This window comes from Limnochordia bacterium (genome assembly GCA_023230925.1).
Lineage (GTDB): Bacteria > Bacillota > Limnochordia > DUMW01 > DUMW01 > JALNWK01.
Genome location: JALNWK010000017.1, coordinates 1 through 55,716, shown reverse-complemented (window position 1 = coordinate 55,716; position 55,716 = coordinate 1). Strand labels below are relative to the sequence as shown.

48 protein-coding genes and 3 tRNA genes are annotated in these 55,716 nt (G+C 47.9%); 41 read left to right on the top strand and 10 right to left on the bottom strand.

The window, feature by feature from the left end; translation table 11 throughout:
- Positions 1–612: 612 nt before the first annotated feature.
- The gene (locus tag M0Q40_05715) at positions 613–1,380 is read right to left on the bottom strand and encodes an N-acetylmuramoyl-L-alanine amidase (GenBank protein MCK9222107.1); all 768 of its coding nucleotides are present in this window, start codon (positions 1,378–1,380) and stop codon (positions 613–615) included.
- A 164-nt stretch (positions 1,381–1,544) separates the two neighbouring features.
- Here M0Q40_05715 and nagB point away from each other — a divergent pair, with 164 nt between their 5' ends.
- Positions 1,545–2,276 carry a glucosamine-6-phosphate deaminase gene (gene nagB, locus M0Q40_05710; protein MCK9222106.1) on the top strand — a complete coding sequence of 244 codons (732 nt, stop codon included), beginning with the start codon at positions 1,545–1,547 and terminating at the stop codon, positions 2,274–2,276.
- Here nagB and M0Q40_05705 read toward each other — a convergent pair.
- Positions 2,273–3,160, bottom strand: coding sequence for a lysophospholipid acyltransferase family protein (locus M0Q40_05705; protein ID MCK9222105.1), 888 nt, complete (start codon positions 3,158–3,160; stop codon positions 2,273–2,275). The two genes, nagB and M0Q40_05705, sit on opposite strands and share 4 nt — an antisense overlap.
- 296 nt (positions 3,161–3,456) lie before the next feature.
- On the opposite strand from M0Q40_05705, the gene M0Q40_05700 reads away from it, so the two are divergent.
- The 3 genes from M0Q40_05700 (at position 3,457) to M0Q40_05690 (ending at position 7,413) form a co-directional block, all read left to right on the top strand.
- A complete protein-coding gene (locus tag M0Q40_05700) occupies positions 3,457–4,443 on the top strand; it encodes a CPBP family intramembrane metalloprotease (protein MCK9222104.1) in 987 nt (328 codons plus the stop codon).
- A gap of 80 nt (positions 4,444–4,523) precedes the next feature.
- Positions 4,524–5,396: a diacylglycerol kinase family lipid kinase gene (locus M0Q40_05695; protein ID MCK9222103.1), complete on the top strand. Its 873-nt coding sequence runs from the start codon at positions 4,524–4,526 to the stop codon at positions 5,394–5,396.
- Positions 5,397–5,571: 175 nt separating this feature from the next.
- The gene (locus M0Q40_05690; GenBank protein MCK9222102.1) at positions 5,572–7,413 is read left to right on the top strand and encodes a phosphoenolpyruvate carboxykinase (GTP); all 1,842 of its coding nucleotides are present in this window, start codon (positions 5,572–5,574) and stop codon (positions 7,411–7,413) included.
- 115 nt (positions 7,414–7,528) lie between these two features.
- Here the strand turns inward: M0Q40_05690 and M0Q40_05685 are convergent, their stop codons facing one another.
- Entirely contained in the window at positions 7,529–8,170 is a 642-nt protein-coding gene (locus M0Q40_05685; protein ID MCK9222101.1) for a coenzyme F420-0:L-glutamate ligase, read from the bottom strand.
- Positions 8,171–8,239: 69 nt separating this feature from the next.
- On the opposite strand from M0Q40_05685, the gene M0Q40_05680 reads away from it, so the two are divergent.
- From M0Q40_05680 to M0Q40_05650, 7 genes are all read left to right on the top strand, one after another.
- Entirely contained in the window at positions 8,240–9,130 is an 891-nt protein-coding gene (locus tag M0Q40_05680; protein ID MCK9222100.1) for an N-acetylmuramoyl-L-alanine amidase, read from the top strand.
- Between the two features lie 509 nt (positions 9,131–9,639).
- Positions 9,640–10,476 carry a fumarylacetoacetate hydrolase family protein gene (locus tag M0Q40_05675; protein MCK9222099.1) on the top strand — a complete coding sequence of 279 codons (837 nt, stop codon included), beginning with the start codon at positions 9,640–9,642 and terminating at the stop codon, positions 10,474–10,476.
- Between the two features lie 35 nt (positions 10,477–10,511).
- On the top strand, positions 10,512–11,588 hold the full coding sequence (locus tag M0Q40_05670; protein ID MCK9222098.1) for a Gfo/Idh/MocA family oxidoreductase: 1,077 nt from the start codon (positions 10,512–10,514) through the stop codon (positions 11,586–11,588).
- 142 nt (positions 11,589–11,730) lie between these two features.
- Entirely contained in the window at positions 11,731–12,057 is a 327-nt protein-coding gene (locus M0Q40_05665; protein ID MCK9222097.1) for a CGGC domain-containing protein, read from the top strand.
- 564 nt (positions 12,058–12,621) lie between these two features.
- Entirely contained in the window at positions 12,622–13,047 is a 426-nt protein-coding gene (locus M0Q40_05660; protein ID MCK9222096.1) for a hypothetical protein, read from the top strand.
- Between the two features lie 401 nt (positions 13,048–13,448).
- Positions 13,449–14,828, top strand: coding sequence for an MATE family efflux transporter (locus tag M0Q40_05655; protein MCK9222095.1), 1,380 nt, complete (start codon positions 13,449–13,451; stop codon positions 14,826–14,828).
- 49 nt (positions 14,829–14,877) lie between these two features.
- Positions 14,878–15,573, top strand: a complete 696-nt coding sequence (locus tag M0Q40_05650) for a CBS domain-containing protein (GenBank protein MCK9222094.1) — start codon at positions 14,878–14,880, stop codon at positions 15,571–15,573.
- On the opposite strand, the gene M0Q40_05645 is transcribed toward M0Q40_05650, so the two are convergent.
- Positions 15,526–15,918: a hypothetical protein gene (locus tag M0Q40_05645; protein ID MCK9222093.1), complete on the bottom strand. Its 393-nt coding sequence runs from the start codon at positions 15,916–15,918 to the stop codon at positions 15,526–15,528. The genes M0Q40_05650 and M0Q40_05645 overlap by 48 nt on opposite strands.
- Positions 15,915–17,246 carry a GTPase HflX gene (gene hflX / locus M0Q40_05640; protein MCK9222092.1) on the bottom strand — a complete coding sequence of 444 codons (1,332 nt, stop codon included), beginning with the start codon at positions 17,244–17,246 and terminating at the stop codon, positions 15,915–15,917. Before hflX ends, M0Q40_05645 begins: the two co-directional genes overlap by 4 nt.
- A 304-nt stretch (positions 17,247–17,550) precedes the next feature.
- Here hflX and hisG point away from each other — a divergent pair, with 304 nt between their 5' ends.
- The 5 genes from hisG to M0Q40_05615 all read left to right on the top strand — a co-directional run bounded on the left by hisG (position 17,551) and on the right by M0Q40_05615 (position 21,772).
- Entirely contained in the window at positions 17,551–18,438 is an 888-nt protein-coding gene (gene hisG, locus M0Q40_05635) for an ATP phosphoribosyltransferase (protein ID MCK9222091.1), read from the top strand.
- Positions 18,439–18,587: 149 nt separating this feature from the next.
- Positions 18,588–18,857, top strand: coding sequence for an OadG family protein (locus M0Q40_05630; GenBank protein MCK9222090.1), 270 nt, complete (start codon positions 18,588–18,590; stop codon positions 18,855–18,857).
- Between the two features lie 41 nt (positions 18,858–18,898).
- Entirely contained in the window at positions 18,899–19,255 is a 357-nt protein-coding gene (locus M0Q40_05625; protein MCK9222089.1) for a biotin/lipoyl-binding protein, read from the top strand.
- Between the two features lie 18 nt (positions 19,256–19,273).
- Positions 19,274–20,380: a sodium ion-translocating decarboxylase subunit beta gene (locus M0Q40_05620; GenBank protein MCK9222088.1), complete on the top strand. Its 1,107-nt coding sequence runs from the start codon at positions 19,274–19,276 to the stop codon at positions 20,378–20,380.
- 111 nt (positions 20,381–20,491) lie between these two features.
- On the top strand, positions 20,492–21,772 hold the full coding sequence (locus tag M0Q40_05615; protein ID MCK9222087.1) for a pyruvate carboxylase subunit B: 1,281 nt from the start codon (positions 20,492–20,494) through the stop codon (positions 21,770–21,772).
- 79 nt (positions 21,773–21,851) lie between these two features.
- Here the strand turns inward: M0Q40_05615 and M0Q40_05610 are convergent, their stop codons facing one another.
- Positions 21,852–22,073: a hypothetical protein gene (locus tag M0Q40_05610; protein ID MCK9222086.1), complete on the bottom strand. Its 222-nt coding sequence runs from the start codon at positions 22,071–22,073 to the stop codon at positions 21,852–21,854.
- 360 nt (positions 22,074–22,433) lie between these two features.
- On the opposite strand from M0Q40_05610, the gene M0Q40_05605 reads away from it, so the two are divergent.
- The 11 genes from M0Q40_05605 to M0Q40_05555 all read left to right on the top strand — a co-directional run bounded on the left by M0Q40_05605 (position 22,434) and on the right by M0Q40_05555 (position 32,711).
- On the top strand, positions 22,434–23,477 hold the full coding sequence (locus M0Q40_05605) for a Gfo/Idh/MocA family oxidoreductase (GenBank protein MCK9222085.1): 1,044 nt from the start codon (positions 22,434–22,436) through the stop codon (positions 23,475–23,477).
- A gap of 9 nt (positions 23,478–23,486) precedes the next feature.
- A complete protein-coding gene (locus M0Q40_05600; GenBank protein ID MCK9222084.1) occupies positions 23,487–24,485 on the top strand; it encodes a LacI family transcriptional regulator in 999 nt (332 codons plus the stop codon).
- A gap of 113 nt (positions 24,486–24,598) precedes the next feature.
- Positions 24,599–25,885 carry a homocysteine S-methyltransferase family protein gene (locus M0Q40_05595; protein MCK9222083.1) on the top strand — a complete coding sequence of 429 codons (1,287 nt, stop codon included), beginning with the start codon at positions 24,599–24,601 and terminating at the stop codon, positions 25,883–25,885.
- A 126-nt stretch (positions 25,886–26,011) separates the two neighbouring features.
- Complete coding sequence (locus tag M0Q40_05590; protein MCK9222082.1) at positions 26,012–26,665, top strand: endonuclease III; 654 nt, start codon at positions 26,012–26,014, stop codon at positions 26,663–26,665.
- Complete coding sequence (locus M0Q40_05585) at positions 26,658–27,068, top strand: secondary thiamine-phosphate synthase enzyme YjbQ (protein MCK9222081.1); 411 nt, start codon at positions 26,658–26,660, stop codon at positions 27,066–27,068. Before M0Q40_05590 ends, M0Q40_05585 begins: the two co-directional genes overlap by 8 nt.
- Entirely contained in the window at positions 27,065–27,823 is a 759-nt protein-coding gene (mtnP, locus tag M0Q40_05580) for an S-methyl-5'-thioadenosine phosphorylase (protein MCK9222080.1), read from the top strand. The genes M0Q40_05585 and mtnP overlap by 4 nt, the downstream gene beginning before the upstream one ends.
- 41 nt (positions 27,824–27,864) lie before the next feature.
- Positions 27,865–28,842: an S-methyl-5-thioribose-1-phosphate isomerase gene (mtnA, locus tag M0Q40_05575; protein ID MCK9222079.1), complete on the top strand. Its 978-nt coding sequence runs from the start codon at positions 27,865–27,867 to the stop codon at positions 28,840–28,842.
- Positions 28,836–30,161: an amidohydrolase gene (locus M0Q40_05570; GenBank protein MCK9222078.1), complete on the top strand. Its 1,326-nt coding sequence runs from the start codon at positions 28,836–28,838 to the stop codon at positions 30,159–30,161. Before mtnA ends, M0Q40_05570 begins: the two co-directional genes overlap by 7 nt.
- A gap of 13 nt (positions 30,162–30,174) precedes the next feature.
- On the top strand, positions 30,175–31,647 hold the full coding sequence (gltX, locus tag M0Q40_05565) for a glutamate--tRNA ligase (protein MCK9222077.1): 1,473 nt from the start codon (positions 30,175–30,177) through the stop codon (positions 31,645–31,647).
- Positions 31,648–31,735: 88 nt separating this feature from the next.
- Positions 31,736–32,575, top strand: coding sequence for a CehA/McbA family metallohydrolase (locus tag M0Q40_05560; protein ID MCK9222076.1), 840 nt, complete (start codon positions 31,736–31,738; stop codon positions 32,573–32,575).
- A gap of 62 nt (positions 32,576–32,637) precedes the next feature.
- Positions 32,638–32,711, top strand: a tRNA-Gln gene (locus M0Q40_05555).
- A 110-nt stretch (positions 32,712–32,821) separates the two neighbouring features.
- On the opposite strand, the gene M0Q40_05550 is transcribed toward M0Q40_05555, so the two are convergent.
- Complete coding sequence (locus M0Q40_05550; protein ID MCK9222075.1) at positions 32,822–33,316, bottom strand: hypothetical protein; 495 nt, start codon at positions 33,314–33,316, stop codon at positions 32,822–32,824.
- 221 nt (positions 33,317–33,537) lie between these two features.
- Positions 33,538–33,613 (bottom strand) — tRNA-Glu (locus tag M0Q40_05545).
- A gap of 171 nt (positions 33,614–33,784) precedes the next feature.
- Here M0Q40_05545 and M0Q40_05540 point away from each other — a divergent pair.
- A complete protein-coding gene (locus tag M0Q40_05540; GenBank protein MCK9222074.1) occupies positions 33,785–34,180 on the top strand; it encodes a carbohydrate-binding protein in 396 nt (131 codons plus the stop codon).
- 2 nt (positions 34,181–34,182) lie between these two features.
- Here the strand turns inward: M0Q40_05540 and M0Q40_05535 are convergent, their stop codons facing one another.
- Together M0Q40_05535 and M0Q40_05530 are read right to left on the bottom strand one after the other, a co-directional pair.
- On the bottom strand, positions 34,183–34,665 hold the full coding sequence (locus M0Q40_05535; protein ID MCK9222073.1) for a hypothetical protein: 483 nt from the start codon (positions 34,663–34,665) through the stop codon (positions 34,183–34,185).
- 3 nt (positions 34,666–34,668) lie between these two features.
- Positions 34,669–34,995, bottom strand: coding sequence for a YtrH family sporulation protein (locus tag M0Q40_05530; GenBank protein ID MCK9222072.1), 327 nt, complete (start codon positions 34,993–34,995; stop codon positions 34,669–34,671).
- A gap of 134 nt (positions 34,996–35,129) precedes the next feature.
- Between M0Q40_05530 and M0Q40_05525 the strand changes: the two genes are divergently transcribed.
- The 13 genes from M0Q40_05525 to M0Q40_05465 form a co-directional block, all read left to right on the top strand.
- Positions 35,130–38,504 (top strand): DNA polymerase III subunit alpha, encoded by a 3,375-nt coding sequence (locus M0Q40_05525; protein MCK9222071.1) that lies wholly within the window; start codon positions 35,130–35,132, stop codon positions 38,502–38,504.
- 131 nt (positions 38,505–38,635) lie between these two features.
- Entirely contained in the window at positions 38,636–38,860 is a 225-nt protein-coding gene (gene mtrB, locus M0Q40_05520; protein MCK9222070.1) for a trp RNA-binding attenuation protein MtrB, read from the top strand.
- Positions 38,861–38,930: 70 nt separating this feature from the next.
- Positions 38,931–39,794 (top strand): acetyl-CoA carboxylase, carboxyltransferase subunit beta, encoded by an 864-nt coding sequence (gene accD / locus M0Q40_05515; GenBank protein ID MCK9222069.1) that lies wholly within the window; start codon positions 38,931–38,933, stop codon positions 39,792–39,794.
- A 26-nt stretch (positions 39,795–39,820) separates the two neighbouring features.
- Positions 39,821–40,813: an acetyl-CoA carboxylase carboxyltransferase subunit alpha gene (locus M0Q40_05510; protein ID MCK9222068.1), complete on the top strand. Its 993-nt coding sequence runs from the start codon at positions 39,821–39,823 to the stop codon at positions 40,811–40,813.
- Between the two features lie 23 nt (positions 40,814–40,836).
- Entirely contained in the window at positions 40,837–41,223 is a 387-nt protein-coding gene (locus M0Q40_05505) for an FxsA family protein (GenBank protein ID MCK9222067.1), read from the top strand.
- A 1,217-nt stretch (positions 41,224–42,440) separates the two neighbouring features.
- On the top strand, positions 42,441–44,315 hold the full coding sequence (locus M0Q40_05500; protein MCK9222066.1) for a beta-N-acetylhexosaminidase: 1,875 nt from the start codon (positions 42,441–42,443) through the stop codon (positions 44,313–44,315).
- 61 nt (positions 44,316–44,376) lie between these two features.
- Positions 44,377–44,464: transfer RNA gene (locus M0Q40_05495), tRNA-Leu, on the top strand.
- A gap of 521 nt (positions 44,465–44,985) precedes the next feature.
- Positions 44,986–45,327 carry a DDE-type integrase/transposase/recombinase gene (locus M0Q40_05490; GenBank protein ID MCK9222065.1) on the top strand — a complete coding sequence of 114 codons (342 nt, stop codon included), beginning with the start codon at positions 44,986–44,988 and terminating at the stop codon, positions 45,325–45,327.
- Between the two features lie 665 nt (positions 45,328–45,992).
- Positions 45,993–49,679, top strand: a complete 3,687-nt coding sequence (locus tag M0Q40_05485; protein ID MCK9222064.1) for a hypothetical protein — start codon at positions 45,993–45,995, stop codon at positions 49,677–49,679.
- Positions 49,667–53,074, top strand: coding sequence for a phospholipase D-like domain-containing protein (locus M0Q40_05480; GenBank protein ID MCK9222063.1), 3,408 nt, complete (start codon positions 49,667–49,669; stop codon positions 53,072–53,074). The genes M0Q40_05485 and M0Q40_05480 overlap by 13 nt, the downstream gene beginning before the upstream one ends.
- A gap of 302 nt (positions 53,075–53,376) precedes the next feature.
- Positions 53,377–54,084 carry a hypothetical protein gene (locus tag M0Q40_05475; protein MCK9222062.1) on the top strand — a complete coding sequence of 236 codons (708 nt, stop codon included), beginning with the start codon at positions 53,377–53,379 and terminating at the stop codon, positions 54,082–54,084.
- Between the two features lie 548 nt (positions 54,085–54,632).
- Positions 54,633–55,340, top strand: coding sequence for a hypothetical protein (locus M0Q40_05470; GenBank protein ID MCK9222061.1), 708 nt, complete (start codon positions 54,633–54,635; stop codon positions 55,338–55,340).
- 154 nt (positions 55,341–55,494) lie between these two features.
- The coding region (locus tag M0Q40_05465; protein ID MCK9222060.1) for a hypothetical protein at positions 55,495–55,716 on the top strand (222 nt) is incomplete at its 3' end.

The following is a 55,716-nucleotide window of genomic DNA, read 5'->3' as shown; positions in this document are numbered from 1 at the left end:
CTTATCTCCTATATTGGAGATTGAGCCTCTCGATCCCTTCTTTTCCCTTCTCTCTCATGGGACCCGCGGTATCCGTCGCGTTCGCGATCACCTACCTGAACCCGTAAATTCTTGACTCATACTGAGCTCGGCAAAGCCTGTATTAAGGGTCAACGCTTCATGGCCACCGACTCCTTGATTTATGTCAATAGCTGATGCGCATGCCATCTGACCCTGTGAACTAGGTTCGACGTACCCCTCGATGATGTCCTTCCTACATGGGCAATGGGTGTACCGGCTGCCCGAGGTACATAGACATTCTTACGCACTACCTTCCGTTTCGCTTTCTCAGCTATCTCTTTTAGTGAACCTAGGCTGAAATTTATCTTGCGCATGACTCAAATGACACTATCGGGTACTTCGTGTGGGCGGTCCTTATTGGGCCCACACGACAGCTCCATCATTGTACTAAGTCTTTTCCGGTTTAGTACACGGCCGGTAGAACATGTCTTCCGCCATTCTGAGTAATTTCAATCTTAGATGAAAGATGTAGCTGAAAAAGGGGAATAGGTCGGCATCTAGGGAGATGAGCCTTTAACACAGAGTAGTGCCCGTTGTGACCATGGAGATGGTCTAGATACGTAATGGACCATCTGTCGCTTCAGTGATTACCGGTTTGGGCTGCTCACCCATGAAAAAGCGACTTATCCCGCGGGCGATGGCTATTGCGATTTTGTTTTGACCCGTTGCTTCCTGCATTAGCTGTCGATCCTTAGGGTTGGACATGAAGCCTACTTCCACAAGAACCGAAGAAAGGGTGGTCTCCCTTAACACGAAGAAGTTTTCGGGTACCGCTTGCCTTTGGTTGTCGGGCCGTACCGCAAGAAGCTCCTCTTGAATAAGTAAAGCCAACCGTTTTCCTTGAGGATTGGTTGGATAGTAGAAAACCTGGGGTCCGAAGGGCGATGATGATGGGTAGTAATTCACATGGATGCTAATAATACAGTCTACATTCTGTGCTTCTAACTGACTGATCCGGTAACGGAGGTCCTCTCTGGGGCTTTCTGCGAAGCGAATATCGTCTTCTCGAGCAAGAACCGGGATACCTCCAGCTTCGGAGATGATCTGGGCGAGACGTTTGCTAATTTCTAAAGTAATTGTTTTCTCAGCGGAACCGGTGGGATAGTGGTAGGTCCCAACATCAATCCCACCGTGTCCAGGATCAATACCGATCACCCGGTTATTCAAACCAGCCTTTAGCTCGCCGATAACTAGCTTTTCATCTCTAGGTAGAAGGAAAACGATCAGGAAGAAGCAGAGGATAATCCCGATGCGTATTGCCAATGGCCAATGTTCTATTCTGATAACAAAGAAAAAGCAACGTTTCTTGGAAGTCGCCACTTTCAGATCACCTCGGTCGTATTTCCAGATAACGGCCTACGGACCTTGCTAATATAGTCTATATCTCTTTAGTTTTGTTTAGAACACGGCAGGAGTATTGGATTGCTGAAGCTAAATAAGTAGTGTTAAGTGGTTCCACTAGATCCAACGAGAGGTGGTATATGATGAGAATAATCATTACAGATAACTATGACCAATTAAGCAAACAGGCTGCACAGTTGATTTCTAATTCTATTCATGAGAATCCCAAATTGGTGTTGGGACTGGCTACAGGAAGCACACCTTTGGGCACTTACAAATCATTAATAGATTTATATCAAAAACAACAGGTGAGTTTTAAACAGGTCCGGACCTTTAACCTTGATGAGTACTTAGGTCTTGGGCCTAATCATCCCTCCAGCTATCATCATTATATGTACAATAATCTCTTCGATCAGATCGATATTAATCCGGAGAACGTGCGGATTCCTAGGGGTCTAGCAGAGGACTTGGACAGAGAATGTGCAGACTACGAGAAGGAAATCGAAGGTGTTGGAGGCATTGATCTACAGATTCTTGGCATCGGGGTTAACGGACATATTGGCTTTAATGAACCCCAGACTCCCTTTGGTAGCAGGACGAGGGTAGTTGACTTGGCTCAGCAGACAATTGAGGCTAACGCCCGTTTCTTTGACAACAAGGCTGATGTTCCCCGACAAGCTATTTCCATGGGGATCAGAAGTATTATGCATGCCCGACGGATTGTTCTTTTGGCCAATGGAGCCAGTAAGGCTTGGGCGATTGAACGGTCGCTGCAAGGACCGGTTACCGAGGATGTACCGGCCTCTGTCTTGCAGTTGCATCCTGATGTTACGGTGATTCTTGACAGGGAGGCCGCGGCTTCATTAACCCTTTAGGACTGGTTTCTGCCAATTAACCATCGATCGTGGAACCAGAGCCAATGGTCCGGATGCTCCTTGATGTATCGCTCATAGACTTGGTGGTACAGGCGGCAGATTCGGTCAACATCTGCTGCCTTGTCTCCTTCAGGGATGTAATCAAGGGGTTTTTCCATAACAATTCGATGGTATCCCCGCTTCTCTCGTATGCAGAAGGTGGGGATGATTGTTGCTCCGGTTGCAAGGGCCAGTAAAGCTGGCCCTGTCTGAATGGGGGTATTGTGACCTAAAAACTCAATTTCAGGCGCTGCCGTAAAGGGGTGTTGATCCGCAAGCAGTAGCAACAACCCGTTTTGTCTTAGGGTCTGCATACCCTGTCTGATGCCGCCCCGATTGTTGTCAATAATTGTGGTGCCAGTAGTGGCCCGCAACTGCCGAAAGAAGGAATCGAATACCTTATTTGGCATGGGTTGCATTACGGCGGTGACGGAATAGTGCATTAGGGATAGCTTTGGCGCGATTAATTCCCAGTTACCAAAATGGGCCGAGAGGATGATGACCCCTTTGCCCTGGGCAAGGGCGGCCTCAAGGTTCTCTACTCCAAAGATGGCAACGCGCGTCTTCAATAACGATGCAGGCTCTTCATTCAGTCGGACGATCTCAACTAGTGATTCAAACATCAAACGTACATGGGCTGCGGCAACCCCATGACTCTCCCATAGACTAGTCTGAAGAGCGTGTTGGATTCTGTTGGCAAGCAATCTCCGGTGGGGTGTAAGGAGAAGTAGGCCGTACAAAAAAGAACCGATAGCAGCGAAAAAACACTGGGCAACTCCAAAGGGGATTTTTGTGGCAAGGAAGCTAATACCCTCCAGTAGTCTCTTGCTGCGTCTTGGCTCCAATTTCGCTCCTCCTTTAGTCGCATTGTGATCAGTTCGACAATTCACGGTACATTCCTCTATGGATGTGTCAGAGATTACCTTAGAGTCCAGCGTGGTGGTAGCGGTTGACTACGTCATGAAGCTAGGCAACAGGGGGCCTTGTTCCTTGCTCATTGGTCCTTCAATTCCGGCAAAGACCAAGAGACCTAGCGGGCCTAGGAGAGTAAGAAGCCTAACCAGCGGACTCAAAGACCCTTGGCAGGAAGATATGGTTTCCTTGGCGAATCTAACATCAGTAGAATAGGAGATGCATGCTGATGGAGAGTAGGACCACAAGTTCGCTGGTTGGGGTAACGATGGCCGCCTTTGTGTTTATCAGTGCCGTCTTAATGCTCCCTTTAGAGACGTTTTGCTTCACGGTTTCCCCGCGACTTTTGGCAGTTATTTTTTTATCCCCGTTTTACGTGATGATCCTAGGATGTTTCGTCTCCACCTTTCGGGACCGTATGACTGTCGTTTTCTCTAACAAGAGGAATCTCATCTTCTACTTCCTTTTTTTAGCTGGGTGGGGCAGTCTGCTGCTCTTGGTTCGAGAGCAGTTCAGGTTCTACTACCTCCCCTATATCCTGATTGTGCACGCGTTGCCGGTAATGCTTAGTCGCAATTGGGGGAAGCGACTCTCCTGGAAGGATATATTACTAGCTTTGTACCTGGCAGTGATTGCCCAGTCCAGTTTCCTTGGCGGGGATGGAGGTTTGATGATATCCGGGCAATATCCTTTTATCTTCTCCGCATCCTTTAGTCACTTATCTGCATTTACTACAACGCTGCTTATCTACCTCGTAATTAGGAAGGTAGACCTAGGCTACACGTTGGACTTGAGCAGGAAGGAGTTTCTTTTATCCATTGGTTTGATCTTGGTCTTGCTTGTCTTGCTCGTTCCCTTGGGTCTTGCATGGGGGTTTCTCACACCCGGGGTAGAAACCCTAAGGTGGCAAAACTTCTGGGTTGCTGCTGCCTTTTTCCTCTTTAACAGTTCCCTAGGAGAGGAACTCTTGGCCCGGGGAATCCTCCAGAACTATGTTTTCTCTGTGTTGCCCAAAGGCTCTTCTTGGACGGGGATCTTGATTGCATCGTTGGTCTTTGGACTTGGCCATATTTATAATCCGAAATTTGCGGTGTTAGCTTTCCTTGCCAGCTTAGCCTTCGGCTGGATCTATTGGCGAACAGGAAAACTGTGGAGTGCGGTCTTAGTACATGGTGGCATAAATGTCATCTGGCAGTTGGTGTACCTTTGGTGTTGATTGGAAATAAAAGGTGTTGTCTTACCCTAGGGGGGTGTAGGTCATCTTGCCATCGTTGATCGGCAAAGTAGACCGCCGCTGTGGATAGAAAGATCTTATGCATTGTTAATCGGACTGCTGGTGCAGGGAGAACTGGTCGCCTGTGGCCAAGGATCTATCGCCGTATGAAGCAGCTCAACTTGAAAGTGGATTGTGTTTATACCGAGGGCCCCTATCATGCCTCTTCCCTTGCTGCTAAGAGCACAGCTGATTTCTCAGAGTTAGTTGCAGTGGGGGGCGATGGGACCATTAATGAAGTGGTAAACGGCATGCTTGGCAGCTCCTCTGTTCTGGGGATTATACCAACGGGGAAGGGAAACGACTTGGCCCGTACCCTTGGAATTCCTCGAAACTTTGAACTGGCACTGGAACGGTTGCAAAACCGTGTCATTAGGCACGTAGATGTGGTCCAGCTGGGTGATACACATTTTATCAATGGGGCTAGTGTGGGTTTTGATGCTGAGGTGGCCCATCAGGTCAACTGCAGCGTTCTGCCCTTTCGAGGAATGGCAGCCTATGTAGGAGCGGCATTGAAGACCCTTTATCGATTCAAAGGATGTAGTATATCTATTGAGCTCGACGATGAGAAAATCACAAAGCGGGGCTTAATGGTAGTAGTGGCAAATGGGCAGTATTACGGAGGGGGTATGAAGATTGCCCCTCCGGCTGATCTGTCAGATGGGTTCTTGGATATCTGCTTGGTTGAGGAACTGGGGAAAATGAGCTTCCTGGCAAACCTTGGACGAGTATATTCGGGAAACCATATGAATCATCCCCGGGTAAAATTCTATAGATCGAAGAAGATCAAGATTACCACAGAACGACCCCTAAGACTTCAAGCCGATGGGGAATCAATTGGTACTACTCCGTGCAAAATAGCAGTCAAGCCTAGGGCCATTGCTGTGCTAGCCTAGAAGTTGAGGTTTTTCTGTATTGACCCATTGACCTCTTTAGTGATATAGTATATTGGGAGGAAATTTCGAATTTCACTCCCTTGGTTTTTAGCGAAACCGAAGACTAGGAATGCAAAGAGTGGGACTGTTTGTGTCCCGCGGGTTCGGAAATTAGTAGTGTGGGGAGGAACTATCTATGAGTCTCGAAGGTGCAAATCTACAGAAACTGCAAGAATTGAATAATCAGCATGTCGTGGAGATTGTTAATTGGGCGATCGATCTTTGCAAGCCTGCAAAGGTGACTGTGTTTACCGATGCGAAGGAGGATGCCGATTACATTAAGGAGCTTGCAAAGAAGAATGGTGAAGAAGCCCCCTTGAAGATACAAGGACATACGGTGCATTTCGACGGGTACTACGATCAAGCCCGGGACAAAGAGAACACGAAGTATCTCGTTTCGGATGTAGAAGGATCTGGTTTGGGTAATGAGGCCAAGGAGCGGAAAGAAGGGCTAGAGGAGATCTTCTCTTATCTAGATGGCTCCATGCAGGGCAAAGAGATGTTGGTATTGTTCTATTGCTTAGGGCCCACCAATTCCAAGTTTAGTATTCCGGCTCTGCAGATCACCGATTCGGCGTATGTTGCTCACAGCGAAAACATTCTTTATCGACCGGGTTATGAGGAGTTCAAACGACTAAACGGTTCCAAGAAGTTCTTTCACTTCATCCATTCGGCTGGTAGATTAGCCAATGGGGTCAGCGTTGACGTGGACAAGCGGCGCATCTTCATCGACCTAGAAGCAAACCGCGTATTTACCGTGAATAATCAGTACGCTGGCAACAGTGTAGGTCTGAAGAAACTGGCGCTACGTCTTGCGATCCAGAAGGCATCCCGGGAGGACTGGTTGGCCGAGCACATGTTTGTTATGGGTGCGAAGGGTCCTAACAGCCGCACCACCTACTTCACTGGCGCATTTCCCAGTGCTTGTGGCAAAACAAGTACAGCAATGATTCCCGGCGGTGTAATAGTCGGTGACGATATTGCGTATCTTCGTGCAGTAGACGGTCAGGTGCGGGCGGTTAATGTTGAAAGAGGCATGTTTGGAATTATTGAAGATGTGAGTGAGAAAAATGATCCCGTGATTTTCGATGCCCTCACTAGACCTGGAGAGGTTATTTTCAGCAATGTCTTGGTACATGATGGCACTCCCTATTGGGGCGGTATGGGTATAGATATTCCGGATACGGGCAGAAATTTCTCCGGGGAATGGTACAAAGGGAAGAAGGGCCCCGATGGTAAGGAAGTTCCGGCCTCCCACAAGAATTCTCGGTATACCTTGCGGATTGACGAGCTGTCCAATTCCGACTCTTCCTTAGAGGATCCAAAGGGTGTTCCCGTAAGCGGCTTTATCTACGGAGGTCGGGATTCAGATACCAGTGTACCTGTGGCGGAGTCCCCAAGTTGGGGACATGGTGTGATGATTGGTGCCTGTCTCGAATCGGAAACTACAGCTGCCACATTGGGCCAACAGGGGGTAAGGAAACACAACCCCATGGCCAACTCTGATTTCTTAGCCATCTCCTTAGGCACTTATATTCGAAACTATCTAGACTTTGGTAAGCGCTTGGATAATCCACCCACAGTCTATGCCACCAACTACTTCCTGCGTAAGGATGGTAAGGGCTCCTACTTAAATGGAATCCTAGATAAGAAGGTCTGGATTATGTGGATGGAAGGCCGGGTGAATGGTGATTTCGACGCCATTGAAACACCAATCGGTCGCATCCCGAAATATGAGGACCTAAAGGTGCTTTTCAAAGAGCATCTGAACAAGGATTACACCGAGGAAGAGTATGTTGAGCAATTCTCGATTCGTGTGGATAAGTACATTGCTAAATACGACAGAATGGAAGCAATTTTTAGTAAGCATGATGATGTACCGGCGGAATTCATGGATCAGATTCGGAAGCAAAAACAGCTTCTAGAAGAGGCAAAGACAAAGTACGGTGCAGTTGTTTCTCCCTATAGATTGGTGTAAGTCAATGGGCCCCGGTTCAACCGGGGCCCATACCATATGGCCTCAGCCCTTTGTACCCGCACTGCAGTTGATTATCCCCACACAGACATCATTGGATACCCAAGGACGCCTATTTCTAGCCCTCCCGCAAGAGTACCAATGGGGTCTGTTCGTCCGCGTTGCCGAAAGGATTTGATTTCAAGGCTGCGATGCAGTGTTTGAGATCTTCTTTGCTAAACCCCTTAGATCTACCTATAATGTTGACACATCCTAAGTCATTTACGTCTGTTACCAATACCCTCATACCTGTCTTCGCATGTATTTCTTCGGCCAACTGGTCTGGATGGTCAGGCCCGGCGATGATATATCGCTCAAAGGGTGGTGCAGTACCGGATACATCATCAATGGATCGTACCTTAGGGCCTGTGACATAGAAAAATAGCCCCTTCTTACCAATCAACCTTCCTATGACTGCTACAAACGCCCCAAGCAAGATCCGTAATGCGCCCACTTGCCTGATGGCCAGCTGCATCGAATGAGGGGATGTTAGATTACCGGCCTTGTTGGGAAAACGACAGAGAAACCGGGCCAAGGGACTAGGCCTAATCTCCTCTGGCAGATACAATCGTCCCTGGGTGATGGCTACTGCAGTCTCGGCAATAGCAACTATGTCACTGGAACGGGCGATATGACGGGTATAACCGGAGATGACCTTAGCGATATCCTCACCTGGCATAAGCAGATGGGTCCGCAGTGGAATAGGATAAAGTGAGTTCACTACAATTCCCTCCCTAGTCCATTATATGGGGAAGTGGCCGGGTAGATTCCTGAAGAAGGAGTGGGTATTGTGAATTCCAGTGGGGAATTTGGGGTCGTAACGAACTTTTATGTAAAAACAGTTCTAAACAGGATCGAACCAGTAGATCATATTGTTTTGGAACTAATTACTTCGAAAAGCCTAAAGGTCCGCACGCCGATGTGTGGCAAGCGGGTGCTCGTTATTATTAGTGATGTTATACTTAATCCGCCTCGGACGCAGTTGAAGGTCTATGACGGGTTGCTCAATACGGTGACAGTCTACGGAAAGGCCCAGGGGGTTTGTATTGAGATCGACCAAGTTACTGCTACTAAGCCCGTGATTAGCTGGCATCCAGGAATACCTCTGCGGCTTTGTGTGGAGCTATCGCGACGGGAGGTCTGCAAAAGATTCAATGGTCGACGAATTTGCATCGATCCCGGCCATGGGGGAACAGATAGTGGGGCCGTAAGAAGACATAAAGAGGCTGATGTGGTATTACAGACCGCGCTTATTCTGGCCAAATGGTTGGAGAAACATGGTGCCCGGGTGATTATGACCCGGCGGATCGATCAAGACATGGCTTGGGAAGAAAGGCTACGTGTATTGCAGCAGGAGAGGGCAGAAATGTATATCGGGTTGCATGCGCATAGCCACCCAAACGCAGATAAGCGGGGAACCTTAGTCCGGTATGCCGCAAACCAAGGGAGCAAAAAACTGGCCACTTCATTGAATAAGGCGATTATGCTAGGAAATGACTACCTTGTGGATCTAGGGATTCTACCCCTGGAAGAGTTGGTGTTACCCAGGACTTGTCCTGGAGTGATCGTTGAATTGGAGAATATCAGAAACTTGGTGGGTGAAGGGCTGCTAAGGGATGTGGACGTACAAGAACGCATAGTTCAATCGAGCTTACATGGACTGATGGAGTATCTGCTCTGAAGACATAGGGCATCGCTGCCCCAAGTAGCCTAAATGTGCCCGGACCTATATACATTAGGTATCGGCACTGGCATCGTGATCAACAAGTATTCTACTGCTTTGGACAAGCCGTAGGTTCCCTTGGCTTAGATCCCGGGTGGAAACATCGCTTCTTGGTAAAACGTTCATTCCTTCCCAGGACAAGGTATTAAGTTCGGGACTAAGGTATCATGAATGCAAGGATCCTTTGTCATGGACATTCAAATAAAGACAATGGGGATTGGGACCGAACAAGCGGCAAACTAAGCGTCTGCTGGGTTTCGATTTACCATGCCGCTTCTGTGTCTGCTTGTTAAAGCAGGGAGGAATCTTTGCAACTGTGCTCAGCATGACAGGAGACCAGGAGTGCTTGTCGAATGTATTCAGAGAGGATCCGACAATACTTGATGAACATGGTTACTAGTCATCGGTTAGTGGAGGTGACAGGGCTACTTTTTCAACTGACTGGCCCGTGCTAGGTGAAGTTGTCTTTGTGCAGTAGAGGTGATACTACATTTGTAGCGCAGGTTATTGATGGTCGGGTGATTCCTCTGCAAAAGGAAGCAGGAACCCAATGGCGGGATGTTGCTGATTTGATCACAGAGGGATTAGGTAATCCCACAAAGGTGTCTGTGGCAAATCCACTCTCCGTGAAAGATCAGGATCTTACGTTCCTTGCTCCCATTCCCCGTCCTCCTAAACTCATCTGTATTGGACTAAATTACCGGGATCATGCCGCGGAGACGAATATGGAGCTGCCGAGAACACCGGTGGTTTTCGGCAAATACGCCAGTGCCGTGATTGGTCCTGATGAACCGATTGTCCTACCCCGGATCAGTAGCCAGGTGGACTATGAAGCAGAACTGGCGGTAGTGATTGGCCGAAGGGGAAAGAATGTCCCGGTGGAGCAGGCGATGGATTTCGTGGCGGGCTATACCATTATTAACGATGTCAGTGCCAGGGATCTACAAATGGAAAGTGGCCAATGGCTCAAGGGTAAGACATGTGATACCTTTGCTCCAATGGGTCCGTGGGTTGTCACCACCGATGAAGTAGCCGATCCCCATGATCTACATGTTTCCCTAAGACTCAACGGAGAAACCATGCAAGACAGTAACACAAAGCAGATGATCTTTCCCATTCCTGAGCTGATCAGTTATTTGTCCAGGCTGTTTACTCTAGAGGTTGGCGATGTTATTGCCACCGGGACTCCATCGGGTGTTGGTTTTGCAAGGAGACCTCCAATCTTTTTGCAGGACGGTGACTTGGTGGAGATTGAGATTGAGGGTATAGGCGTGTTGAGGAATCCGGTAGTAAAAGAGAGATGACTTATAATCTACAATATTATTCTGGAGGGATTAGCATGAAGAAGATCAAAGTAGGGATTATTGGTGTGGGAGGTATCGCTCAGACGGCCCACATTCCTTCCTGGAGAGCGCGTAAGGACGCTGAGATTGTGGCCATTGCTGACATTAACGAACAGAAACTTAAGCAGGTAAAAGAGAAGTTCATGGTTCCCCATGCCTTCACAGACTACCGGGAAATGCTAGCAATGGATGAGATCGATGTAGTTAGTGTGTGTACCCCCAACCTCACCCATGGGATTATCTCGAAGGATGCCCTCAAGGCAGGGAAACACGTCCTGTGTGAGAAGCCCGTTGCCGTCACTGGCAAAGAAGCTGAGGATATTGCCCAAACGGCGAAGGCGGTGGATCGAATCTTCATGGGGGCTTTCTGTCGCAGATTCGAGGCCGCTTCACAGGAAATGCGGCGTCGTATTGAGCAGGGTGAGCTAGGGAATGTTTACTATGCTAAAGCAGGTTACTTGCGTCGATCCGGTATTCCGGGGTTAGGTGGTTGGTTTACTGATAAGTCCCGGTCCGGTGGAGGCTGCATGTTGGACATTGGTGTCCATGCCCTTGATTTGACCTATTGGTTAATGGGCGCGCCTGAACCGGTTTCTGTGACAGGTAGTGTGTACCAAAAGTTTGGTGAGACAGCAGTTGACGGTGGATGGCCACCAAATGATACCCGGGTGGGAGATGTCTTTACTGACCTTAATGATGTTGAGGATTGTGCCTTTGGCAGTATCAAGTTTGCCAATGGCGCCACATTGAACGTAGAGGCAAGTTGGGCTGCCCATGTCATCCCCGGGAGTTACTTGCAGTTGCTCGGGGATAAGGGCGGAATTAGGCAGGATGCGGAGGGCACTAAGCTACTTACCACCATCAACGGCGAGCAGCAGAACATTGCCCTATCGGTTCAAGACCACAGCTCCTATGCCGAGGAGATCTCCCATCTAGTTGATTGTATTAAGCATAACCGGGCGCCATTGACCAGGCCTGAGGAGATTATTGATGTTAGCTATATCATTGAGGCCATCTACTTGTCTTCCGAGAGGGGGAAAGAGGTTCTATTTAGTGACCTGAAAGGAAGATAAGGATTAATGAATGAGGTGATTCATCCCATCCAGACGGGGATGAATCACCTCATTAGATAGTACGTAGCGAATCTAAGGCTTTGTACAATCCCTCGTGGAAATTCGGTAGTTGTTCCACAAAGTACCGAAAGGTGGAGGTCTAGTGGTAAAAGTGGGAATAATCCGGTGTCAGCAAACAGAGGACATGTGTCCAGGAACCACCGACTTTCTGATTGCAAAAGAAGGGAAATGTGTCTTTGAGCAGACTGGCCCGGTGGTAGTAATCGGGTTTGTTTCATGTGGTGGATGTCCTGGAAAAAGGGCAGTGGCAAGGGCCAAACTTATGGTTGATAGCGGTGCAGAGGCAATTGTCCTGGCTTCTTGTATCAGCAAGGGAACTCCAATAGGTTATCCATGTCCTCATTTCGAAACCATGAGAAATGCGATAAAACGCAAATGCGACATAACTGTATTAGAATGGACCCATTAGCAAGATGAGGCATCATCTGTGTCGAGGGGTCAGTCTGAGGTATCTGTAGCATTTATTCGACTGGAAACTCTGTTGTAAGTCTAATCATGTAAAGGCGATAAGAGTGTGTGCCACCGGTGCCCTTGGTTTGGGGGGTATGCTCTTTAAGTTCCAAGCTTAGTCTGCCCTCTCGAAAAAGGATGCTTTTTATTATCGAGCGATTGTCGTCAAAGGTCTTAAGCGGCTTCATTGGATAGATTAGCTTGCCACCAGGGTCATATCCCTTGCTATCTCAAGTGCGTACTTCTGCGTTATTGATGGGCTCCTTGGCCTTTTATGCTCAGTTCTGTTTCGAGGACTTCCAGTGGCTCTACATCTCATGCCTGGCCGGTACCATAAGAAGGATGTCTCTTACCAAGCTAGTTTATGGTTGAACCATCCGAAAGCCTTCGTACATAGGATAAAACCATCCAGGAGGGGGATGGCTGATGTCAAAACCCGAGAAGCAGTACGTTCTGTTAGAAGGATTTCCGGATGATATGCAGAAGTATCATAGTATTTAGGCATGAAAGGAGGGATAATGATATGTTCAAGCGTTCCATGATGATCGGTTTGGTTGTATGTACAATGTTGATGGGGCTTACGTTGGCGGTAGCGGCGGCAGAGCTTCCGAAAAACCAGATCAGTGTCTATGCTTACGACTTTGAAGACCTGAAACTAGGTGTAGGTTACGCACGGATGTTTGCCGGAGATCTGTCACTAGCTCTTAACGTGGATGGGCTTGGCAGCAAACCAGTTGTTAACCTTTCCGGGGCTTACTCTTTACCTGAGTTTGTACAAAACCTGAAGATGTATGTAGGAGCAGGTGCCACCTATGATGTAGATGCGAAGGAAACTACAGGCCATGCTCTATTAGGAGTCGGGTTTTCGTACTTTTATGCAGAGTATCAATATGGTTTTGGCACAGAAGCCAATGCTATGATACGGGGCGGACTGAGAATGCAGTTCTAGTAGCCGGTTTAGTTTCCTCTTTTTGGTGATGCACAAAAAGAGGAAACTTCCCTTCATATCTTCCGTAATAGTCTAGGGTGCCGCAGTTTTGCACTAGGACAAATGAATACGACCGCCTCTTTGAACAAGAATGCCCTTGGCAACAGGGGTTCTTGTTTGGACTGTTTCTCTTTTTGCTTCTTACCCATTTAAATACCACATTACATCTCAAGATATGGTTCTAGTCACACCAATGGGGTGTTCCAGGAACATTAATGCGTTTAACTAAGTCCTTATTAAAGAAGAACCCTCACGGTGCGGCCTATGACTGGGTTGTGAAGAAGCCAGACTTATCGGGACTTGTTTGTTTGGTGGAAGCGCAGTAATATAATATAAACTGAATGACACTTTGAGGTAATGAAATGAGCAATACAAGTATGACGCCGCGCCGTCTTGCGGCTATTCAGTCACGGAATCTTCGGTCTGAAATACTAAAGTTGGCGTGGCCAGCGGTGACAGAACAGATGTTGCACATGGCTGTGGGCATGCTTGATACGATCATGGTTGGTCGTTTAGGTCCGGCGGCCTTGGCATCTGTTGGTTTGGGTGCCCAGATCACGATGACCTTTACCAGTGTATTTAGTGCTGTTGCCACCGGCACCACTGCCTTAGTGGCGAGGCACGTAGGAGCTAAAGAGCCGGATAAGGCCAGTCAAGTTGCCCGTCAATCAATGGTGCTAGGCTTTGTGTTGGCCGCAGTTGTTACGGTGCTCACCTTCTGCGGCGCTGAATTCTTTTTGAACTTGCTGTTTCATAGAACCGATCCTGCTGTACGTCATGATGCGGCAAGCTATATTCGCATTATCTCCCTTGCAATGATCACCAACTTTCTTTTGATCATCACCAATGGGGTTTTGCGGGGGGCTGGAGATACCAGGACACCGATGTTTATCACAGGTTTAGTCAATATCGTGAACGTTATCGGCAACTATCTCCTTATTTTTGGGATTGGTCCTTTTCCCATGATGGGTATACGGGGAGCAGCATTGTCTACAGCAATTTCCCAGGGGGTCGGTGGAATAACCGCTATTACCGTTGTTGCTTTGGGTAAAGGCCCCATTAAAATCTCCTGGCGGGATTCCTTTCGGCCCCATCGAGAGACTATTAGCCGAATCTTGCGCATTGGCGTGCCGGCGGCCTTTGAGCTGTGGGTGATGCGCTTTGGGCAGATTCTGTACACGATCATTGTTTCATCTTTGGGTACGGTGGCCTATGCGGCCCATCAAGTGGCTCAAAACGCTGAATCTCTTTCGTTTATGCCCGGCTTTGGCTTTGCTCTAGCTGCTACAACCTTGGTTGGACAGTCCCTAGGCGCCCGGGATCCGGAACTGGCGGAGAGAAGCAATATTGAAGCGATGAAGCTTGCCATGGGGACGATGGCTTGTCTTGGAGTTGTCCTTTTCCTTGGGGCAGATCAGCTGGTCCGGGTTTTCACAGATGATGCAGAAACTATTGCCCTCGGGGCCCAGGTGCTGCGCATTGAGGCTCTAGCTCAACCAGCCTTGGCCGCGGTGATGGCACTAAATGGTGGGCTGCGGGGTGCCGGGGATACCGTTTCTGTTATGACGATCTCTGCTATTGGCTTATGTGGGACCAGGGTAGTTCTTGCTTATTTGCTTGCCATTCATTTTGAACTAGGTTTGGTGGGGGCTTGGATTGCGATGGCAGTTGATTTATTCATACGGGCTGGCCTATTGTGGTGGAGATTTAAGCAGGGCCATTGGAAGTATCTGCATGTCTAGCTACTTGTGACAGCAGGCGGTAGAGATTAAAGCTTAAGGGGAGATGTCGATGAATGCCGATGTTTTTTTAGCGACGTTTCATCAGATTGAACGGCATCTGGCGCGGATCGTTAACAGTAAGAGACATGAGAGCTTTGGGCGGCTTGTTGGCTTGGCTTCAAGCAAGAGCGCTGTGGTTAGGGCCTATGCCGATGATCTTCGGGAATATGCGGATCTGAGAAATGCTATTGTCCATCAACGCACTGAACCAGAGAGGGTGATCGCCGATCCCCTCCCTGAGACAGTTGAACATATTCAGAAAATCCGCGATGCCCTTGTTCGACCACTTAATGTTTATCCCTTGTTCAAAATTGATGTTGAGACCCTTGATGTGAATGATCCCATGGGTAAGGTCTTTGACTTTGTAGTACGAAAGGACTACTCGAAGTTTCCCGTCTATGACCGAGGAAGCAAATACTGTGGGTTTATTACCGAAAAGGAGATTACTCGGTGGGTGGCCCAGGCCCAATTTGGAAGTATGCAACAACTCAAGGAAGCACCGGTCAAAGAAGTCCTATCCTTCATAGATTGTGATAACTCTGCGGCCTTTATACCCCCGGATACCACTGCCTATGATGCCCGAGAGATCTTTGCCGGACGGGATGGTAAAACGCTTAGAGCACTATTAATTAGCGAAAGAGGGCTTTCCACGGATCCCCTACTGGGGATTATTACCCCCAAGAGCCTTCTCTCGGTGGAGTTCTAACTGGGACTTGATGCTATCCCTGCTAGGATGTGCATATACCATAAGAAAGGCGTCAACCTGATTCCAAAAATCCTGTGGTCCCATTTCGTCCTCCCGGGTATCATAGGTGTTAGGATAGCCGATGCCGCCACCGCCGATGGTGATTAGATTTGCCTGTTCCATGGACTTTGCCAATGTCTGGATGTGTCGCGGAGTCAGGGTTAGTCCTGTGGATTCACTTAGCAGGGAGGCGATGGTCTGTTGTGTGGCGGCGAGGAATTGTTTGCCTCGAATCTTTCGTTCGTGGATCAATTCAATGAAAGCTAGAACTAAAGTCTCTGTGATGCTATCTTCAGATTGTGTCATAGTTGTTCTTCTCCGTTGGTGCAAAGGTATTCCCGGAACCTGCCGGCCACAGCGTGGGGCAGATTGGCTATTACCTTGACCCCCTGTTCAAGGTAATCTTGGTTGGTAATCTCACCAAGTTCGTGAAGCGCATGTATTACTTGACCCTCTTCATAGGGAACAAAAAAGGAAAACTGGGCGCGGCTTTGCCTTAATTGTTCTACTAAGAGTTGGTAAAGCTGTTCGATATTCTCTGCCGTCTTGGCGGAGATGCCGATCGCGTTCTCGGGCCAAAAGGGGTAATCATCTAAGCACTGGTCGATCTTGTTGTATACCAGGATGGTGGGTGTTCGTTCTGCTTCGAGCATCCTTAGCACCTCACTACCTGTTTGCAGCTGCTGTTCGTGCATAGGATGGGCTCCATCGATCAGGTGGATGATTAGATCCGATTTGGTGATTTCTTCTAAGGTAGCGCGAAAAGCGGCTACTAGGGAATGGGGGATGCGCTGGATGAATCCCACAGTATCTACGATATTTAGCGGAAGGTTCCCGGGGAGGGTAATCTGGCGCACCGTGGGATCTAAGGTAGCAAACAATTTGTTCTCCGCGGCCACTTCCATGTTGGAGAAGCCTGTTGCCATGGATCTTTGGGTGTGCTTATCCGCTGATAGGAATTGGTCGATTCCGACATTTTCAATGCCGCTGAGCAGATTCAAAAGGGAGCTCTTGCCCGCGTTAGTATAGCCAACAATAGCACATATTGGTACTTGGCGGCGTTTGCGCTCCAGACGATGCAATTGTCTCTGGGCGGCAATTTGATCTATTTCCCTTTCCAAAATACTAATGCGGCGCCTGATTCTTCGGCGGTCACTTTCCAGCTTGGTTTCTCCCGGACCCCGAGTACCAATTCCTCCGGCCAGCCTAGAAAGCTCTTGGCCACGTCCGATTAGTCTGGGTAGTAGGTATTTTAGCTGGGCTAGTTCAACTTGCAGCTTGCCTTCTCTGGTCCGAGCTTTTTGCGCGAAGATGTCCAGGATAATCTGGGTTCGGTCTAAGACTTTACATTCGAGGTTCTGTTCCAGATTACGGGCTTGGGTCTCAGAAAGCTCAAGATCAAAGACCACTGTGTCAATACCCCGTTCTGTGACCTGTTTGGCTACATCGGATAGTAGTCCGGTGCCGATGCAGTACGCAGGGTCAATAGAAGGTCGGGATTGGGTCAACTGATTGACCACATATCCTCCGGCAGTTTGCACTAGTTCCTTTAGCTCAGCTAAAGAGGCCTGCACCATATACTCTGGGGTGGGTGGTATCTGCACACCGATAAGTAGGACCCGTTCGGGTATCATATTAGTAAGGACTCACCTCGCTTAGGGTGTTTACCCTATTAGTATAGCGGATTGCTCCTTTAAGATCCACAGACTTTGGGCTGCGTCTGCTAAGGGTTTGCAAAAAGTGATAAAAGTGGTTTGACAATCACAAGCCCGATGCTATAGTATTTATGGGAATAGGCAGCGGATAATTGCCTGTCTAGAGCCTTAACCTTAGTATTGTCGGGATTTTGTATGGGACAGGGAACAAAAGGTTTTCAAGGGCCGCTCTCTTTGGGACATAGAGGACTAATCACATCTTTTTGAGAAGGAGACTAAGCGTATGTTGAAGCTGGTTTTGCCCACCGGTAGTCTGGAAAAACCAACCTTGCAGATGTTTGAAGATGCGCAGCTGGCGGTAAGTTGCTACAATTCCCGTTGCTATGAAGGGGAAATCGATGATCCCCGTATTTCCCGGGTGCGGTTTATGCGACCCCAGGAAATACCTTTATATGTTGCCGAGGGTCTGTTTGACCTAGGTATTACCGGTCTTGATTGGATTATGGAGCGAGGCTGTCAAGAACGAGTGCAAGTGGTCACTCAGTTACCTTACAGCAAGGCTACGTCCCATCCGGTCCGGATTGTGGTCGCGGTTCATGAAAGTTCGGGTATTGACCGGGTTGAGGATATCCCTAAGGGTAGTCGGGTAACCACCGAATATGTTACCCTCGCTAAGCAGTACTTCGCTGAAAAGGGCATTGATGTTCAGGTCGAGTTCTCCTTTGGTACCACCGAGGCGAAGGTACCTGAGATTGCCGATGTGGCAGTGGAGTTAACAGAAAGGGGTACGACCTTAAAAGCCAATGGCCTTAAGATTATTGATGTGATCTCCGAATCCAAGACCACGCTAATCGCCAATCCCAACAGTGAACAAGATCCGCAAAAACACCGGGCGATTAGTGAGATCAAAACACTGTTGCTGGGGGCCCTCATGGCTCGGGGGCGAGTGCTATTAAAGATGAACGTGGCCAAGGTTAACCTGAAGAAAGTACTATCACTTCTTCCCTCGATGAAGGCTCCCACGATCTCGCAGCTATACTCCGATGCCGATGATTATGTTGCCGTGGAAACAGTGGTTGATCGTCAAGGGATTAATGTCCTGTTACCCAAACTGGTATCGGCTGGGGCAGAGGACATTCTAGAAATTCCTATCAGCAAGATTATCAGCTAATTTCCCAATTCGGCGGCAGGAATGTATATGGCATTACCGAATATATTACGTGGTCTTTGGCACAGCACAGTGTGCAAGGATCTTGAATCACGCTAAAGGAGGTGACGGGGACCCTCTAGCCTGTGTCTAGCTGAGGGTTACATGTAGATATGAGCAAGTTAACCGAGGCGATTACCCTTGCTATTGTCGGTGCAGTGGTTGTTATGTTCTGTTTAGCTTTGTTTGCCTGGTTGGTAAGCTTGATGGGCCAGGTGATTGCCAGTAGGACGAAACGGCAAAAGATGGTGCCGGCAACTGCACCCACCGGTATAACCAAAGAGACGAGAAACCAACCACAAATAGCCGCTATCACGGCGGTTTTAAGTACTTTAATCGATGTGGACAAGATAAAGAGTATCACCATCACAAAGAAAGACTAAACCTATGGTGAACTTACCAGTGGGAAAGGGGCAAAGAATCAATGGTACGTAGATTCAAAGTCAGTGTTGATGGAGAAGTATACATGGTTGAAGTGGAAGAGACTAACGGTGGTGCGGAGGAGAAGCAGTCTGTATCCCCGAAGGCAGAGACTCCAAAAGCAAAACCAGTCGCCGATAGCAGTCTGAGATATGTCAAGGCTCCTTTACGAGGCAGTATTACCTCTGTGAGGGTACAGGTCGGGGATAAAGTAGAGAAGGGGCAGGTTGTCCTGACGTTAGAAGCAATGAAACTAGAGAACGAACTGGTCGCGCCCGTGTCTGGAACAGTGGCACAGGTTTTGGTAGCTGCTGGAGAGACCGTGGAGGCGGGTCAGGAACTGGTGGGCCTTAAGCAGTAAATTAGGGAGTGAGTTAGAGTGACACAGTTCGTTGATTTTCTGAAGAGCACCGGTTTTGCCAGTATTACCTGGCAGCAATTGGTGATGATCGTGGTATCTTTTATTCTGTTTTACCTGGCAATCAAGAAACGCTATGAACCTCTATTGCTGCTGCCCATCGGGTTTGGCATCCTTCTTGCCAATTTGCCAGCTACTGATCTGCTAAACACCGACGGCTTGTTGGACGTTATCGGGTTGGGTGTAAAGAAAGGGTTATATCCTCCACTAGTATTCTTAGGTGTGGGAGCGATGACTGACTTTGGTCCTTTAATTGCTAGTCCCCGGACCATGTTGCTAGGTGGAGCAGCACAGATCGGTATTTTCATCACCTTTCTGGGGGCTGCTGCTCGGTTCACGCTTAAACAATCGGCAGCGATCAGTATCATTGGCGGAGCCGACGGCCCCACCGCGATCTTTTTGGCCCAAAAGCTAGCACCGGAATTACTAGCGCCGATTGCAATTGCTGCTTATTCGTACATGGCTTTGGTTCCGGTAATTCAACCACCAATTGCCCGGCTTTTGACAACCAAGAAGGAACGCTGTATCCGCATGGAGCAACTTAGGGAAGTTTCCAAGGCCGAGCGGATTATTTTTCCCATTATGATTACAGTGATTGGTATTTTGTTTTTGCCTTCCGCGGCTGCTCTTCTAGGTTCCCTTATGCTAGGTAACCTGCTCCGCGAGGCCGGCGTGGTTGATCGTTTGGCAAAGACAGCCCAAAATGAGTTAATCAATATTGTGACCATCTTTCTAGGCTTGTCGGTAGGTGCCTCGGCCCAAGCCAGCACATTTCTTTCCTTGCAGACAATCGGTATTTTGCTCCTTGGTGTTTTTGCCTTTATGGTCAGTACGGCTACCGGTGTTCTGTTTGCGAAAATAATGAACCTGTTTACTAAAGACAAGATCAACCCCCTCATTGGTGCGGCGGGAGTTTCGGCTGTGCCTATGGCAGCCCGGGTGGTCCAGAAGATGGGTCAGGAAGAGGACCCCGAGAACTTCCTGTTGATGCATGCAATGGGCCCGAATGTATCCGGAGTGATTGGTTCTGCCATTGCAGCAGGGGTGTTCTTGGCAATATTGGGGTAAGTCATTAGTTGCTTACTGGATGACCTTATCCGAGAGGAGTTGCTTGTTTTGAGTGGGAAAAACAAAATAGGAATTACCGAGACGATTTTACGGGATGCCCATCAGTCGTTAATGGCAACCCGGATGCGTCGAAACCATATGCTTGAGGTCGCTGAGCAAATCGATAGTGTTGGCTACCATTCGTTAGAGGCCTGGGGTGGAGCTACCTTTGATGCATCATTGCGCTATCTGAAAGAGAGCCCCTGGGAAACCCTACGTAAACTGCGTGAGCGGATTACCAAAACGCCCCTGCAAATGCTCTTGCGCAGCCAGAATCTTTTAGCGTATCGGAATTATCCCGACGATGTGGTGGAGGCCTTTGTCCGCCACTCAGTGGAGAACGGCATCAAAATTGTTCGCGTTTTCGATGCACTCAATGATGTACGCAATATGGAGCTTTCCATTAAGACTGCGAAACAGGCCGGGGCCCATGCCCAAGGCACTATTGTCTACACCATCAGCCCGGTCCACAATCTCGACTACTATGTTCGGGTGGGCAAAGCACTTAAGGAGATGGGTGCTGATTCTATCTGTATCAAGGATATGGCAGGACTAATTACACCCACCGCTGCCTACAACCTTACCAAACGGCTGAAAGCCGAGGTGGGTTTGCCGGTACAGCTTCATTCCCACTATACCAGTGGATTGGCCGGTATGGCCTATTTTAAGGCTGCTGAGGCTGGGGTAGACGTCATTGATACAGCCCTTTCGGCCTTGGCCTTTGGTTCTTCCCAGCCAGCCACAGAGACGATGGTGGCTGCGTTGAAGGAGACCGAGTACGATACCGGACTTGATCTTGGCCAGCTGAAGGCTCTTAACCAGTATTTCAAGGAGATCAAGAAGGAGTACGGTGAAGTGGTGGCACCACTCCGCATGGATCCTGAGGTTCTGAGCTACCAGATTCCTGGCGGTATGTTGTCCAACTTAAGATCCCAGCTGATGGAGCAGGGGATGGTGGACAAGATCGAAGAGGTATTTGCCGAGGTTCCCCGGGTGCGCCAGGAACTAGGTTATCCACCCCTGGTGACCCCCATGAGCCAAATCGTGGGGACCCAATCGGTCTTTAACGTAGTGACTGGACAACGCTACGGAATTCTATCTAAAGAAGTCAAGGATTACGTCAAGGGCCTTTACGGACAGCCGCCAGGCGAGATCAGTGAAGAGATCAAAAGCCGGATCGTTAACGATGGGGAAGTTGTCACCTGTCGACCTGCAGATCTGCTAAAACCTGGCTTGCCCACTGCTACAGATGAGTTAAAGAAGCTAGGTTACAGTCATGTGTCCGAGGAAGAGGTACTAGCTTACATCATGTTCCCCGAACAGACCAAGGCCTACCTTAACGGCAACGCGTAGCGAAAAGAAAAACGATGACTTTGGTATCACCAAAGTCATCGTTTAACTTGATAAAGAAACAAAAGCGGAGGTTCTCACCCTAGGAGACTTTCTGCTCACTGTCAGATGAGGAAGCTGGAGTCTCTTTCCTGCTATCGGTCACGTAGAAACCAGGTCCTTTAAAGATAATATTGACATTGTGACTGATTAGCCTTTTAACAGGCTCTCCGCAGGTTGGACATTTCTCTAAGGCAGGGTCGGTGATACGTTGCTCTTGTTCGAAACGACCACACTTGGAGCATTTGTATTCATACGTCGGCATACGGATCCCTCCTGATTCAATGTGAAGTAATAGTTTACTACTGCCAACGTGGTAGTGAACTGAAATGTGAAGCTTGGGTTTGATCTAAGTACCGTGACTGCTCTCCCCTTGTTTCACTAATCATTTATGATACCCCAAAATTGCGCGGGGTGCAATACCTTAGGTTTGCCCTGTGGGTCAGAAGAGTTCCTACTTCCTGTAGGATGCCCAGGGAAAGGGCGTATTTTCCCCTGAATGTCTTAGTCAAGATGACTTTCGATGGCGCAAATAGTAGGTACTGTAGATCTTGACAACTGAAAACAAACAGGGTAAAGTGGACATACGGAAACGGTTCCAAATACTAATGTGGAGGAATGGGTAGTGGGTCAAAAAGTAAGGGTTGGACTTATTGGATGCGGTAGAGTAGCTAATGTTCACGCGCGAGCACTGAATGAACTTGAGCAGACGGAACTGGTTGCAGTCTGCGATATCAAAGAGGACCGAGCCAAGGATTTCACCGTCAAGTACAACTGTAAGGATTATTACCTAGATTACAAGGAGATGCTGGCCCGGGATGACATTGATGCTGTAGAGATTTGTACGCCCCACCATCTTCATAAGGACATGGCAATTGATGCAGCAAATGCCGGTAAGCATATCTTGACGGAAAAACCAATGGCTCTTTCTGTAGCTGATGCTGATGCCATGATTGAAGCTGCAGAAAAAAATGGTGTGACCCTTGGTGTTATTTTCCAGAACCGATACAACGACGCTTCTGTTGCTGTAAAAGAAGCCATTGATAGTAACAAACTAGGGAAGATACTGGGTGCCCGTGCATTCATTACCTGGAAGCGAACCGATGAATATTACAAAGGAAGCGATTGGAAAGGAACATGGGACAAAGAAGGCGGCGGGTTTCTTATTGACCAGGCGATTCATACCATTGACCTGATGCAATGGCTAGTCGGTGATGTGGAAACCATCCGGGCGACCTACGCTACCCATGCCCATGATTATATCAAGGTGGATGACGTCGCGGAAGCATACATCAAGTTCGGCAACGGTGCCCAGGGTTGTCTCTATGGCAACTGCTTCTATGCCTATGATGCACCGGTTTACCTGGAAATTGTTGGTGAGAATGGGATCGCTGAGGTCATTGGTTCATATAAGGGGAAAGCCGTCATCAAGGTGGATAATCGAGAGACTACAATTACCCAAAAGGAAGGTTTAGTGCTTGGTAAGAGTTACTGGGGCCCTTCCCATATCCGTCAGATTGAGGAGTACTACACTGACCTACTAGCGGGGCGTAAGCCTGTCATTGATGGTAAAGCGGGCAAGGTGGCCATGGCCATGGTATTGGCGATGTATGAATCCCATCGTCAAGGAAAGCCAATTGATTTTCAGTCGTTTCTCAATAGCAGGTAGGAGGTTAATGTGCGTCTGACTATTCGCGATATTGCCAAAGAGGCTGGGGTGGGACTGGGGACTGTTTCTCGGGTGCTTAATGATAGTCCCCATGTTAGCCCCGCAACAAGGGCGAAGGTGCTTGAGGTGATAGACAAGCACAATTACCGTCTCCATGCCGTGGCGCGCAGTTTGGCTAAAAGATGTACCAATACGGTGGGGGTTATTGTACCTCAGTTTACGAAGCGGTTCTTCATTGAAGTCCTCAAGGGTATTCAAGGCCAACTGGATAACTCTGGTCGGGATCTTATCCTTTACAACGTGCAAAACCGGGTGCAGAAGGAAGAGATCTTCGAGCGAATAACCTACGAAAAACCCGTGGATGGCATTATTGTGATCAATTTGCGCCTTACGGATAGGCACTGTCAATTGTTGCAAGAGGCCGGATTGCCAGTGGTACTGGTGGATAGCGAGCGACATGAGTTTACTTCTATCGTCTCGGACAATGCCCGAGGGGCGGAAATAGCAGTCACCCACCTGATTGAACTAGGGCATAAGGAAATTGGTATGGTCAACGGCCTGATGCGTTATCATGCCAGTCGACAACGCTTGCAGGGATACAAGAAAGCTTTAACGGACCACGGGATCGAAGTCAACCATGAGCTGGTGGTAAATTCGGAGTTCTGCCGAGCCGGAGGATATGAAGCTGCGACAGCCTTACTTTCTAGGGTGACTCCCACAGCCATTTTTGCAGCTAGCGATGAGCAGGCCATTGGTATCATGGACTACGCTAAGAAGGCGGGGATTCAGATTCCGCAGAAGCTAGCTATCGTGGGTTTTGATGATATAGATCTTGTGGACTTTATTGGTCTTAGTACCATGCGTCAGTCTATGGAGGAGATGGGTTCTGTGGCCGCTTCAAAGCTTCTGGAGATGCTAACTAACCCGAATGATGAGGAGAATCCTCCGGAGCGGATCGTGTTTTGTCCCCGCTTGATTGTGCGTTCATCCTGTGGATCGCAAGTCTAGTCGGTCCAACCAAAATAAATCTGAAATAGGTCCTGCTCTGTTACCAAGGAGCAGGATTTTCTCATTGTTTCACTAATAAGCATAGTTGAACTAAGATAAAAGGAGTGGCGAGTATGTTGATCAGATCAAGATTACAAGAACCATTGCTCTTTGATGGTGCAATGGGAACGATGCTTCAACACAGAAGCGACCTTGCCTTTCCGGAACTAAATAATCTAAAGGCCCCTGATGTGGTTAGTAATGTACACCGGGTGTACTTAGAGGCTGGGGCTGATGTGGTGGAGACAAACACCTTCGGGGCCAACCGTTTTAAGTTAGCCCAACATGGCTATGAGGAACACGTCTGGGAGATCAATGAAAAGGCGGCCCGGTTGGCGAAGTCTGCGGCAAGCAAGGCTGGCAAGGATCGGCTAGTCGCTGGCTCCATGGGCCCCACCGGACAACTGATGGCTCCCTTGGGTACAGTTACCTTTGATGAGGTGTATGAGGCGTATCGGACCCAAGCACAGGCACTGGCTGCGGGCGGTGTGGACCTAATTATCGTAGAGACAATGTTGGACTTAGCTGAAGCCCGGGCTGCCCTTTTGGGGGCCTTGAGTACAGGTCTTTCGGTAATTGCTCAGATGACTTTTGAGGATTCGGGACTTACCATGATGGGTACTTCTCCCCAAGTGGCTGCATGTGTATTATCCAGTCTTGGTGCTAGCGTTGTTGGGGCCAACTGTGGCCTAGGGCCAGCGGGAATGCTCAACATCATTGAAGCCATGGCCCCAATTGCGGATTCTGTCTCGGTGATGCCTAATGCGGGACTTCCCAAATTAGTTGATGGTGTGGATTTCTATGAGCTGACACCTGAGGAAATGGCCAGCTATGTACCCCAGTTTATTGAAAGTGGAGCAAACATCATTGGTGGTTGCTGTGGTACGACGCCTAAACATATTGAACTGATGAGACAGTCCCTATGCCACATATCCGGCAAAAAGCCCACGAAAGCAGGGGTCTATACGGCAAGCAGCAGACAGCTTGTCCAAATTAACCTTGGACAACGGGCTAAAGAGTGTTCTCCTGACGATTGGATGCAACTGGCCGATGAAGACTGTTCTTTGTTGGTTCTGCGCAATCCAGAGGAGATAGGGATGCTGCAGATGATGTGCCCGGTGCCCTTTGTGTTTGTCGATGTAAGTCTGGAGAAGCTTGAGACTCTCCTGAAGGAGTATAATGGAAGAGCCTTGGTGGTGCCGCCCTGCACACCTAATGAATCAGGGTTTCACGTTTATGCTGAAGTTGCGAAGAAATTTGGGGCGATCCTTGTCTTAGATGAGTATCAGAATATAGGTATGGAAGTTGCGGTAAAGACACCGGTAGGTCACGATGTTTGGTGGATCGAAACTGGGGAATAACATAGAGGATATTTATAAGGATAATCTTAGAACACGGACACTTTTGCATTTCATTACACAGGCCTGATTACCCCATAGTTTGGGAGGTGAAGGACCACTCCTCCCCACGGAAGCTGGTCCAATGCTATGGACACGATCGTCGGCAGACTGGAGCAGGTATACGGTAGACCGATCTTAACAAAGAGAAAAGCAGCTATTGATGAGCTTGTATTGACGATTCTATCCCAGAACACCAATGATCAGAACCGAGATCGGGCTTTTCGGCGGTTGAAGGAGCGCTTCCCCACGTGGGAGGCGGTGAAAAACGCCGACGTTATCCAGATAGAAGAGGCGATTCGACCCGGGGGTCTGGCTCGAACTAAGGCACCTAGGATCAAGAAGGCTCTCCATGCTATTGAAAACCGATGTGGAGAGTTATCCTTGGACCTTCTGGAACAACGGAGTACCGAAGAGGCCTTCGCATTCTTGACCAGTCTTGATGGGGTGGGCCCCAAGACTGCTGCCTGCGTCCTGCTGTTTGCCTTTGACAAGCCGGTTTTTCCAGTGGATACCCATATCTGGCGGATCGCAAAAAGACTAGGTATTGTGGATGAGAAGACCAGTGCCGAAAAGACCCAAAGTGTTCTGCAAAAGCTGGTTGCACCCGCGGATTACTATTCTTTTCATCTTAATCTGATTCGGCATGGCCGTAGTGTGTGTTATGCCCGAAGACCTAATTGCCCTGAATGCGTCCTTGTTGATGTTTGCAGGTATTATGCAAAGGAGAATGCCGATGTATAAGTCGTTTACCGTGAAGACCAAAGAGCGCACTGAGGTAATAGAGATTACGCAAACTGTGCAAAGTATTGTTGATGAGCAGGGAGTGTCCTCAGGGATCTGCTGTGTATTCATCCCCCACACTACCGCGGGTATCATGATTAATGAACGATGTGACGGGGATGTTGCCCAGGACATTACCACCAAGTTGGATGAACTAGTACCAAGAAGCAGTGAGTTTCGTCACTGTGAGGGAAACTCCGACGCGCATATCAAGGCCAGCCTAATTGGTACCTCCCGAAATGTGATTATTGCTGAGGGAAGACTGCTGCTTGGGACCTGGCAAGGCTTGTTTTTCTTTGAATTTGATGGACCAAGGACAAGAACCGTATGGATTCAGATTCTAAGGGAGGAGACTCAGGGATGATCGGAATTATCGGTGGAACTGGAGTATATGGGCTGCCGTTCTTTCAAGATAGTGAGAGGACCCTCGTCCCAACCCCCTACGGCGAAGCCACCGTTTTCCTGGGAAAGGAAAGTGATCGTCTAGTCGCTTTCATGCCCAGACATGGCTCGGATCACCATTTGCCACCCCACCGGGTGAACTATCGGGCGAATATTTGGGCCCTGCGGGAATTGGGTGTAGAAGCTGTGTTGGGGATTGCTGCCGTAGGTTCGCTGCGAGAAGAAATAGCCCCGGGAACGTTAGTCATCGCGGACCAGTTTCTGGATTTCAGCAAGACCCGGCCCACTACCTTCTTCGATGAACAGGTTGTCCATACGGATATGACCTATCCTTATTGCTCCTCTTTACGGGAGTATGCCGAGGATATCGCCAGCAGGGTGGGAATTACCTATCGTAGTTATGGTTGTTATGTGTGTACCGAAGGTCCCCGGTTTGAGACAGCAGCCGAGGTCCGCATGTTCGCCCAACTTGGGGGCGATGTGGTGGGGATGACCAATGCTCCCGAGGCTGTTCTTGCCCGGGAAATTGGACTTTGCTATGGGGTTCTGGCCTTGGTTACCAACTTTGGTGCAGGACTTACCTCTAATGCACTGACTCACCAGGAAGTGACCTTGGCAATGAAGGAGCAAGAGGATTTGTTTTTGGCATTACTGGTGGATCTAATCAAAAGCCTGCCTAGGGAATGGGGCTGCCAATGTGCGAAGGGGAAGGGATGACATTGTCAACAAGAAGGTTACCGGTGGTCTGGGAAAATGAGATGTTGATTCTACTGGATCAAAGAAAACTACCATTGGAAGTAGTGACCATTGAATGCACTACACCGGAACAGGCCGCCTCTTGTATTAAGGAAATGGTGGTCCGGGGGGCACCGGCCATTGGGATTACTGCAGCCTACGGTTTGGTCTTGGCTGCCAAAAAAGGGCCCGAAAAGGTTAAGGAGGCGGCAGAGCTTCTGCGGCAGACTCGTCCTACTGCAGTGAACCTATTCTGGGCTATTGACCAGATGTTAACGGCACTGGAAGAGTATCAAGGTGATGATCTGTATGGTCATATGTTGAAAAAAGCTAAGGCCTTGGCTGAGGAAGATGTGAGGATTAATAAGCAGATGGGCCAGTTTGGTGCCAAACTTGTGCCCCACGGAGCCGCTATTTTGACTCACTGCAACGCCGGGGCCCTGGCCACTGTGGACTATGGAACTGCCCTAGGTGTTATGCGAGCTGCCCAGGAGGCAGGGAAGGACATCTCAGTCTATGCCTGTGAGACAAGACCCTACTTACAGGGGGCGCGGCTTACCACCTGGGAGCTTCTCGTTGATGGAATACCAGTAACCTTGATTACCGACAATATGGCTGGGTACTTAATGCAACTAGGTCGAGTCTCCCTAGTGGTTGTCGGTGCAGATCGAGTGGCAGCCAATGGGGATGTGGCCAACAAGATCGGTACCTATGGATTGGCGGTGTTAGCTCGGGAGCATGGGGTCCCCTTCTATGTGGCGGCACCCACATCCACAATTGATCGAACGCTATCCAAAGGAGAGGACATTCCCATTGAAGAGCGGGGATGGGAAGAAGTAACCCACGTCTTTGGGAAGCAGATTGCCCCTGCAGGTGTTTCGGTATGGAACCCCGCCTTTGATGTGACTCCCCATCACCTGATTACCGGGATCATTACCGAATCCGGGGTACTAAGGGAGCCATACAAGGAGAGTATAGAGGAGTTGTCTGCTAGTTGCTAATTGATGACTTGCCTAAGGGCGAGTTTCTCATTACCAATGCTAAGATCATTACTTGTGATAAGGTCCAGCGGGTCTATACACAAGGGGATATACACATTAAAGACGGTGTTATAGCGGATCTGGGGGCTCACCTCACCCTGCCGGGGATCAATGCCTTTGATGCCCAGGGCTTGGTTGCGCTGCCGGGCTTAATCAACGGACACACCCATGCAGGGATGACTTTGCTTCGGGGACTAAAGGATGATGTGGATTTATGGGAGTGGCTTAATTCGTATATCTGGCCGGCAGAATCGTGCATGGAGCCAGAGGATATCTACTGGGGAAGCCTCCTTGCCTGTATCGAGATGTTGAAAGCCGGGGTAACCACCTTTGTGGATATGTACTTCCATGAAGGCGAGACCGCCAGGGCGGTGGAGGAGATCGGAATCCGTGCCTACCTTTGCCGGGGGATTATCGAGGGTCGCGATCAGGGAGCTGCGGGTCTTGAGGAAACCAATGCTCTGCTTGCCCGGTGGCACAATGGAGCCGCAGGAAGGATTAAGATCACGTTAGGTCCCCACGCGCCCTACACTTGCTCTATTCCATTTCTTAGGCGGATTAGGGATTTTGCCATTGGACAAGATCTGCCAGTGCATATTCACGTGGCTGAGACGAAGCAAGAGGTCGAGAAGAGTCAAAGGGCCTATGGGTTTACCCCGGTGGCCATGCTTAAGCGGGCTGGACTGCTAGATCCCCGGATCCAACTCATTGCCGCCCACTGTGTGCATTTGACTACTGAAGATATTCGGTTGATGAAAGAGGCCGGGGTTGGTGTAGTCCATTGCCTTGGAAGCAACCTAAAACTAGGCTCAGGGATTGCCCCGGTTATAGAGTTGCTTAATGCTGGAGTCAAGGTGTGCTATGGTACCGATGGAGCTGCTAGTAATAATAACCTGGATATCATTAGGGAAATGCGGCTTGCAGCCCTAATCCATAATGGGATTAGTGGGAAGCCCGGTATTTTGCCTGCGTCCCAGATCATCTCCATGGCCACAAATCATGCTGCTGCTATCCTAAAAAGGCCAGATTTGGGGTCCTTAGAGATTGGCAAAAGGGCGGACATAGTACTATTGGATACTAGTGGTTGCCACTGGTATCCCAGAGAAGATGCTGTATCATCACTAATCTATAGTGGTAGCTGGGCTGATGTTGATACCGTCTTGGTTAACGGGGAATTTGTGGTTCACAAAGGAAAAGTGCTTACAGTAAACGAAGAAGAAGTCAAGGCACAAATAGAAAAGCGGGCTTGGCGGATCAAGAATGCCAAGTCTATTGTTTGAGGGAGTGCGATTTATGGAACAGGTAAGGGTTAGATTTGCGCCTAGCCCTACGGGCTATTTGCACGTTGGTGGGGCGCGTACTGCATTATTCAACTGGCTTTTTGCCCGACACCATCGGGGAGTCTTTGTCTTGCGTATTGAGGATACCGATGCGGAACGGTCAACCCAGGAATCCTATCAGTGTATTCTGGATGGGATGCGCTGGTTGGGAATGGATTGGGACGAAGGTCCCGAGGTAGGAGGGGACTTCGGACCATATATCCAAAGTGAACGGCAGGATTTCTACCAGGCAGCCGTCGATAAGTTGTTTAGTATCGGTCGGGCCTACAAATGCTACTGTACACCAGAGGAACTAGACGAAATGCGCAAAACGGCCCTCGAGGAGGGACGGGCACCTAAATACGATGGTCGGTGCCAAAGCCTTACTCCAGAGCAGTGCGCAGAGTACGAGAAGATGGGTCGTAAACCCGTAATCCGGTTTAAAACAAAAATGACGGGCAAGACCGTGATTGACGATCTGATCCGGGCCAAGGTGACCTTTGCCAATGAGGTGTTAGATGACTTTGTTATTGTGAAGTCTGATGGAGGCCCCACCTATAATTTCGCAGTTGTGGTGGATGATGCGGCTATGGAGATCAGCCATGTGATTCGGGGTGAGGACCATATTTCCAATACACCAAGGCAGATCCAATTGTATGAAGCCCTAGGGTATGAATTGCCCCAGTTTGCCCATATCCCGATGATTCTAGGACCGGATAAGAAAAGACTAAGCAAACGCCATGGTGCCACGTCGGTGATGGAGTACCAAAGTGATGGTTTTCTCGCAGATGCCTTTGTGAACTATTTGGCTCTTCTTGGATGGGCCTATGATGACCATACGGAGCTCTTCTCCCGACAGGATCTCATTGAAAAATTCGAGCTGGCCAAGGTTTCCAAGAACCCTGCAGTATTTGATCAAAAGAAACTTCTCTGGATGAACGGTGTCTATCTGCGGGAATTGTCTATTACCGAATTAGTGGATATGGGAATACCCTGGTTACAACAAGCCGGGTACTTGCCCGAGACACTGGATGAGAAAGTCAAAGACAAGGTGACCCAAGTGTTTGCAGCGGTGCAGACCCGGGTGCGGACCTTACAGGAATTGGTAGGTGCAAGTTACTATTTCTTCACTGAGATGCCCGATTATGATCAGGCAATGGTGCGGAAATTCCTGACTAAGGACTATGTGCCGGATATGCTCAAGAAATTACTAAAAGGTCTACTTCAGGTGGAACCCTTCACCGAACATAATATTGAGCCTGTATTTGTGGCCATGCAAGAGGAACTACAGATAGGGCTTGGCAAGGTGATTCAACCGGTGCGGGTGGCTGTAACGGGTACTTCAGTAAGCCCTGGTATGTATGAGGTGCTTGCTCTGTTAGGAAAGGCCAAAACCTGTGAACGGCTACGCTACGCCTACCAATTGAGTAAGGAACTACAAGGGTAGCAAAGTGGGGGCCTGGATGACTCACCGGGGCCCCTGTTGTTTTTGCCCTAAAGCAAACTTTTACTGATCCCGGAAGGGGAGGGTCTGTATGAAGGACTATTTTGAACACCCCGATTGGTTTCGCGGGAATATACATTGTCATTCCACTCGCTCCGACGGAGCTAAGGAACCGGAGGAAGTCTTCGCCTGGTACCAACAAGAGGGATATGACTTTATTGCCTTAACGGATCACGAGCGATTCTACCCTGGTGGGCAATACGAAAACATGCTGATTATCCCTGGTATTGAAGAGGCCTATCATATTGTAGGTCTGGGCATGGAAAGTTTTCCAGCAAAGATCGACCGAAGTAGTCGCCAGGAGGTAATTGATGCTATTATAGCTTGGGGCGGTGTGGCGATCCTTGCCCATCCCTATTGGCTGGGCTTAACCGATCAGGATATCTCCGTCTGCACTAAGGTAACGGCCCTAGAAGTGTATAATGCAGTATGCGACTTTACAATTGCCCGGGGATACTCTGGTGTGCACTGGGACAACCAGCTTGGCCAAAGTAATTACCTAAATGGTGTGGCCGTGGATGATGCCCATTGGCACCATGCCGGGGAGGGCGGAGGATTTGTGATGGTCAATGCTCCTAAGCTCACGGTACAGTGTATCCTTGATGCACTCAAACTTGGAAGCTACTTCTCCACCCAAGGACCACTGTTTAAGCAAATCACCCTCTCCGAAGAGGGAGAAGTGCTTGCTAGCTTTTCGCGGGTGATGCGCGTTGATATTATCTCCAACAGTTCCAGCGGTCAAGTAATTCAAAGTGAGGCGGGAATAGAACAGGTTACATATAAGATGGGGCCGCATCAAAGGTATATTCGGCTACAGATTACCGATTTCACTGGAAAGATGGCCTGGAGTAATCCGATACTGCCATTCTAGCAGAACGAAGGGTTAATTCGGGTTGACATCGTCTCGTTTTTTTGCTAGACTAGCATTGTTGTTGGGAGGTTGTGTAATGGCAACACGCGGGACTCTGGATTCCGTTATGAAGGTTCGAATCCTTCCCTCCCAGCCATCCTAAACAAAGAAGATGTTAACGCCTATGCACAAGTTGCATAGGCTTATTTTTTCTACCGGACATAACAATAAGCCCCGTCATGTGACGGGGCTCTGGTTTACAAGTTCCTATTGGGCTAGTGACTTCATCCTACTTAGCACAATGTTTTTCTCGCCCTTTTCAAAGGTCAGTTCCACGGTCTTATTGGTAGTGTAGGTCACTGGCAGACCGGTTGGAGTGAGTTTATCGGGATCCTTTCTTACATAGTAAAGGTTAGCTTTGATTTGCAGTCTGTCATTGACAATAGTTGTCTGAGACGGACGTAAGGCATAGTTTTCGTAACCCCAATGCTTGACTTCCTTTTGGAACTCCTCTACGAAGGAATCGGCCTTTGCATACACTGTCTCGGTTCCGTTTTCGTCAACGATTACAAAGGGCTCCGTGATCATGTTGGCCAGTTTCTTTATGTTTTGCTGCCGGACCGCATTATTCCAATTGTCTAGGAAATCTTGCCCTTGTTTGTCAAGAGACAAAACTGGATTTCCCGGGTCCTTTTCACAACCGGCAAAAGCAAATAATGATATTACTATTAATGATACGAGCAATAAGGGCCTGGCTTTCATTTGACTATTATCCCCTTTCTTACCCCAGTGTGCACCAATGATGGCCTTTTTTGGGACGCGGAACTACTAACTTATCGACTTATAGTATACACTAGGATCGCACTTGAAGCAAGATTATCTAAGGATGTAGCACTTTTATCCAATGATTGGCTAGAAAAAGCCCCCGGAGCCAAGGAGGCGTAAAAAAATCGTTCATTTATATAAATGAACGATGAAAGAATTGGTACCCCCAAGGGGAGTCGAACCCCTGTCTTTGCCGTGAGAGGGCAATGTCCTAGGCCACTAGACGATGGGGGCCCATCACGAATCACATTATAACACGGTAATCCTTAGCTGTAAAGAGACAGGAAGGAAAATCATCTGGACCATAGGGGTAAAGATTACTAGACCTTGCAAAATCAGCGGTTTGCATAAATTCCGGTTCCGGGAAAAAAATAAGGGTGAGCAGATTACAAGAGGGGGATTCCTATGCTGAAAAGACTGCGCTCTTGGTTGATGCTAGATGAAGAAAGCCATCAGGATGTGGAGGTGGGAGAAGAGTTTCATCCGGAAGGATACGATGTACTAGAATCAGTCGGTGGAGTCAAGATTAGGCCAGCTGAGATCCGGGAAGGTACCAGTGTTACCGTTTGGTATGATGGCGAATTAGCCCAGTCCGGGGCAAACTCGGTCTTCTTGCATTACGGTTTTGGTACAGACCAGTGGCAAGATGTGGGTGAGGTAGAGATGTATAAGGGTGAACAGGATGCTTGGCTCACCAATGTCTATGTTAACCGGGGCCAAGCGATTAGTTTCTGTTTCAAGGATGGGGCAGGGAACTGGGATAACAATAATGGCAGGGACTGGACTTTTCAGGTGCATTAGGGCTAGTCAGTAATCAGTCGTCTATCTTGTCTTACCACTCGAACCTGAATGAAGCTTTGGGGGGCGATCCAGGCTAGTTTACATTCTAGTTCAAACTGCTGTTCTTTAACTAGAACTATCCTGCCGTCAATGATCTTGCTGACCAAAAAAGGATCGATGGAGCTGATTTCCTGCCCAATCAGCTCTTGCAGAAGTTGCTGTATGATTGCCTCAAGCCTAGGTTTGACGTACTGATCCTTAAGTACTACTTCTACCTGTATTGCTTTGATGATTACTGCCTGTCTTTCGGCTAGAGTCTCCTCCAGCCGTTCGAGCTGCAACGTCGTGGTCTTATATCGATAGTGCAGACTCTCATTTTCCAGCAGGAGGGTGTTTACCCTGTTGGCGAGACGCATTGTTCCGATGAGTAATCCAAGAAGGATTCCCAAAAGGAAGATAGCCAGTGACTGTTTTAGATGTTCCCTTGTGTAGAGCCGTACCTTCAAAGGCTAGTCGCCTCCGGTCAGGGTGATGATAATCCAGTAACCGATTAGGGCACCGCTAAACGCGCTAATGAGTATGCAAAACTGTCGGGCCACGGCAAATACTTCACCATCCACCAAGCCTATCTCGATGGCCTTAATCGTCTGAAAGGTTCCCCCAATAGCAACTACCACAGCCCACAGCTTACAGGCTTTGGCTAAATGATTCATGGTGGCTAGGGGTGAACCATAGGTCAACACGGTGGCCAAAGAACCCACCAAGGCCCCACCGAGAATAACACCTAAGGCAGTAAAAAAAGGTAGTAGTAACTCTTTGATGATCCTAAGTAACAAGGTCCTCACTCCGCCGGAATTAGGGATTGTTAAAGACTATGTGCTCCAGGAGCAGGATATTCCCGAGGGGAGACAGGGAAATACTGTGACCGTGTCGAAAGCAGTGACCATAGTCTGTGATGGAGGTAAATCCGATGCCGGTATCCTTCGTTCATTTACACAATCACACAGAATATAGCCTACTAGACGGATGCTGTCGGATCAATGAGCTTATTTCCTCTGCTCAAAAGATGGGTATGTCCGCAGTAGCCATGACCGATCATGGTACTATGTACGGCGCGGTGCGCTTCTACGAAACCGCGATAGCCTCAGGCATAAAACCCATTCTCGGTGTGGAAATGTATCTCACCTCCGGTTCCATGAAGGATCGGATCAAGGATGAACCCCTTTATCATTTGGTCTTGCTTGCGGCTACCAACGAGGGTTACAGTAATCTAATCAAATTGGTGTCTTTGGCTCATCTTGATGGATTTTACTACAAACCCCGCCTGGATAAGGCGCTTTTGGCCAAGCATGCGTCGGGACTTATTGCCCTAAGTGCCTGTCTTGCTGGTGAGGTCCCTAGCCACATTCTCCAAGGTAACCTTGCCCAGGCGGAAGTGGCCCTGAAGGAATATATTGATATCTTCGGTAAAGACAACTTCTTCCTAGAGGTCCAAGACCACGGCTTGCCAGAGCAGGCCATAGTAAATCCTGAATTGGTCCGGATGGCAAAAAAGGTCGGCGTGGGAGTGGTTGCCACCAATGATGTCCATTACCTAAACCAGGAAGATGCCCGGGTGCATGACATTTTGCTCTGTGTACAGACCAACAAGACAGTAGACGCTCCGGACCGGTTGACCTTTCCCAATGACCGGTTCTATCTCCGCAGCCCGGAGGAGATGCATCAGCTGTTTGCCTGGTGCCCGGAAGCACTAGAGAATACACGGCGTATTGCCGAACGTTGTAATGTTACTTTGGATATGGGAAGCATTCGGTTACCTCGCTTTGAGCCACCGAAGGGGCAAAGTACCCCAGCATATTTACGGGAACTAGCCCTAACTGGTGCAAAGAAACGGTATCCAGTGGTGAATGAACCCATTAGCCAACGGTTAGAACATGAACTGGGCATCATCGAGCAGATGGGGTATTCCGCTTATTTTCTCATCGTAGCTGATTTCGTCAACTTTGCTAAATCCCAGGGGATCTTGGTGGGTCCAGGAAGGGGTTCGGCCGCAAGTAGCTTAGTGGCCTATTGCTTAGGTATTACCAACATTGATCCATTGGAGTACAACCTGGTCTTCGAGCGCTTCCTAAACCCCGAACGGGTGACCATGCCGGATATTGATATCGACTTTGCCGATGATCGACGGGAGGAAGTCATTGAGTATGTTAAAGAAAAGTACGGCGCTGACAAGGTAGCTCAGATTATTACCTTTGGAACCATGGCAGCGCGGGCTGCGATCCGGGATGCGGGCAGAGCAATGGGTGTGGCCTACGGCCGGGTGGATAGCTTGGCTAAGGCAATTGAGCCCGGCCTTAGTATTGCCGAAGCCATAGAAGCGTCGGATTTTCTTACCAAGCTCTATGCCGAAGACCAGGCTGCCAGGGATCTTTTAGATATCGCTCAAAGACTGGAAGGACTACCGCGCCATGCTTCCACCCATGCGGCTGGAGTAATCATTGGTGATGAGAAGCTAGCCAACATCGTGCCTCTGCAAAGGATGAACGATGGCTTTGTTGTGACCCAGTATCCAATGGAGGATCTGGAAAAACTAGGGTTACTGAAGATGGACTTTCTGGGGTTACGCAATCTCACAGTAATTGATCGTACGGTAAAGCTGATCAAGAAGCACCGCCAAGAGGACGTGGACATAGACGCAATTCCCCTCGATTGTCCCCGGGTTTATGAGTGTCTGTCTCAGGGAGATACCGCAGGCGTCTTCCAAATGGAAAGTAACCTGTATAAGGATCTGCTGCGGCAGATTCAACCCACCACCATCCATGATTTAGTCGCTATTTTAGCCCTAGGTCGTCCCGGTCCCATGGATCGCATTAAGGACTTCACCTTGCGGAAGAAAAAGCAGCAGAGTGTTACATATATGCATCCTGTATTGGAACCAATTCTAAAAGACACCTACGGGATTATGATTTACCAGGAACAAGTAATGCGCATTGCCGTGGAGCTTGCCGGATACACCCCGGGTCAGGCGGATCTACTGCGCAGGGGTATGGGCAAGAAGAAACCTGAATTAATCGCCCAGGAGCAGGAGTGCTTCATCCAAGGGGCCGTATCCCGGGGTGTTGAGCAGAGTGTGGCCGAGGCAGTTTTTCACGAAATGGAGAAATTCGCGGGCTATGGATTCAACCTATCCCACTCTGCTGCCTATGCTAGGATCTCTTACCAGACAGCCTACCTGAAGGTACACTACCCGACGGAGTTTATGGCGGCATGTCTTAGTAGTGTCATGGGTTCTACCGAACGGATAGTTGGTTATGTCAATAGCTGTGAGCGAATGGGTATTGCAGTACTTCCCCCGGATATTAACCAAAGCCATATTGATTTTACCCCGGTTGATGGTGGGATTCGCTTCGGTCTTGGTGCTGTTAAGAACGTAGGCGCTAAAGCCGCTTTGGGGATTGTCAGGAGCAGGAAGAAGCCTTTTACCTCACTGTTAGATTTCTGCAAGGGTGTCCCCAGTGAACTATGTAGTCGCAATGCTGTCGAAAGCCTAATTAAAGCGGGGGCCTTTGATGCCCTAGGTCCTTCCCGGTCCGCAATGCTGGCGGTACTACCAGATGTAATGGCCATGGCAGAGCGGGATAAGCGACAACGGGAAAGCCAGCAGATGTCTCTCTTCTCGGTGGATGTAACGGATTCCCTTTCCTATCCGGATACTCCTGAATTCAGTTACCGACAGAGACTGGCCATGGAAAAGGAAGTTCTTGGCCTATACGTCAGTGGACATCCCCTAAGGCCCCATCTTGCCAAGCTTAGTGATTTTACGAGTACTATTGGTGAGCTAAAGGACCAACCGGATGGGGCGAGAATCACGATCATCGGGATTGTCAATGGAATTAAGCGAATTACCACTCGGACTAACCAGCCGATGATGTTCGCAAGTATTGAAGATGGCTCCGGGGAAGTGGAGGCTGTGATCCTGCCTCAACTTATGCCCCAAGCTACTCCCCTAGTCACCGAATATGCACAAGTGGTGCTTACCGGCAAGCTGGAACAAAGAGAGGATCAGCCTCCCAAACTCCTGGTACAGCATTTAGCACCCTTAGGGGAGCATTTGTTTTTCATTGAGGTTGATCTCGGGAGACTGTCGGATTTAGCCGTGTCCCAGTGCTACCAAATATTGAAGGATCATCCCGGTAGCACCCCGGTGTTCTTGAAGTTGGTGAAGGATGGGACCAAGATCTCTAGTTTCCTCTCTGAAGAGATGTGGGTTGCTCCGACAAAGGAACTGACTACGGGCCTGGAAGGAATAGGTTGTTCCGTTGCCCTGACAACATCAAGGCTCTAGACAGTCGTTTGCAAGCTGAATTTCTTTATGGTATCATTCTCATGTAATGAGCATAGGTATCTAAACTGAAGAATAACTATGTCTTAGATTGACCTTCTTGGTGTAATGTCGAGGGTCAGAGGTGATACGATTTGGATAATCCGGCGGTTTATGATGAATATGTGGTGATCAAGGCTCTTGAGGATGGAGTAACGATTATTGGTCTTACCCGGGGCAAGGACACGAAGTTTCATCACAGTGAGAAGTTGGACAAAGGTGAGGTCATGATTGCCCAGTTTACCGAGCATACTTCAGCAATCAAGATCCGCGGTCGCGCCCGCATCTGGACTAGGCACGGCCAAATGGAGACGGATTAGTGAAGCCCAATGCTGGTGTTCATAGGAAACCTCCACTAGTTCACAAATTGCTGGTGAGCGAGGTGCAGTAATGTTGAAGGACCTATTTCGTAGCAAACCAAGGTATGTTACTGTGAAAAGTCAGACTGCAACCAAGACTAGCGAGGCAGAACGGAAGAATCAAGAGCAGTCACTTTGGATTAAATGCGAAGGTTGTGGAGAGCTTCTTTACCAAAAGGAAGTAGCTAAGAATCTATATGTTTGTCCAAAATGCAACTATCATTTTCGGATTAATGCGCGGATGCGCCTAGAACAATTGGTGGATCCTGATACCTTCATAGAAATAAATAGCAATTTGGTTTCGTCTGATCCCCTTAACTTTCCATCCTATAAAGACAAGCTGGCCAAATCCCTAGAACGGACTAAGCTGAAAGAAGCTGTGCTGACGGGGAGGGCCCAGATTGGCGGACATCCGGTTATGTTCGGAGTAATCGATTTTGAGTTTATGGGCGGTTCCATGGGGTCTGCCGTAGGGGAAAAGATTACCCGTATGTTCGAACAATCCCTAGAAACGCGGTTTCCGGTGGTGATGGTATCAGCTGGTGGCGGTGGTGCGAGAATGCAGGAGGGGATTCTGTCATTGATGCAGATGGCCAAGACCAGCCAAGCTGTTGGTCGCATCTTGGATGCGGGAATTCCCTACTTTTCAGTGCTTACCGACCCAACCATGGGTGGGGTCTACGCCTCCTTTGCATCATTAGCCGATGTGATCGTTGCTGAACCTAAGGCACTAATCGGATTTGCAGGCCCCCGAGTTGTAGAGGAGACTATCCGGCAGAAGTTGCCCCAAGGATTTCAGACAGCTGAGTTTGCTATGGAAAACGGGATGATTGATCTTATTGTTGAACGCAAGGATCTCAAGGAAATGTTGATCAAGTTGTTGGGGATGCATTAGTTCCTCAAGGAGGTTTGAAGTGATTGATAAATGGCATCTTCGAGTGGGAAAAGCCCCTTGTTGAACTGGAAGCGCGAATCGAGGAACTGCGAACATTCACCAAGGAAAGAGATATTGATTTTTCTCGGGAAATAGCGTCCTTAGAACATAAGGCCGATGCTTTAAGACGTGAGATCTTCGCTGACTTAAAGCCCTGGCAGCAGGTGCTCATTGCCCGGCATAACAAACGACCCACGACTCTAGATTATATTGAGTATATGCTCGATGATTTCGTGGAACTGCATGGTGATCGGGCCTACCGTGATGACCAGGCGATTATTGGTGGGATTGGCTATCTTGATGATCTGCCGATTACGATTATTGGTCCCCAAAAGGGGCGCAACACCAAAGAAAACATCGCGCGGAATTTCGGTCTGCCCCATCCCGAAGGATATAGGAAAGCTTTGCGCCTGATGAAACAAGCAGCCAAATTTAAAAGACCGATCCTTAGTTTGATTGATGTTGTGGGGGCTTATCCTGGGATCGAGGCTGAAAAACGGGGGCAAGGTGCAATTATTGCCGAGAGCATTCGCCAGATGTCGGTTTTGCCCACTCCGATCATTTGTGTGATCACCGGTGAAGGTGGTAGTGGTGGTGCTTTAGCTATTGGTGTCGGTGATCGGTTGCTGATGCAAGAGCATGCATGGTACTCGGTCTGTTCTCCCGAAATGTGTGCCACCATCCTGTGGAAGGATGCCTCAAGGGCTGCCGAAGCAGCGGAATCTTTGTCGCTAACGGCCCATGATCTAAAAAGACTTGGCATTATTGATCAGATTGTGCCAGAACCCTTAGGTGGTGCCCATAAGGATCCAGAGGCTGCCAGTAAGCTTCTAAAGGGAATTATTAAGGAGCATTTCAGCGAACTAGTTAGGCTGGAACCGGACATACTAATAGAGCAGCGCCTTGCGAAATTCAGGCAAATGGGCGAGTATCTCATAACACAGGAGCAGGAAAGCAAGGCGGCTGGAGATGAAGACTAATACCTTGGAAAGAGGGTAATCCGGTGCTGTTTCGATTGGCACTTCTGTTTACTGCTGTTCCCATTATTGAACTTGCCTTGCTTATTGAAATTGGACGCAGACTTGGAACTTGGTATGCCTTGGGTTTGGTGCTGATCACCGGGATTGTCGGGGGATTTGCTGCCAAGCACCAGGGCTTTCGTATTTTTGCAGAGATTAGGCGGGAGCTTGCTGCTGGCAGCCTACCCAAGGACCAGCTTTGGGATGGACTCTTCATTCTCATCGGTGGAATCCTCTTGATCACTCCTGGTTTGCTTACCGACATCACGGGGTTTGTTTTGCTAATACCCAAAACCCGGCAGATTGCCAAGGAATTGGTCCTTAGGAAAATCCACAAATGGCTCAAGATGGGAATAATACAGATCCTCTAAGCATGTTTTATTTACGGTGTTATTGGTACATAACGCCATGTGCTCTAATCATATTCATTACTGGCTTTAGGAAGACTATTGTCTCTAGCTCGCTGGTACAATACCAGAAGGAGCTTTCCCTAGGCGATAACAGCTTTTGGGAATGTATAGGGAGTACCACTCGTCGGAGGTCTTGCAGATAAGGCCGTTGCTTGGTATACGGCCTAAAGTGCTTTGGCGGATCTCCTCGACGTTTGGAGTTAAGCCCGGTCATCCAGAGAGTCTGCATAAAAGCTGGGTCGAAGAGTCCCTACCTACTCACCTCCGGCAGATAAACCATAACTGATACGTGGCAATCCATGTCGAAGGGTAAACATCGGAACATTCGTCTGTCTATGCCAATGGACAATAGTGCTTCATTCATCAAAAACCGTATAAGGAACACAAAACATCGCTCCCTTTTAGCTAAATGAATTAAGGGAAATAGATGGGATTCCTGGACAAAAAGTGTGCGATGTACCCAATCCATCAGTGTCAGAACTTTGTCGAATGAACCCTTGCCTGTTGCCTTGGTATCAATACGGTATTCTTGACGAAGCCGGGTAAGGCTGGCATCTTGTTTATGAGCATACCGGAAGACGTCTTTTCCGCTACATGTGCCATATTTAGATGCTAGGTGTCTAGCGAGTATTCTAGCATGTGCCACTCCGCACACTACAGCAATGTTGAGATTAACGAGTTATGAGCTCATTCTACCAAATGCTTGCAGAGAGCAAAAGACGTGGAGTTTCGTCTATCTTAAGGATCGCAAGATGAGTACCGCAAAGAATCGGAAGGGAATCCCTGGCTGAGCGTCGAATAGCTAGTCCAAGCAGGACGCTGACTGAAATCACCAGCTGAGTCGGGAGTACTTGCATCTCTCCAAGTGTTGTTATTCTTTACACATAGGTAAAAGTACAGTTTCGGGTAAAGCTTTGGGTCACGGCCAGAAGTAACCCCGCGTTTAATTGGGCGATGTTAATCATCTTACTGTAGGCATTTTCCTTTCTTGCCTAGTACTAGATAGGACTAGTTGTGATGATCAAAGATAACACTAGCTAGAGAGCGTAGCTTTCCATTGGTGAAAGGTATGGCCCATTCCCCAAAAATGGATGAAGATAGAGTACTAGAGGGGTGCCACTTCTCCAAAGGGTCCTGCTGTAGCAAAGTATCGGTGAGGTATAGGAGGAACGTAAGTAATGAAGCTAAACATCACGGGGTGCACAAAAGAAGTACATGAGGGAGTTGCTTTATTAGCAGAGGATCTCTCCATTGAATCGAAGAGTGAAGGTATTCCCGTAGTGGCTCGTAGAACTGAAGGTAATCTACGTGTATACGAGTCTGACGGCAGCTACACCATCGAGTATGCCAAGGAGACTCATTTCTTCCGCGGCTTAGGTCTTCTTGTGCAGGCCCTACGCAAGAAACACACTGTCAATATTGACGAAACTCCCCAGTTTGATATGAATGGAATCATGGTGGATGTATCCAGAAACTCAGTCATGACTACTGATACCATCAAGCAGATTCTACGCAAGATGGCGATCATGGGTCTTGATACGCTGATGCTTTACACGGAGGACACCTATGAGGTTGAGTCCCAACCCTATTTCGGGTATATGCGTGGCAGATACAGCGCTTGTGAGATCCGCGACTGTGATGCCTATGCCCAGAAACTAGGCATTGAAATGGTTCCCTGTATCCAGACTTTGGCCCATTTGAGTACCGCCCTTAGGTGGGATAAGCGGGCACCACTGCGAGATACCGATGATATTCTGTTGGTGGGTGATGAAAAGACCTATGCGTTCATTGAAGAACTAATCGCCACCGTTGCCAGCATGTACTCCAGTAAGCGGATCCATATTGGTATGGATGAGGCGATGATGTTGGGTCTTGGCCGCTACCTCGATCAAAACGGATACAGGCAGCGTTACGATATCATGCTTGAGCATCTTAATAGAGTAATAGAGATTACATCGAAATATGGTCTTAAGCCAATGATGTGGAGTGATATGTTCTTCCGGCTAGGCTCCAAGACCAGGGGTTATTACGATCTAGAGAGTTCCATTTCCGATGACGTGGCCAAGAGTATCCCCAAGGAAGTTGGGTTAGTGTACTGGGACTACTACCACGATGATCCAGACTTCTATACCGAGTGGATCCGCCGGCATAAGAAACTAGGGACTGAGACAATCTTCGCAGGGGGCATTTGGGCCTGGAATGGTTGTTGCCTCAACTACGGGAAGACCTTTAGAACGACCAATGCGGCACTAGCAGCCTGCAAAAAGGAGGAAGTCAGGCAAGTATTTGCTACCATCTGGCATGATAATGGTGCGGAAGTAAACATCCTTCAAACCCTGCTAGGTATGCAATTATTTGCTGAACACGGTTATCATGATAAACTCAACATAGAAAGCCTCAAAGAACGCTTCCATTTCTGTACTGGTGCCCCTTTTGAAGCCTTCTGGGACCTACGTTCTTTAGATGAAGTACCCGGTGTAGGTGAAGACAATCTGGCAACGAACAATCCAAGCAAGTACTTACTATGGCAGGATCCTCTACTTGGCCTATTTGACAAGCATGCTGAAGGGCATTCCCTTGGACAGTACTACGGGGAACTAGAGCAGCGGTTTAATCACTGGAAGAATTCGTTGCCCCAGTGGAGCCTAGTGTTTGAAGTGCCTGAAAAGATGGCCGCAGTGCTGAAGATTAAAGCGGAGATAGGTCTGCGTATGACTGAAGCTTACCAGCAGAGGGACCATCAGGGGCTCAAGGGTATCATGGAAGAAGACCTCCCATCATTACAGGCATTAGTTGAACAGCTACGAACAACCCACAGAAAACAGTGGTTTGCCACCTACAAGCCCTTTGGATGGGAGATTCTAGATATTCGCTATGGTGGTGTACTGAGTAGGATTGACTCGGCCAAATGGCGCTTACAGCAGTATCTGGCAGGGGATGTACCGGAGCTACCCGAATTAGAAGAAGAACGGCTATCGTTTAACGGCCGGGAGCCCGCAACGATCATTCGCTGCAATCAATACACGAAGATCGCAAGTGCTAACCCCTTCTAAAAAGAGTTGCCCGTTGGCCTTGCACCGACACGGCATTTGTGGTAATATAATTCTGTGATGTGCCGAAGTGGCGGAATGGGCAGACGCGCGCGACTCAAAATCGCGTGAGGCGACCCCTCGTGAGGGTTCGACTCCCTCCTTCGGCACCATTTGTTTATGGTTTTGCAGTATAGAAAAGGTAGTATTCGAAGCAGTTTCTTCTCATGTATGCAGTGTCTTGTTATGTAGTTTGTGCATGTATGTTGGACAGTTATGTCGAATGTGTATTTGACTAGTCTCATCTTTGCAGTCCACTCGGAAAACTGGAGATCTTGGCGGCTGGGGTTTTTACCCCTTCCGCAAGTTAGCATTTGTGATGTTTTGTTCCCCGCCTTATTTCTACACCGCTTTACTTGTTTGCGGCCATAAGTAAACAATGGCCTGTGACGATGTAATCGGGTCTGAGGTTCTGACATAAGCATTTTCGGTTCAGCCCAAATTTTTTCGATTTTAATAGGCTACAAAGATCAGTAATTTCAAGCTAAGACTGAAATGTAAAACTCCGGCTAATCTCTCAAACCGCTCTGACTCTAGGTTCCTATGGTTGCAGATATCTCTTTGTCTGTTACTAGATGCGTGATCTTAAGGTCTTTTCAAACCCTTCCAGGTCATCACAAGTGACATCAGCTACATCAGAACCTCTGAAGGTTTTGAATACCTCTGTAAAGTCAAGGACGTGGCGACAGGTATCGTTTTAGCTCATACCATGGCGGATAACATGAAAGCTGAGTTAGTGACAGAGACGATAAAGAAGGCTAAAAAGCACTGGGGTTTGCCAAAAGACTGTATACACCATAGTGACCTTGGAGTGCAGTATACCGCCAAAGCGACTCAGGAACTGTTGAAGGACTTAGAGTTCCAACACAGCTTTTCCCGAGCTGGTAAGCTAGGTGACAATGCCTGGAGTGAAAGTTTCTTCTCCATCCTTAAAAAAGAAGAAGCTGTTCATTTGGCGGCAATTCCAAATACGTAAGAAGCCTGCCAAGCAATCTTCGCATATATTGAAGGGTTTTATAATACACGCCGCGTACAAAAGAGGTTAGGTTATCTTAGTCCTATGGAATGGCTGAACCACTCCACGGAGGAACTTATAATGAGTGTCGCTTAGCAAGTGTCCGGGAAAGTGTTAACAACCCGGAAGAAGAGGATGAAGAATCACTCTACGACGTTTCCACCCGAATGAGTCGTGCAGACAGAGATAGCTCAGACGAACCCCTTGGTGTGAGACGGTGGCGCCGCGAATTAAAAAGGGCCGTAGCAGATTACGTTATTGTCTTTTTAAGGGGCATATTATGGGAGTTTCCTTGTAATGGAGTTCTCTGTCTTAGCCGGCTATACGTTAAGACTTTTGCCTGAAGAACTTGGTACACCGGAACAAATATTCGCTCGCTATGGGCTTGATTCACCAACCTAGCACATGGTTTTTTATGGCTTTTCTCCTCTTTTCGCTGGGCTTCTGTCAAAACCCCAGTAATCGGATGTTCATGCAAGGGATATGCGGCTTCAATATCGAATCATCAAGATAGTGGATGCCGGTCATTTCAAACATGCTGTTAGTTGGGATGTAGACAGACGGTGCTCATGGATACATATGATAAATAAGTAAAGAAAGTATCAACCGGGAGTGGGTGATTATATATGACCTCCAACCAAAGACTTGTTCTCCAGATGCTTCTAGAGATTACTGGTTTGTCAGGTCGTGATGCCCTGAGTTGCTTTGCAAGTCTTTTTGATTATGACCTAATGTTAAATCCCGTGAATCCCGATAGTGATTGGGTTCTTATAGACCACCCGTCATTTGATTCGGATGATCAAGCACTAATGGCATTACGTTATGACAATGAGTTAGATAGTTTAACAACAGTGCCGCAAATACGTAAGCGTTTTGAAGAGGTGGAAAGACAGAAAACTCTGTTTGGCCCATTTACGGTATACCTCTATGCATTTAGTGGCTTAGGGAGAATTGTCATTTACAGAGCATTTGGGGGGAACCGCGACGAGCGGCTAGACATATCCAGAGATTCCATCGAACGCGTGTCTTTGTATGCAGATGCCCTGATGAGTCTGCACAAAGATATGCTGGAGTTTAAGGAAGATATCTTCGGCAACATTGCTATCAAGGACCTAGACAATCTCTTCAAACGTGAGTTATCCACGCAATTCAACTCAATGGTACAACTCTACAGAAGACGTATTGCCGAAACCATGATAATGGACGAAAAATGTGTAGATGCTTTGCTTGGACTTCTTCCACGGCATATTCGGATGGAGATCGCGGATTTGCCGCTACACGAAAAGGTACTAAAGCCCTACTTTAAGGAGGCCGTCGGCAGCGTGGTTGACACAATTGTGTTACGTGTCTTGCTACGACGTTTTTTTGAGGCTTATCATGGTCTAGAACCGTTTTCCAGACAGGACGACCTTTCCGATCTTGGGTTCGGCCATGGCGAAGGAAGGATGGAGGAGGTCCTACAATATCTAGCCGAGGTTAAGTACCGAACTTCTGTGGACGAAAGATCAATAAACAGGGCTTTGGTTGCGCAAGGTAAGGAACAGACTAGTTTATTTGATCTGGTTACAAGTCCCGTTACCATTAAGAGGACCGATGAGATAAGAGAGATCTATACGCGAATGCGGACGCAATTTGAATTGGCGTATGGTGGTGATCTGTTTGACAGTGACGTTGCATTAATTGCCAACACAGTTGAGGATCGAATAAACGAGTACCAGCCAGAGCTTTTGTTAGGTTTTTGGGCAGACACCTCTTCACGACGTTATAATTTCCGATATGAAGACCTTCCACCGGAACAAATACAAGAACACTATGAAAACAGCATGAGCCATTCCTTCCAGATCATCGTTAGAGACGGGGGTAATGTGGTAGTAGAGTATGCTGGTGATCTTCAAGAACAAAAGCATCGTGGGGCCTATTATACAGATAACCAGTTAGTTAGTTACATGGTGGAGCAGTCTTTGGGTAAGGAGTTTGACATACGGCGAGAACGATTGGAAGCAATCATCAATGATGAAACAGCAGGCAAGGAAGGAATAATTGAGGCGGTCCATTATCTTAAAGATATCACGGTAGTTGATTTTACTTGTGGGGGCGGTTCTTTTCTACGTGGGGCTTTTCGCTACCTCTCGTCTAAACGAAATGATGTGGTACGTACTCTTGAAGCCATCTCCGATATCAAGACAAGGGAGTTAATATTCGAGTTATTCCCGGAGTTTAGACCGACTCAAGAAGCACAGGGTCTTTGGGAGAAGTACATTCTCTTAGAGATGATATACGGTATAGATATTGACTACAAAGCCTTGATCATAAGCACCCAGACTTTGACTCTGTCTGCAATGAAGAACTGGCAAGCCGGCGAGAACTTTCCCAAACTCATTGGTCTAACCTTAATTCATCAAAACTCACTGATTACTCCTGTTGCTCCTAATAAACGTGATGAAGTCTTTAGGAAACACAAGGAGCAGATTAGGGGGCTGATCGAGCTACGCCGCTCAATCATTGATTCCGATTCTCCGAAGAAGAGTAGACCTATATACCGGAAGCTCTATGAGGAACGTAAAGCGCTACAAGTTCAAGTGGGACAATCATTACAAGACACCCTTGGCGGATACCAAGATGCCATGTTACCCGAGGCACTTGAGATAAACTGCCCGGAAGTGTTTTTTGAAGCAGATGGCTCTTTGAAAGCAAATCCGGGCTTTACCGTTTGTCTAGGGAACCCACCATGGGAAATATGGAAGCCAAATTCCGATGAGTTTTTCGAAGAAGTCGCCCCAGGATTCCGTAGGTTACCGAAACAGAAAAAGCTAAAGAAAATGAAATCGATGTTTGAGGCAATGCCCTATATCGAAGAACGCTGGAAGTGGCTAAATGGCTACTATGAGGTGGGAAGCTCGTATTTTCTGCAAGAGGGGCATTATAAATACCAACGGACTAGAATAAACGGCAAATATACCGGAGGAGATATTAATTTGTATAAAATATCTCTGGAGCGGGCGTACCAGCTCATCGGCGATGGCGGTCACTGTGGACTTTTGGTCCCATCCAACGTATACACGGATCTAGGTTCTACGGGGCTACGCCAAATGCTCTTTGGGTGCACTAACCTTTCAGAGATTGCTAGCTTTGAGAATCGGAAAGGGATCTTTCCGGCCGTGGATGGCCGTTACAAGTTTGCCATCCTTCTATTTGAGAAAGGCGGTACTACCAATAGTTTCCGGGCATTCTTTTATCGTCAGGAACTTCAGGATCTTTATGAATCTCGACTTTTTATGACCATACCCGTTGATACCATAAAGAAACTTGCTCCTAATACATGGTCCGTTATGGAATTCCGTTCGCAAAAAGAGGTGGACATCCTATCTAAGCTTGCTAAATGGCCACCATTAGGTGAATCCATACCGGGTAAATGGAATATTGAGTTTATTAGCGATTTCCACATGACCAATGATAGTCATTTTTTTTTACCGCCTGGTGTAGGGAAAACGTTGTTCGAGGGGAAAATGATGGAGCAGTTCACCCACCTCCATGGAGAGCCAAGTTACTCTGTCGGAGTGCCAGCTAAAAAGCGATTGCGTGCCAAGGAAATGAGTCGTATGGAGGCGATGGCCAGGGAATATACCGGTTTGCCTACAGATAGAGCGGTGAGAGAAGTCTTTGGTAATCGGTCGAATTTGGAAAAAAACGTGCAGTTACACTCCGAGTATTTTCGTATTGCCTATCGTGCCATTGCAAGCAGTACCAATAGACGTACGTTTATTGCTACGATTCTCCCCAAAGATACTTACTGTGGCAATAGCCTTATTGTTACTATACCTTTTCAATGGGTTTTGAATAAAGGGACGCCGGAAAGGCAATCAAACTATTCACTACGCGAGGCACTGGTCATCGTTTCGTTGTTTAACTCGTTTGTAGTAGACTTCGTTTTACGTCGTAAAACGAATACAAACATCAATATGTTTGTGGTATACCAATTACCTATACCCCGGTTGACTGAAGGTGATGAGTTCTTTAATGATATTGCCAAACGAGCAGCGTTACTTATTTGCACTACACCGGAATTTGCGGAATTGGCTAATGCTACAGGTATTTCACAAGGTGTAACAGATCCTAAGATCCGACAACTGATCCAAAATCAGATTGATGCATATGTGGCGTTGATTTACGGTATAAAACGAGACGAATTTCTGTACATTCTGTCAACGTTCAAATCGCCCCGACATCAAGGTGAAATGGAAAAGAACGCTCAGGGCGTAATCGAGCAGTATGATCGTTTGCTTGAAAAGGGAGAGTTAGAATGTCCGGTGTGAAAAAGGATGTATTGTCCCATGAATATGGACGAGTAATTGACAACCGACGGATCACCATGAAGGATGCCCTAAATGACCTTTTGCCAAAATCAGAGAACCTAGATATGGCTGTAGCTTATTTCTACCTTAGTGGGCTGCAGTTGGTGGAAAGGCCCGTTCATGATTTGCTTGAACAGGGAGGAACTGTACGTATCCTAATGGGGAATCGGACCAACTACGCTACTGCTGAGATGCTTAGCAACGGTTTCTCTCTTAGAACAGCCAAGGACTGTTTGTTCGACGAGATTAAGGGAATAGTGAGCTATGATGATCGACGAACTGAGTTAGCGTATCAGTTCAGTAAATGGATTGCTGAAGGGAAAGTGGATGTGAGAATCTATGTGGGAGAAGCGAATTACTTCCATGCAAAATCCTACCTCATGTATAGAACAAGGGAACGAGCTGATGATGGATTTGCGATTGTCGGTTCAAGCAACTTCTCAGAAAGCGGGTTGCTTGGCAATACCGAACTAAATACGGTAAGCCAGGACAACTTCGGTGCACTGACCCGGTGGTTTAATGAGGTCTGGGAAAGTGAGGAAGTGATCGACTTCTCCCGTGAGCTTCTCGAAGTCATCGATCATCACGTGCCAAAACCACGGCCAAAACGCTATGCCTACCCCCATCCGAAGGAAACATACCTTACTTTTGCCCGGTACTTTGCCCAGCGCATTATTGAACCTATCGATGGATCGTTCATGAAGACTCTATATCATCATCAAGTGGTTGGAGTATCCGAAATGAAACTTCGTTTAGACCAATTTGGAACGGGTATTCTTTGTGATGGAGTTGGTCTCGGTAAGACCAGGACGGCGGCTGCTACTCTTATGGCTTCGGAGTCAAACTCAGCCTTAATTCTTGCCTCAACGAAGCTTCACGACCAATGGAGAGAAGAGCTAGATATTGTAGGTGTTCCCCGATCTAGGTACCAGCTGATGAGCAAAGAAGAGATGCAAAGAAAGACTTTATCTGAGCTACATGATTATCTTCATTTCGACCTTATTGTTGTTGATGAGGCCCATCAGGGATTGAAAAATGACCGTACGAAATTATATAGAAACCTAACGTACATCAAGGCTCAGTCACATAAGAATGTTCGTGGCCTTCTTTTGACAGCTACGCCTTGGAACAACGCCAGAAGCGATGTTTTCAATATTGGCCGACTATTTCTTGACAAGAAAAGTGTTCCACCCCAGAAACCTTATAGCAAGTATCTAAGGTTTAACTCGCGAAAAGCAAGCAAAGCCATCGAAATGGATGATCGCGCTTTCGAGGCCTTTTGGAGAGATCTGTTCCTCCAAAGGACCCGAAAGACATTGGGAAGGAAGGATGTAGAGTTTGCCAGGCGTAGTTTTCCGGTGGTTGAGGTTATGTACGAGCCCATTAAAGAGAAGGCTTTTGCTGCAAACTATATACGTATTGGCGATCTGCGACTTCCATACATTAACCCTATTCGCTATGCGGATCATCAGGAAGATGACTATGATTTCTCGACCGACCGGCTAAAATTATTGTTTCTAAAACGGGCAGATTCCTCGTGGCCGGCATTCAAGCATACGCTTTTATCCATTATGGAGAAATTGAGAATATTTCAGGAGGATCTCGTTCGTATTCAAGGTGGTAACAGCAAAAAGGAAGACTTCGCTCTTTGGTTACGTCAGCAATATGGCTTAACCGAAGAAATAGCGCCACCGAAAGATATAGGAATCGGAATGGAGGAGTCTAAGGAGATCCTCGAACACGAATTTATCTCTTGGCAAAATCAGCAGCGCTATCGTAAAAGAGTGGAAAAGCAGATTGCCAGTCTCGAAGAGTCTGATACAATACGAATTTTGGACTGGATGCTAAAACATGCCAGACAAGACCTGGTACTTCTTAATGAGATCCTCCGTGATTTGGACGAAGCATTTGCGCGTAAGGATGAAAAGTACGAAGCCCTTCGAAAGGCAGTAAAGGAGTGTTTGGGAGCAGGGGAAAAGGTTTTGCTGATTACTCAATTTCGTGATACCGCAGTAGCCTTTTTTGATCGTTTGATTGAAGATGAGGAGTTCTCAGCTTACCGGATGGGATTGGTAACGGGGCAAAGGCAGGACTGGAAAATCGGTAAGGAAAACCAAGACACGAGGGAGCACATTCTCGAAAGATTTTCGCCTATATCAAAGGGGAATCCTGAGTTTTTAGGTTCTTCTGAAGAGTTGGATCTAGTAATCGGAACAGAGGCCCTAGCAATCGGTCAGAATCTCCAAGATGCAAGAGTCTTGATGAATATCGATCTTCCTTTCAATCCAATGAATCTTGAACAGCGGATCGGACGTATCGATCGACCGCGCAGTGATGGACAAGTGCCGGAGGTGGACATTTACACATTTCCATCGATGCCTGTTATAGAGTCAGAGCTGAAAATGATGGAACGGTTGAAGAGAAAGCTAGAAGGCATTTACCAGGATACATTCTTTGATGATCTTGTGCTCCCACACTATCAAGAGTTTTTACGGGGGGTACTTAGGAACCGGAAGGCAAAGAGTGCAGATATTGAGAAGATGATTGAGAACACAGTGGTTGATTCTATTGTCAGAGTGGGCGCGGATGAACATAGTATCGATTATCGAGAAGCGCAAAAACGTATGCGAAAAGCGATCGAAGAGGCCTCCCTCATCAAAAGCCCAGTGCAACCTTATGTCATTGATAACGTTAGTCTCTCCAAGAGCGGGGGAATAACAGTCGTTGTACAGATTATACTACGAGACGTCAATGGACGAGACATTGATCAATATCTCAAACCGGTCTTAATTGGTGACAAGATTGTAACCGAACTATCAGTGGTAGAAGCAGCATGGGACGAAGCGACATGGGACCCTGTTAGAGACGACAAGATATGCCCACTTCATATAGTCAAGAGAGAGCAAGAAGCAGTTATGCATCGTCTATCCGAAGAGCTTCTATCGGAAGAGGTCTTAGTGTATAACCAGGGCACGGCGTCCGCAGCACAGCTTGAGGGGATGCTGATTGATTCCAAGGTTCAAAAGGTAATATGCGACATACAGAATGCTATTCAGGGGATAAATAGGGATCTGATAGCCAGACGGATCCAAGAAGCGGGCTATGGTCCGAGCTCGGTTCGTCAGCTTCTGTGTAACCTTCAGGCTGTTGATATCCGATATGATTTTGAAGAAGCTAGAGCCGTTGATGAATTGTACAGGAATTTGGAACGTTTATGGGATAATTATGGTGATTACTATGAGCAGTTCGCTTCGAGTGCCGAGGCATCGGGAGGCGAGGAAATCCGCCAATCGGCGCGCAAAGCCTCTAAAGAAACGAGTTCTATCCATTGGGAGATAGGAAACCTTTGTTGCTGAGTAATACTGGTGTCCTACGAGGGTTTGCAGCTTTAATCCAATCGATGTTCCAACGGACCATACTCCGCATTCTGATTATCTTTCGCGATTTGCTAATACCGCGAATGTTAAGCTGATAGCTCGGCTGCTCGTTACCGTATAAGATATTCTCCACTAATGTGTATTCTTTTTGGTGCAGGAGGGTTTATAACAGGACCATAGAACGAGGCCCAACCGTGACGAGTGAAATTGACGGCAATCATTCAGTGGGGCAGAGTAAAGCTGGCGTTAACGAGGTACTCAATGAGAAGGGGGAATAATGTATGGAGAGGCTCATAATCCTCTTGCGGGAAGAAGCTTCCGAATATGCATTGGAGATTCTCGAGTGTATGGAATTGCTGGAACAAGCGGTGGGGCAATGCGCCAGTCCTATCGCACAGTCGATTTACAGAGCCTTTAACCAAAGAGACTACGAAAGGGCTGAAAGCCTGAAGGATTTGCATGAGACTATAGATCGGGTTCAGCGAAAGTTGAAATACTATAGCGGGTTACTTGAATCAGGTAGTGCTCCCGAAGAGCTTGCGACCATGAGCAATGGTAACGAGTCTGCGGGAATCCTGCCTAGCTATAATGAATTACAGCTAGATCCCAATATTCCACATACACTAAATGAATCGTATACACATAGACGTCCCGCCGGGTTTGAGTTGTTCGGGACTAAGTACGATGCGACGGAATGGAAAGGTGTCCTAACCAAGACGTGCGAATTGTTAGCATCTAAAGATGCATCCCTATTTCGTAGTTTCCTCTGGGACAAATCCATGCAGGGGAGGAAGTTACGTTATTTTTCGCAGGACCCCAGAGAGATTCGAGCACCAAGGAGGGTCGAAGGGACCGACATATACGTTACGACCCATCTGAGCGCTAATGATATCGGGAAACTTATAGTGCGAATGCTGACAAAATATGATATAGACGTGACGGAGTACAAGGTGTTTTTGCGTGCTGATTATTCCCCCCGTCATGCATGAATCTTGTTCCGGGGTGGTACTCGATCGAGTGTAACGAGCCCCGATGTGATTAAGTCCCTGAAAATGGTGGTGAGCGGTGGGAGAACTGATTCGCTGGTAATAAGCATTCTGGTCTGGTTGGTGTATAGGGTAAAAACGGTTTTCCAGTGTCTGAGGAAACTGGGTCCGTGCGTTTAAGAGAAAAGGTAAATGGTGAATACGCTTAGAACCCTTCCTGTAGGATAGCTCCGATTGAGAGCTTTCAGCGAAGTACTACAGTGGTGAGTATGGATGATTATGCTGGTACCCTGGAAAAGGGGATTCACTCATTGTGCATGGGAAAGCAACGGGGAATAATGATAAATGTCGATACCGAGAGAATTCACTAGAGTAACTGGTCAAGATGCTGCAAAACGTTGGCCTGAAATGCAAAAGCATTGGCACCGATGTCTAGGATTTTAGCTAGAAGGCTTATTCCGGGTCTCCAGCTGAGCAGATGATATGTGGGGGGCAATTAGTTGCTAAAGCTGGCGTTAGTGATGTATGCAATACGAAGGGGGGTATAATGAGTGGAGGAACTCATAGTTTTCTTGCGGGAGGAATCTCCTAAAGATGCAATGGAAATCCTCGAGTGTATCGAACTGCTAGATCAGGTGGTCGAGGACTGCGCTAACACTATTGCGCACGTCGCTCTTCAAGCTCTTAACCACAGGGACTACCGGAGAGTTGAATGCCTGAAGAAGCTTCACGAGACAATCGATCAGGTTCAACGGAGATTAGACGATTATTCCGAGTTACTTCAATTAAGTGATACATTAGAAGAGATTGTAGCAGCAAGAGAAGATAATGAACTTGCAGGAATCTTACCCGGCTACGATGGATTGCAGTTAGATCCTAATACTGCTCATACATTATATGAGTCGTATACGTATACGCGCCCAGCAGGGTTCGAGTTACTCGGCGTTAGGTATGAGGCGACGGATTGGAGGGCTGTTCTGCTCCAAACGTGCGAAGTGTTAGCATCTAAGGATGCGTCACTATTTCGCAGTTTCCTCTGGGACAAATCGATGAAGGGGCGGAAGGTGCGGTATTTTGTCCAGAACCCTAAAGAGGTTCGAGAACCAAGGAAGGTTAACGGGACCGACATATACGTTACGACAAATCTAAGCGCCAACGATATCCGAAAGCTTATAGTGCGGATGCTGAAAAAATATGATTTTGATGTGATGGAGTATAAGGTGTTTTTGCGTACAGACTATGCTCGTCGCCATTCATAAATATGGGTTCTAGTTTTCTTCTGGGCGTTATGGTTGACGAACTTGAAGTAACCAGTTCCAATGGGGGTAAGTCTCTTCATGCTCAATCAAATCCCTGTATGTTAGCATAGTTGTCGTGTAGGTGTTACACTATTATGGGAGAGGTTGAGACTACATGATGACACTAAGAAAAAGCTATTCAAGAGATTTTAAGGATAGCATCTTGAGGCAATTGAAGCCACCAGTAAATAAAACAGTAAATGAAATACACGCAGAGACGGGCATCCCCGGAAGCACTATTTACACTTGGATTTCTAAGGCTCGGAAAGAAGGACAGTTGATTCCCAATAGCAGTCCTTCTAATGAAGACAAGTGGCGTAAAGAAGATAAGGCCCGT

What these genes read in the sequence shown, in the direction of transcription:
- nagB (MCK9222106.1), top strand. Translation starts at nt 1,545, where the DNA reads ATGAGAATAATCATTACAGATAACTATGACCAATTAAGCAAACAGGCT.
- M0Q40_05700 (MCK9222104.1), top strand. Translation starts at nt 3,457, where the DNA reads ATGGAGAGTAGGACCACAAGTTCGCTGGTTGGGGTAACGATGGCCGCC.
- M0Q40_05690 (MCK9222102.1), top strand. Translation starts at nt 5,572, where the DNA reads ATGAGTCTCGAAGGTGCAAATCTACAGAAACTGCAAGAATTGAATAAT.
- M0Q40_05670 (MCK9222098.1), top strand. Translation starts at nt 10,512, where the DNA reads ATGAAGAAGATCAAAGTAGGGATTATTGGTGTGGGAGGTATCGCTCAG.
- M0Q40_05660 (MCK9222096.1), top strand. Translation starts at nt 12,622, where the DNA reads ATGTTCAAGCGTTCCATGATGATCGGTTTGGTTGTATGTACAATGTTG.
- M0Q40_05655 (MCK9222095.1), top strand. Translation starts at nt 13,449, where the DNA reads ATGAGCAATACAAGTATGACGCCGCGCCGTCTTGCGGCTATTCAGTCA.
- M0Q40_05650 (MCK9222094.1), top strand. Translation starts at nt 14,878, where the DNA reads ATGAATGCCGATGTTTTTTTAGCGACGTTTCATCAGATTGAACGGCAT.
- M0Q40_05645 (MCK9222093.1), bottom strand. Translation starts at nt 15,918, where the DNA reads ATGACACAATCTGAAGATAGCATCACAGAGACTTTAGTTCTAGCTTTC.
- hflX (MCK9222092.1), bottom strand. Translation starts at nt 17,246, where the DNA reads ATGATACCCGAACGGGTCCTACTTATCGGTGTGCAGATACCACCCACC.
- hisG (MCK9222091.1), top strand. Translation starts at nt 17,551, where the DNA reads ATGTTGAAGCTGGTTTTGCCCACCGGTAGTCTGGAAAAACCAACCTTG.
- M0Q40_05630 (MCK9222090.1), top strand. Translation starts at nt 18,588, where the DNA reads ATGAGCAAGTTAACCGAGGCGATTACCCTTGCTATTGTCGGTGCAGTG.
- M0Q40_05625 (MCK9222089.1), top strand. Translation starts at nt 18,899, where the DNA reads ATGGTACGTAGATTCAAAGTCAGTGTTGATGGAGAAGTATACATGGTT.
- M0Q40_05615 (MCK9222087.1), top strand. Translation starts at nt 20,492, where the DNA reads ATGGCAACCCGGATGCGTCGAAACCATATGCTTGAGGTCGCTGAGCAA.
- M0Q40_05610 (MCK9222086.1), bottom strand. Translation starts at nt 22,073, where the DNA reads ATGCCGACGTATGAATACAAATGCTCCAAGTGTGGTCGTTTCGAACAA.
- M0Q40_05595 (MCK9222083.1), top strand. Translation starts at nt 24,599, where the DNA reads ATGTTGATCAGATCAAGATTACAAGAACCATTGCTCTTTGATGGTGCA.
- M0Q40_05590 (MCK9222082.1), top strand. Translation starts at nt 26,012, where the DNA reads ATGGACACGATCGTCGGCAGACTGGAGCAGGTATACGGTAGACCGATC.
- M0Q40_05585 (MCK9222081.1), top strand. Translation starts at nt 26,658, where the DNA reads ATGTATAAGTCGTTTACCGTGAAGACCAAAGAGCGCACTGAGGTAATA.
- mtnP (MCK9222080.1), top strand. Translation starts at nt 27,065, where the DNA reads ATGATCGGAATTATCGGTGGAACTGGAGTATATGGGCTGCCGTTCTTT.
- mtnA (MCK9222079.1), top strand. Translation starts at nt 27,865, where the DNA reads ATGTTGATTCTACTGGATCAAAGAAAACTACCATTGGAAGTAGTGACC.
- gltX (MCK9222077.1), top strand. Translation starts at nt 30,175, where the DNA reads ATGGAACAGGTAAGGGTTAGATTTGCGCCTAGCCCTACGGGCTATTTG.
- M0Q40_05560 (MCK9222076.1), top strand. Translation starts at nt 31,736, where the DNA reads ATGAAGGACTATTTTGAACACCCCGATTGGTTTCGCGGGAATATACAT.
- M0Q40_05550 (MCK9222075.1), bottom strand. Translation starts at nt 33,316, where the DNA reads ATGAAAGCCAGGCCCTTATTGCTCGTATCATTAATAGTAATATCATTA.
- M0Q40_05540 (MCK9222074.1), top strand. Translation starts at nt 33,785, where the DNA reads ATGCTGAAAAGACTGCGCTCTTGGTTGATGCTAGATGAAGAAAGCCAT.
- M0Q40_05525 (MCK9222071.1), top strand. Translation starts at nt 35,130, where the DNA reads ATGCCGGTATCCTTCGTTCATTTACACAATCACACAGAATATAGCCTA.
- accD (MCK9222069.1), top strand. Translation starts at nt 38,931, where the DNA reads ATGTTGAAGGACCTATTTCGTAGCAAACCAAGGTATGTTACTGTGAAA.
- M0Q40_05500 (MCK9222066.1), top strand. Translation starts at nt 42,441, where the DNA reads ATGAAGCTAAACATCACGGGGTGCACAAAAGAAGTACATGAGGGAGTT.
- M0Q40_05485 (MCK9222064.1), top strand. Translation starts at nt 45,993, where the DNA reads ATGACCTCCAACCAAAGACTTGTTCTCCAGATGCTTCTAGAGATTACT.
- M0Q40_05480 (MCK9222063.1), top strand. Translation starts at nt 49,667, where the DNA reads ATGTCCGGTGTGAAAAAGGATGTATTGTCCCATGAATATGGACGAGTA.
- M0Q40_05475 (MCK9222062.1), top strand. Translation starts at nt 53,377, where the DNA reads ATGGAGAGGCTCATAATCCTCTTGCGGGAAGAAGCTTCCGAATATGCA.